The sequence below is a fragment of the Halomonas aquatica genome (assembly GCF_040196335.1).
GTDB classification, from domain to species: domain Bacteria; phylum Pseudomonadota; class Gammaproteobacteria; order Pseudomonadales; family Halomonadaceae; genus Halomonas; species Halomonas aquatica.
This window is the reverse complement of record NZ_JBEGCJ010000003.1, coordinates 1-56,296: the sequence shown is the minus strand read 5'-3', so window position 1 is coordinate 56,296 and position 56,296 is coordinate 1. Positions and strand designations below refer to the sequence as shown.

53 protein-coding genes and 1 tRNA gene (1 of these 54 cut by a window edge) are annotated in these 56,296 nt (G+C 64.0%); 29 read left to right on the top strand and 25 right to left on the bottom strand.

Annotation, left to right across the window (positions count from 1 at the left end; all coding sequences use genetic code 11):
• A protein-coding gene (locus tag ABE960_RS06550; RefSeq protein WP_349761451.1) for a glutamate-5-semialdehyde dehydrogenase crosses the window boundary here: on the bottom strand, positions 1-259 show its 5' portion. It extends 1,049 nt beyond the left edge of the window; 259 of the gene's 1,308 nt are visible here — the first part of the coding sequence; its start codon is at positions 257-259; the stop codon falls past the left edge of the window.
• A gap of 97 nt (positions 260-356) precedes the next feature.
• Between ABE960_RS06550 and ABE960_RS06545 the strand changes: the two genes are divergently transcribed.
• From ABE960_RS06545 to ABE960_RS06535, 3 genes are read left to right on the top strand one after another with little or no spacing between them, the layout of a single operon-like run.
• Positions 357-1,226 (top strand): hypothetical protein, encoded by an 870-nt coding sequence (locus ABE960_RS06545; RefSeq protein ID WP_349761450.1) that lies wholly within the window; start codon positions 357-359, stop codon positions 1,224-1,226.
• Positions 1,219-2,154 (top strand): GGDEF domain-containing protein, encoded by a 936-nt coding sequence (locus ABE960_RS06540; protein ID WP_349761449.1) that lies wholly within the window; start codon positions 1,219-1,221, stop codon positions 2,152-2,154. The genes ABE960_RS06545 and ABE960_RS06540 overlap by 8 nt, the downstream gene beginning before the upstream one ends.
• Before the next feature lie 42 nt (positions 2,155-2,196).
• Positions 2,197-3,600 carry a bifunctional DedA family/phosphatase PAP2 family protein gene (locus tag ABE960_RS06535; protein WP_349761448.1) on the top strand — a complete coding sequence of 468 codons (1,404 nt, stop codon included), beginning with the start codon at positions 2,197-2,199 and terminating at the stop codon, positions 3,598-3,600.
• Between the two features lie 31 nt (positions 3,601-3,631).
• On the opposite strand, the gene ABE960_RS06530 is transcribed toward ABE960_RS06535, so the two are convergent.
• Genes ABE960_RS06530 through mpl form a run of 3 tightly spaced genes read right to left on the bottom strand, consistent with a single transcriptional unit; the run spans position 3,632 to position 6,271 of the window.
• Positions 3,632-4,255 (bottom strand): LysE family translocator, encoded by a 624-nt coding sequence (locus ABE960_RS06530; RefSeq protein WP_349761447.1) that lies wholly within the window; start codon positions 4,253-4,255, stop codon positions 3,632-3,634.
• Positions 4,252-4,887, bottom strand: a complete 636-nt coding sequence (locus ABE960_RS06525; RefSeq protein WP_349761446.1) for a flavin prenyltransferase UbiX — start codon at positions 4,885-4,887, stop codon at positions 4,252-4,254. The genes ABE960_RS06530 and ABE960_RS06525 overlap by 4 nt, the downstream gene beginning before the upstream one ends.
• Entirely contained in the window at positions 4,877-6,271 is a 1,395-nt protein-coding gene (gene mpl, locus ABE960_RS06520; RefSeq protein ID WP_349761445.1) for a UDP-N-acetylmuramate:L-alanyl-gamma-D-glutamyl-meso-diaminopimelate ligase, read from the bottom strand. Before mpl ends, ABE960_RS06525 begins: the two co-directional genes overlap by 11 nt.
• Before the next feature lie 207 nt (positions 6,272-6,478).
• Between mpl and ABE960_RS06515 the strand changes: the two genes are divergently transcribed.
• The gene (locus tag ABE960_RS06515; RefSeq protein ID WP_349761444.1) at positions 6,479-7,738 is read left to right on the top strand and encodes a 6-phosphofructokinase; all 1,260 of its coding nucleotides are present in this window, start codon (positions 6,479-6,481) and stop codon (positions 7,736-7,738) included.
• A 165-nt stretch (positions 7,739-7,903) separates the two neighbouring features.
• Here the strand turns inward: ABE960_RS06515 and ABE960_RS06510 are convergent, their stop codons facing one another.
• A complete protein-coding gene (locus tag ABE960_RS06510) occupies positions 7,904-9,556 on the bottom strand; it encodes a protein kinase domain-containing protein (RefSeq protein WP_349761914.1) in 1,653 nt (550 codons plus the stop codon).
• A 297-nt stretch (positions 9,557-9,853) separates the two neighbouring features.
• Between ABE960_RS06510 and ppa the strand changes: the two genes are divergently transcribed.
• On the top strand, positions 9,854-10,384 hold the full coding sequence (gene ppa / locus ABE960_RS06505; RefSeq protein ID WP_349761443.1) for an inorganic diphosphatase: 531 nt from the start codon (positions 9,854-9,856) through the stop codon (positions 10,382-10,384).
• Positions 10,385-10,479: 95 nt separating this feature from the next.
• Here the strand turns inward: ppa and ABE960_RS06500 are convergent, their stop codons facing one another.
• The gene (locus ABE960_RS06500; RefSeq protein ID WP_349761442.1) at positions 10,480-11,778 is read right to left on the bottom strand and encodes a DUF2333 family protein; all 1,299 of its coding nucleotides are present in this window, start codon (positions 11,776-11,778) and stop codon (positions 10,480-10,482) included.
• 215 nt (positions 11,779-11,993) lie between these two features.
• Here ABE960_RS06500 and dsbD point away from each other — a divergent pair, with 215 nt between their 5' ends.
• The 7 genes from dsbD (at position 11,994) to purH (ending at position 20,098) form a co-directional block, all read left to right on the top strand.
• Positions 11,994-13,826 carry a protein-disulfide reductase DsbD gene (gene dsbD / locus ABE960_RS06495; RefSeq protein WP_349761441.1) on the top strand — a complete coding sequence of 611 codons (1,833 nt, stop codon included), beginning with the start codon at positions 11,994-11,996 and terminating at the stop codon, positions 13,824-13,826.
• 206 nt (positions 13,827-14,032) lie between these two features.
• Positions 14,033-14,494 carry an acetyl-CoA carboxylase biotin carboxyl carrier protein gene (gene accB / locus ABE960_RS06490; protein WP_349761440.1) on the top strand — a complete coding sequence of 154 codons (462 nt, stop codon included), beginning with the start codon at positions 14,033-14,035 and terminating at the stop codon, positions 14,492-14,494.
• Positions 14,495-14,536: 42 nt separating this feature from the next.
• Positions 14,537-15,877 carry an acetyl-CoA carboxylase biotin carboxylase subunit gene (accC, locus tag ABE960_RS06485; RefSeq protein ID WP_349761439.1) on the top strand — a complete coding sequence of 447 codons (1,341 nt, stop codon included), beginning with the start codon at positions 14,537-14,539 and terminating at the stop codon, positions 15,875-15,877.
• Between the two features lie 116 nt (positions 15,878-15,993).
• Positions 15,994-16,938 carry a 50S ribosomal protein L11 methyltransferase gene (gene prmA, locus ABE960_RS06480; RefSeq protein ID WP_349761438.1) on the top strand — a complete coding sequence of 315 codons (945 nt, stop codon included), beginning with the start codon at positions 15,994-15,996 and terminating at the stop codon, positions 16,936-16,938.
• A gap of 62 nt (positions 16,939-17,000) precedes the next feature.
• Positions 17,001-18,059 (top strand): tRNA dihydrouridine synthase DusB, encoded by a 1,059-nt coding sequence (gene dusB, locus ABE960_RS06475; protein WP_349761437.1) that lies wholly within the window; start codon positions 17,001-17,003, stop codon positions 18,057-18,059.
• Positions 18,056-18,394 carry a DNA-binding transcriptional regulator Fis gene (fis, locus tag ABE960_RS06470; protein WP_349761436.1) on the top strand — a complete coding sequence of 113 codons (339 nt, stop codon included), beginning with the start codon at positions 18,056-18,058 and terminating at the stop codon, positions 18,392-18,394. Before dusB ends, fis begins: the two co-directional genes overlap by 4 nt.
• Before the next feature lie 123 nt (positions 18,395-18,517).
• Positions 18,518-20,098 carry a bifunctional phosphoribosylaminoimidazolecarboxamide formyltransferase/IMP cyclohydrolase gene (gene purH, locus ABE960_RS06465; RefSeq protein WP_349761435.1) on the top strand — a complete coding sequence of 527 codons (1,581 nt, stop codon included), beginning with the start codon at positions 18,518-18,520 and terminating at the stop codon, positions 20,096-20,098.
• Positions 20,099-20,225: 127 nt separating this feature from the next.
• On the opposite strand, the gene ABE960_RS06460 is transcribed toward purH, so the two are convergent.
• The 3 genes from ABE960_RS06460 to folE all read right to left on the bottom strand — a co-directional run bounded on the left by ABE960_RS06460 (position 20,226) and on the right by folE (position 22,782).
• Positions 20,226-21,683, bottom strand: a complete 1,458-nt coding sequence (locus ABE960_RS06460; RefSeq protein WP_349761434.1) for an NAD-dependent succinate-semialdehyde dehydrogenase — start codon at positions 21,681-21,683, stop codon at positions 20,226-20,228.
• Between the two features lie 109 nt (positions 21,684-21,792).
• Entirely contained in the window at positions 21,793-22,203 is a 411-nt protein-coding gene (gene folX / locus ABE960_RS06455) for a dihydroneopterin triphosphate 2'-epimerase (protein ID WP_349761433.1), read from the bottom strand.
• Between the two features lie 21 nt (positions 22,204-22,224).
• A complete protein-coding gene (folE, locus tag ABE960_RS06450; RefSeq protein ID WP_349761432.1) occupies positions 22,225-22,782 on the bottom strand; it encodes a GTP cyclohydrolase I FolE in 558 nt (185 codons plus the stop codon).
• 279 nt (positions 22,783-23,061) lie between these two features.
• On the opposite strand from folE, the gene ABE960_RS06445 reads away from it, so the two are divergent.
• Positions 23,062-23,607 (top strand): TraB/TrbI/VirB10 family type IV secretion system protein, encoded by a 546-nt coding sequence (locus ABE960_RS06445; protein WP_349761431.1) that lies wholly within the window; start codon positions 23,062-23,064, stop codon positions 23,605-23,607.
• Between the two features lie 92 nt (positions 23,608-23,699).
• On the opposite strand, the gene ABE960_RS06440 is transcribed toward ABE960_RS06445, so the two are convergent.
• Both ABE960_RS06440 and ABE960_RS06435 read right to left on the bottom strand, forming a co-directional pair.
• Entirely contained in the window at positions 23,700-24,686 is a 987-nt protein-coding gene (locus ABE960_RS06440; RefSeq protein WP_349761430.1) for a serine/threonine protein kinase, read from the bottom strand.
• 45 nt (positions 24,687-24,731) lie between these two features.
• Positions 24,732-25,448 carry a ComFC family protein gene (locus ABE960_RS06435; protein ID WP_349761429.1) on the bottom strand — a complete coding sequence of 239 codons (717 nt, stop codon included), beginning with the start codon at positions 25,446-25,448 and terminating at the stop codon, positions 24,732-24,734.
• Positions 25,449-25,793: 345 nt separating this feature from the next.
• Here ABE960_RS06435 and ABE960_RS06430 point away from each other — a divergent pair.
• Positions 25,794-25,878 (top strand) — tRNA-Leu (locus tag ABE960_RS06430).
• Positions 25,879-25,985: 107 nt separating this feature from the next.
• Here the strand turns inward: ABE960_RS06430 and ABE960_RS06425 are convergent.
• Both ABE960_RS06425 and ABE960_RS06420 read right to left on the bottom strand, forming a co-directional pair.
• Positions 25,986-28,010, bottom strand: a complete 2,025-nt coding sequence (locus tag ABE960_RS06425) for a CocE/NonD family hydrolase (protein ID WP_349761428.1) — start codon at positions 28,008-28,010, stop codon at positions 25,986-25,988.
• 26 nt (positions 28,011-28,036) lie between these two features.
• Positions 28,037-29,341, bottom strand: coding sequence for an ATP-grasp domain-containing protein (locus tag ABE960_RS06420; RefSeq protein ID WP_349761427.1), 1,305 nt, complete (start codon positions 29,339-29,341; stop codon positions 28,037-28,039).
• Positions 29,342-29,585: 244 nt separating this feature from the next.
• On the opposite strand from ABE960_RS06420, the gene ABE960_RS06415 reads away from it, so the two are divergent.
• Positions 29,586-30,560 (top strand): hypothetical protein, encoded by a 975-nt coding sequence (locus ABE960_RS06415; protein ID WP_349761426.1) that lies wholly within the window; start codon positions 29,586-29,588, stop codon positions 30,558-30,560.
• 19 nt (positions 30,561-30,579) lie between these two features.
• A complete protein-coding gene (locus tag ABE960_RS06410) occupies positions 30,580-30,876 on the top strand; it encodes a winged helix-turn-helix domain-containing protein (RefSeq protein WP_349761425.1) in 297 nt (98 codons plus the stop codon).
• Positions 30,877-30,954: 78 nt separating this feature from the next.
• Here the strand turns inward: ABE960_RS06410 and ABE960_RS06405 are convergent, their stop codons facing one another.
• Together ABE960_RS06405 and ABE960_RS06400 are read right to left on the bottom strand one after the other, a co-directional pair.
• Entirely contained in the window at positions 30,955-31,302 is a 348-nt protein-coding gene (locus tag ABE960_RS06405; RefSeq protein WP_349761424.1) for a hypothetical protein, read from the bottom strand.
• Between the two features lie 75 nt (positions 31,303-31,377).
• A complete protein-coding gene (locus ABE960_RS06400; RefSeq protein WP_349761423.1) occupies positions 31,378-32,169 on the bottom strand; it encodes a hypothetical protein in 792 nt (263 codons plus the stop codon).
• Between the two features lie 251 nt (positions 32,170-32,420).
• On the opposite strand from ABE960_RS06400, the gene ABE960_RS06395 reads away from it, so the two are divergent.
• The gene (locus tag ABE960_RS06395) at positions 32,421-33,074 is read left to right on the top strand and encodes a hypothetical protein (RefSeq protein WP_349761422.1); all 654 of its coding nucleotides are present in this window, start codon (positions 32,421-32,423) and stop codon (positions 33,072-33,074) included.
• Between the two features lie 171 nt (positions 33,075-33,245).
• Here ABE960_RS06395 and ABE960_RS06390 read toward each other — a convergent pair whose 3' ends face one another.
• The 7 genes from ABE960_RS06390 to ABE960_RS06360 all read right to left on the bottom strand — a co-directional run bounded on the left by ABE960_RS06390 (position 33,246) and on the right by ABE960_RS06360 (position 43,085).
• Positions 33,246-33,452 carry a GDCCVxC domain-containing (seleno)protein gene (locus ABE960_RS06390; RefSeq protein WP_349761421.1) on the bottom strand — a complete coding sequence of 69 codons (207 nt, stop codon included), beginning with the start codon at positions 33,450-33,452 and terminating at the stop codon, positions 33,246-33,248.
• A 134-nt stretch (positions 33,453-33,586) separates the two neighbouring features.
• Entirely contained in the window at positions 33,587-34,402 is an 816-nt protein-coding gene (locus ABE960_RS06385; RefSeq protein ID WP_349761420.1) for a substrate-binding periplasmic protein, read from the bottom strand.
• On the bottom strand, positions 34,389-35,669 hold the full coding sequence (locus ABE960_RS06380; protein WP_349761419.1) for a GGDEF domain-containing protein: 1,281 nt from the start codon (positions 35,667-35,669) through the stop codon (positions 34,389-34,391). The genes ABE960_RS06385 and ABE960_RS06380 overlap by 14 nt, the downstream gene beginning before the upstream one ends.
• A 183-nt stretch (positions 35,670-35,852) precedes the next feature.
• Positions 35,853-38,867 (bottom strand): sensor domain-containing protein, encoded by a 3,015-nt coding sequence (locus tag ABE960_RS06375; protein ID WP_349761418.1) that lies wholly within the window; start codon positions 38,865-38,867, stop codon positions 35,853-35,855.
• 318 nt (positions 38,868-39,185) lie between these two features.
• A complete protein-coding gene (locus ABE960_RS06370; RefSeq protein ID WP_349761913.1) occupies positions 39,186-40,448 on the bottom strand; it encodes a diguanylate cyclase domain-containing protein in 1,263 nt (420 codons plus the stop codon).
• 232 nt (positions 40,449-40,680) lie between these two features.
• On the bottom strand, positions 40,681-41,574 hold the full coding sequence (locus ABE960_RS06365; protein WP_349761417.1) for a GGDEF domain-containing protein: 894 nt from the start codon (positions 41,572-41,574) through the stop codon (positions 40,681-40,683).
• Between the two features lie 656 nt (positions 41,575-42,230).
• Complete coding sequence (locus tag ABE960_RS06360) at positions 42,231-43,085, bottom strand: glutathione S-transferase N-terminal domain-containing protein (protein WP_349761416.1); 855 nt, start codon at positions 43,083-43,085, stop codon at positions 42,231-42,233.
• Positions 43,086-43,342: 257 nt separating this feature from the next.
• On the opposite strand from ABE960_RS06360, the gene ABE960_RS06355 reads away from it, so the two are divergent.
• Positions 43,343-43,915, top strand: coding sequence for a tetratricopeptide repeat protein (locus ABE960_RS06355; protein ID WP_349761415.1), 573 nt, complete (start codon positions 43,343-43,345; stop codon positions 43,913-43,915).
• Positions 43,916-43,959: 44 nt separating this feature from the next.
• On the opposite strand, the gene ABE960_RS06350 is transcribed toward ABE960_RS06355, so the two are convergent.
• The 3 genes from ABE960_RS06350 to ABE960_RS06340 form a co-directional block, all read right to left on the bottom strand.
• Positions 43,960-45,285, bottom strand: a complete 1,326-nt coding sequence (locus ABE960_RS06350) for a TRAP transporter large permease (protein WP_349761414.1) — start codon at positions 45,283-45,285, stop codon at positions 43,960-43,962.
• Positions 45,282-45,797: a TRAP transporter small permease subunit gene (locus tag ABE960_RS06345; protein ID WP_349761413.1), complete on the bottom strand. Its 516-nt coding sequence runs from the start codon at positions 45,795-45,797 to the stop codon at positions 45,282-45,284. Before ABE960_RS06345 ends, ABE960_RS06350 begins: the two co-directional genes overlap by 4 nt.
• An 83-nt stretch (positions 45,798-45,880) precedes the next feature.
• Positions 45,881-46,939 carry a type 2 periplasmic-binding domain-containing protein gene (locus ABE960_RS06340; protein WP_349761412.1) on the bottom strand — a complete coding sequence of 353 codons (1,059 nt, stop codon included), beginning with the start codon at positions 46,937-46,939 and terminating at the stop codon, positions 45,881-45,883.
• Between the two features lie 506 nt (positions 46,940-47,445).
• On the opposite strand from ABE960_RS06340, the gene ABE960_RS06335 reads away from it, so the two are divergent.
• The 11 genes from ABE960_RS06335 to ABE960_RS06285 all read left to right on the top strand — a co-directional run.
• Positions 47,446-48,369, top strand: a complete 924-nt coding sequence (locus ABE960_RS06335) for a LysR family transcriptional regulator (protein ID WP_349761411.1) — start codon at positions 47,446-47,448, stop codon at positions 48,367-48,369.
• A gap of 101 nt (positions 48,370-48,470) precedes the next feature.
• Positions 48,471-49,271 carry a putative hydro-lyase gene (locus ABE960_RS06330; RefSeq protein ID WP_349761410.1) on the top strand — a complete coding sequence of 267 codons (801 nt, stop codon included), beginning with the start codon at positions 48,471-48,473 and terminating at the stop codon, positions 49,269-49,271.
• A gap of 165 nt (positions 49,272-49,436) precedes the next feature.
• Positions 49,437-50,501, top strand: coding sequence for a TRAP transporter substrate-binding protein (locus tag ABE960_RS06325; RefSeq protein ID WP_349761409.1), 1,065 nt, complete (start codon positions 49,437-49,439; stop codon positions 50,499-50,501).
• A 70-nt stretch (positions 50,502-50,571) separates the two neighbouring features.
• Positions 50,572-51,147: a TRAP transporter small permease subunit gene (locus tag ABE960_RS06320; RefSeq protein ID WP_349761408.1), complete on the top strand. Its 576-nt coding sequence runs from the start codon at positions 50,572-50,574 to the stop codon at positions 51,145-51,147.
• Positions 51,147-52,433 carry a TRAP transporter large permease gene (locus ABE960_RS06315; protein ID WP_349761407.1) on the top strand — a complete coding sequence of 429 codons (1,287 nt, stop codon included), beginning with the start codon at positions 51,147-51,149 and terminating at the stop codon, positions 52,431-52,433. The genes ABE960_RS06320 and ABE960_RS06315 overlap by 1 nt, the downstream gene beginning before the upstream one ends.
• 28 nt (positions 52,434-52,461) lie before the next feature.
• Entirely contained in the window at positions 52,462-53,145 is a 684-nt protein-coding gene (locus tag ABE960_RS06310) for a DUF2848 domain-containing protein (RefSeq protein ID WP_349761406.1), read from the top strand.
• Between the two features lie 83 nt (positions 53,146-53,228).
• Positions 53,229-53,984: a 5-oxoprolinase subunit PxpA gene (locus ABE960_RS06305; RefSeq protein WP_349761405.1), complete on the top strand. Its 756-nt coding sequence runs from the start codon at positions 53,229-53,231 to the stop codon at positions 53,982-53,984.
• Positions 53,981-54,703 (top strand): 5-oxoprolinase subunit PxpB, encoded by a 723-nt coding sequence (gene pxpB / locus ABE960_RS06300; RefSeq protein ID WP_349761404.1) that lies wholly within the window; start codon positions 53,981-53,983, stop codon positions 54,701-54,703. The genes ABE960_RS06305 and pxpB overlap by 4 nt, the downstream gene beginning before the upstream one ends.
• Entirely contained in the window at positions 54,700-55,653 is a 954-nt protein-coding gene (locus tag ABE960_RS06295; RefSeq protein WP_349761403.1) for a 5-oxoprolinase subunit C family protein, read from the top strand. The genes pxpB and ABE960_RS06295 overlap by 4 nt, the downstream gene beginning before the upstream one ends.
• Before the next feature lie 74 nt (positions 55,654-55,727).
• Positions 55,728-55,970: an OadG family protein gene (locus tag ABE960_RS06290; RefSeq protein ID WP_349761402.1), complete on the top strand. Its 243-nt coding sequence runs from the start codon at positions 55,728-55,730 to the stop codon at positions 55,968-55,970.
• Positions 55,971-56,053: 83 nt separating this feature from the next.
• A partial coding sequence (locus ABE960_RS06285) for a biotin/lipoyl-containing protein (RefSeq protein WP_432765350.1) occupies positions 56,054-56,296 on the top strand: 243 nt, incomplete at its 3' end.

The window sequence follows — 56,296 nt, the reverse complement described above, 5'->3', positions numbered from 1 at the left end:
GATCCAGCAGGGCCGCATCCAGGCCACTCTCGCGCCCCCGGGCCAGGTCACGGGCGTTGGCCGCCAGCACCTCGTGCCGAGCATCCTCGAGATGCGCGGCCATGGCCAGCAGAGCGGCATTCTTGGCCGCCGTATCGACCCGGCGCATCCGGGTTGCCGCTTCACGGGCGCCCTGCCCGAGGCGCTGCATATAGGTGTCGACATCTCCGATGTCCGGGATGACGGAGTCGATATCCGAGCGTGAGGCTTGAGCTGTCATGCCGTTGGGTGTCTCCTGGGGCCGGCGACGCCGAGACAAGGGCGATGCCGGCGTTATACAGTGCCGTGAACCGGCAAGGGAATCATACTAAGCCACCATGCAGACCAAGTACAAAATCGGACTGCTGCGCGGCAACCTGCTGGTCGCGGCGGTCCTGCTGGCCCTGCTGGCCATGGCCACGACGACCCTGACCGAGGCCCTGCTGCTGTGGCTGTCCGCTACCTGGCTGGCCACCTCCGCGCTGCTGATGGCCTTCAACCATCGTCGCCCCGTCACTGTGCCCTGGCAGTTGCTGCCTGGCCTGTTGCTCGCTGCCCTGCTGTGGGTGGCCCCCGAGCGGCACGTCACCTGGCTGTGGGCCTGGGCGGTGCTGTTGATGCTTCCCCAGCCCCGCTGGATCCTGCTGCTGGAGACCCTGCTGGCCCTGGCGACCTGGTGGCCGCTGAGGGAGCTACTGGGTCTCGAGCAGTGGACCCTGAGCGGCCTGGGGCTCGCGGCCCTGATGCTGCTGGGCCTATCCAGGGCCCTCGACCTGCGCACCCTGCGCAAGAGTGCCCTAAGTCGGGCCCGCCTGGTCCCCGGCCTGACACTGTGGCCAGGCAGCCGACTACCTCGCGACCTCGCTCTGGAACGCAGCCGCAGCCTGCGCGAGGGTGTGCATGCCGAGCTGCTGCTCTTGCATGCACCACGGCACCAGAGCTGGTCACTGGCCCAGCGGCTGTGCCACCTGACTCACAGCTTCGAGCACTGCTACCGCCTCGACTCTCGGACCCTGGCGACGGTACTGATCAGCCGCGACCGTCATCAAGCCAATGAGCGGAGAGGCATGCTGTGGCGTTCCCTTGGGGCGCGTGGGCCGGCCCGTGCGATTCCGCTGTCCGGCCTGGCATCCCTGGATGCCGAACGCCTTGCCCTGGCTCGCCAACCTGCCGGACTTCTGGTGATCGAGGAGCCGTCCCATGCCTGATCTTCGTCCCCATCATTCGCGGCTATTCGCCGCGTGGCACGCCGGCGGTGCACTGCTGCTACTGGGCATGTCCCTGTGGCTCTACCTGTTGGGGGAGTACGAGCGCATCCCCCTGCCCGCTATCCTTTCGCTACTGATGCTGGTGGCCACCCTGCTGAACACGACGGGTGATGAGCAATCGCGAATGGCCGCCTACCTGGCCCTGGTCTGCGGCTACCTGCTGATCGCCGTCGAGCTGCCCCGCCAGTCAGGCTTGCCATTGCTATGGGTGGGGCTTCCTCCGGTGCTGACCCTGCTGCTGCTGCCGTTGGCGCCTGCCATGCTGCTCAACCTCTCGCTGACGCCGATCTGGCTGGCCTTGCTCGGCGAAGGGGAACTCGACAGTCAGACGCTGCTGGGCTACCTGAGCCTGGTAATCGTGGCGGCCCTGATTCCCTGGGAACAGGCCCGCCAGCACGCCCTGCTAAGGGCCACCGACCCTCGCGACTCGGAATGCTCGGCCAACGGACGCGAGACCCTGCACGAGGGGCTGGCCAGCGAGATCGATCGCGCCGGGATGCTCGGCCAGCCCCTGGCGGTGCTGCTGATACACCTGCCCCAGTTGGACATGGTCGGCGAGCAGTTCGGTCCGAGAGCTCGACAGGCCCTGCTGGATAGCCTCTGCCAGGCGGTGGCCAGCCGCAGACGCGACCATGACACCCTGGGCCGGGAAGGCCAGGCGGACTTCTGGCTGGTGATGCCGGACACCACCGAGAGCAGTGCCCTGCTGATGCAGCAGCGCCTCCTTCAGGCCCTTGATCAGATCACCCTGATGGATACCGGTCATGTGGCAGCGCGGATGCGCCTGTGCCGGCTAAAGGCAGGAGAGTCCTGGCCGAGATTCGAGCAACGCCTTGAGGCCGGCAGCGAGTCGCTGGCCATCGGCTGAGCCTGAGGTACGCCGATTCATGGCAAGACAACGGAGCGGCCCTTGAACATTGCCGACACCCTCTTCCAGCTGGCGCCCTCTCCGGGGCTGCTGCTGTTGATCATCGCCACCATCGCCCTGGTCGAATCCCTGGCGCTGGTGGGGCTACTGGTGCCGGGCGTGGTACTGATGACGGCCGCCGCATCCATGGCCGGACATCAGGAGCTGGCCGTGACGCCGGCCATCATTGCCGCCTTCATCGGCGCCGTGGTCGGCGACGGCCTGAGCTTCATGCTGGGTTATCACCAGCGTGAGAGGGTCACCATGCTGTGGCCCCTGTCACGCCACCCGGAATGGTTATCACGGGGTGCGCGATTCTTTCAGCGGCACGGACCGCTCTCGGTCTTCCTGGGTCGCTTCGTGGGCCCGGTGAGGCCCGTGGTGCCCCTGATCGCCGGCATGCTGCGGATGTCACCCCGGGCCTTCATCTGGGCCAACCTGGTCTCGGCGGCGCTGTGGGCGCCGGCCTACGTGCTGCCGGGCTATCTTCTTGGACGCACCTGGCAGCGGCTGCTGGGACTGCCCGAGGCGCTGGAGCAATGGTTGATCGGCCTCGGCGCCCTGGTGGTAGTGCTCGCGGTGGCCTTCTCCTGGGTGCGCCACCTGGTGACCCGCGACGGCCTGGCCTACCAAGGACTGGCCTCGCTATCGCGACGCAGCGCCCTCGGCAGGCGCCTCTGGCAACTGCTATCCCCACCCCATGACGAGGAACCGCCGCTGGCCTCCTGGCTGCTGCTGATCCTCTCCCTGGCCGCCGTCTCCGCCTGGACCCTGGTGGTGATCCAGCATGACGGGCCACTGGCCATGGACACGCGTCTGGCGGCGCTGATGGAGAGGCTGGCCCTGCCCGGGCTGAACGCGGCCGGCGAGGCCCTGGCCGGGGCCGGTGACCTGCTCGGTGTGCTGGCGCTGCTCCTTCCCTGGGCCACCTGGCTACTTTGGCGGCGCCAGCTTCCGGCCTTCTGGCACATTACCGGCGGCCTTCTCGGCATCGCGCTGCTCAACAGCCTGGGCAAGTCGGCGATCGGCCGCGCCCGACCCGACACCTTCGACCATCTCGCCGGCTCCCTCTCCTACCCCAGCGCCCATACCTCGACCGCGGTGGTGCTGTTCGGCATGGCCGCGGCCTTCGTCAGCCTCGAGTTGCCTCCCGGGAAGCGCTTTCTGGCCTACTGGGCGGCCATTGCCATGGTCCTCCCCATGGCACTGTCGCGCCTTGTGCTCGGGGTGCACTGGCTCAGCGACCTGATCGGTGGCGCCCTTCTGGGCCTGGTGGTCTGCGCCCTGGTCCAGCTTGCCTGGCAGCGCCATCCTCGCCCCTCGCTTCGTCCCTGCCCCTGGCACCTCTTGGGAGTCGCCTCCCTGGTGCTGGTCGCTGCGCGCATTGCCTGGCTGCCGCCAGTCTGAGAAACGAGGTTCGGGCTCGATCATGGCAGGCTCATGCCAGGGCCAGCCAGAGGCCCACCCCGACCATCAGGGTGCCGGCGATGCGGTTGAGCAGGCGCACATTGCCACTCTCGCCGAGCAGCCGACGCAGGGTGCGCCCGCCCGTGGCATAGAGCAGCAGACAGAGGAACTCGATGATCAGGATCACCGCGATCAGCGCTGCGAGCTGTGGCGCCAGCGGCTGGGTGGCGTCGAGGAAGGGCGGTAGCAGGACCATGAAGAAGGCCCAGCCCTTGGGGTTGCCCACCGCCGTGACAAGACCCTGCAGGGCCAGCTGCCCCCGGGCGACGGGCGGCCCGGCTTCGAGTGCCAGGGGAATGGCCATGCGCCCCCGGGAACGCCACATCATCAGGCCCAGGTAGCCCAGATAGGCACCGCCCAGCCACTTGAAGATCGCGAAGAGTTCGGGCTGGCGCAGCATCATGGCGGCCACGCCCGCGCCGGCGGCGAAGGCCACCAGGCTCGCCCCCACGAGCTCGCCGGCCATCATCCACAGCGTGCGCTTCACGCCCTGGGTCATGCCAAGCACCATGGCCAGGGTCATGCACATGCCGGGGGTGAGCGAGACCAGCAGGAAGGTCGGCACGAAGACCGACAGCAGCGAGAGGTTGATCACGGCTCGCCCCAGCGGGGCATCAGGTGGTTCTCGATGCCCAGCTGGTTGAGGATACGCGCCACGATGAAGTCGACGAGGTCCTCGATCCGCTGCGGCTGGTGATAGAAGCCCGGCGCGGCGGGCAGTATCACCGCCCCCATGCGGGTCAGGGCCAGCATGTGCTCCAGATGGATCGCCGAGAACGGGGTCTCGCGGGGCACCATGATCAACCGGCGTCGCTCCTTGAGGGCGACGTCGGCGGCCCGCTCGATGAGGTTGTTGCTGGCCCCCGTGGCCACCGCCGAGAGGGTGCCGGTGGAGCAGGGACAGATCACCATGGACGAGGGTGCCCCGGAGCCGGAGGCCACCGGTGCCATCCAGTCCTCGCGACCGAAGCAACGGATCTGGCCGGGCGCGGCCCCCGTGCGTTCGGCCAGTACCTCCGCCAGCCGGGCCGGGCGCGCCGGCAGCTCATCGTCGGTTTCGGTGGCGATCACCAGGTGAGCGGCCTTGGAGATCATCACCCAGACGCGATGATCGGCCTCGACCAGCGCCTCGATCAGGCGCAGGCCATACTGGGCACCCGAGGCCCCGGTCAGGGCCACCGTGACGGGTTCGCGCAGCTCATTCGGCTCATTCGACTTACCCGGCATGGGCGACCTCCAGTGCGGCCAGCAGTTTCTCGTGGATGCCGCCGAAACCACCATTGGACATCACCACGATGCGATCCAGCGGACGTGCCTCGGCCACCAGGGCAGCTACCAGGGCATCGAGGTCCTCGAGCAGCCGGGCCGGAACCGGGCTCGCCTCGAGCACCGGAGCCAGCGACCAGTCGAGCCCCGGCGGCTGGAACCAGAAGGCGGCATCGGCGGCGGCGACACTGGCCGCCAGGCGGTCGCGCAGGGTGCCCAGGCGCATGGTGTTGGAGCGCGGTTCGATCACCGCCAGCAGCCGGCCACGAGGCGTCGCGGCCCGCAACCCCTCCAGGGTAGCGGCGATCGCCGTGGGATGGTGAGCGAAGTCATCGATCACCTCGATGCCGGCCACCTCCCCGCGCAGCTCCTGGCGCCGCCGTGGCGTCGCGAAGCGCGACAGCGCAGCGGCACCGCGCACCAGATCGACCCCGCAGGCGTTCGCGGCCGCCAGGGCGGCCAGGGCGTTGCGGGCGTTGTAGGCGCCGGTCAACGACCAGTCGACCACCGCATCCTCATTCACCGCATCCGGGCCCTCGCCATGCTCATGGATGACCCGGAAGCGCGAGGCATCCTCCCGCTCGAGTTCCAGTCGCCAGGGGCTCGACGCCTCGGCGCCGAAGTGCTCCACCGGCGTCCAGGCGCCCATCTCGAGCACCCGCTCCAGGGCCGGTTCGCCGTCAGCCACCAGCAGAAGGCCGCGCCCCGGCACGGTGCGCACCAGATGGTGGAACTGACGCTCGATAGCGGCCAGGTCGGGGAAGATATCGGCGTGATCGAACTCCAGATTGCCCAGGATGGCGATCTGTGGGCGGTAGTGAACGAACTTGGAGCGCTTGTCGAAGAAGGCCGTGTCGTACTCATCGGCCTCCACCACGAAAGGGGCATCATGGGCGCCGAGACGGGCCGAGACGCCGAAATTGCGAGGCACCCCGCCGATCAGGAAGCCCGGGGTCTGGTCCGCGGACTCCAGCAGCCAGGCCAGAAGGCTCGCCGTGGTGGTCTTGCCGTGGGTACCGGCCACGGCGATCACCCGACGCCCCGGCAGGACCTGCTCGGCCAGCCACTCGGGGCCCGAGACATAGGGCAGCCCCAGGTCGAGCACTGCCTCGACCTCCGGGTTGCCACGCGAGAGGGCGTTGCCGATCACCACCCGGTCAGGTCGCGGCGAGAGATTGTCGGCCGAGTAACCCTCGCACAAAACGATGCCCGCCTCCTCGAGCTGGGTGCTCATGGGCGGGTAGACATTGGCATCCGAGCCGCTGACGTTGACGCCCATCTCGCGAGCGAGCAATGCCAGGCTACCCATGAAGGTGCCGCAGATGCCGAGAATATGAAGGTGCATGCGTTCTCCGGGACGTCTTGCCGCCGCTGGCCGCGGCGCGGTCTGGGCGAGACTAGCATGGCGTCCTGAGGCCGCTCCAGCCACCGCCGTTGCCACCGGCACCCGAGGAGGACCCGATCACACCGCCCGCGTGGATGCAGTTCAAGGCGCTTTCGGCTAGACTTTCGGGCCTTCGGAATCCTCGACTCACCAGCAACAGGTAAGCCCATGGCCCAGCATAACGCCTTCTATGCCCAGTCCGGCGGCGTCACCGCCGTGATCAACGCCAGCGCCTGCGGCGTGATCGAAGCCTGCCGCCGCCATCCGGACCAGATCGGCAAGGTCTATGCCGGCCATAATGGCATCATCGGGGCCCTCACCGAGGACCTGATCGACGTCAGCCAGGAGTCGGACGAGACGATCTCCGCCCTGCGCCACACGCCCGGTGGGGCCTTCGGCTCCTGCCGCTACAAGCTCAAGGACATCGAGACCCATCGCGCCCAGTACGAGCGGCTTATCGAGGTGTTCAAGGCGCACGACATCCGTTACTTCTTCTACAACGGTGGCGGTGACAGCGCCGATACCTGCCTCAAGGTCTCACAGCTTTCCGAGAAGCTCGGCTACCCGCTGACCGCCATTCACGTGCCCAAGACCGTGGACAACGACCTGCCGATCACCGACAACTCGCCGGGCTTCGGTAGCGTGGCCAAGTACATCGCCACCTCGACCCTCGAGGCCTCGCTGGACATCGCCTCCATGTGCGCCACCTCCACCAAGGTGTTCGTGCTCGAGGTGATGGGCCGCCACGCCGGCTGGATCGCCGCCGCCGGGGCGCTGGCCGGCAACGGCGAGGGCGAACCGCCCCATCTTGTGATCTTCCCCGAGGTGCACTTCGACCGTGACCGGGTGATGGCCCGAGTCGAGGAGTCGGTGAAGCTTTACGGCTACTGCGTGATCGTGGTCTCCGAGGGAGCCCGCTACGAGGATGGCACCTTCCTCGCCGACTCCGGCAACACCGATGCCTTCGGCCACCGGCAGCTCGGCGGCGTGGCGCCGACGCTGGCCGGCATGGTCAAGCAGGATCTGGGCTACAAGTACCACTGGGCGGTGGCGGACTACCTGCAGCGGGCCGCCCGCCACCTGGCCTCGAAGACCGATGTCGACCAGGCCTACGCGGTGGGCGAGAAGGCCGTGGAGCTGGCCATCGCAGGCCGCAACGCCATGATGCCGGCCATCAAGCGGGTCAGCGAGACGCCCTACGACTGGCGCATCGAGGCCGCACCGCTGGCCGAGGTGGCCAACCGAGAGAAGTACATGCCGCACGAGTTCATTCGCGAGGACGGCTTCGGCATCACCGAGGCCTGTCGCCAGTACCTCGCTCCGCTGATCCAGGGCGAGGACTACCCGCCCTTCGAGAACGGCCTGCCGAAGGTCGCTCACCTCAAGAAGGCCAGGGTCGAGCGCAAGCTGCCCGAATTCACGATCTGAGCTGCCAAGCTGCCAACGATGAAAGATCGGCACTAGCATCGATGCCAACGAGCCCCTGCCAGGCATCAAGTCCGGCGGGGTCTTTTCGTTCTCGGCACGATCTCGCCAGTTACCGCCCGTCAATAGACTGCTCGGTGCTTGTAGCTTGAAGCCGCTCGAAGGGCCTTATCTCAACAGCCAGGACAACACCAGCAACATCAGCAGGATCCCCGCCACCCCCTGCCAGAAGCTGGCCCGATCCCCCGACCGTCGCCCGCCGCTGCTCACCCCATCACGAGCCCCCTCCCGAGGGGGACGCAGGGCACGGCGGAATTCCGACATGCGCCGGAAGCGAAGCGCTCGCTGGGGGTCCAGGGCTCTGCGCAGGGCATCGTCCAGCATGAAGGACACTTCTGGATTGAGCGTGCGGGCACTCCGGTAGGCCAGTTGCTCGAGGTCGGTATGGCTGCGCAGACGGTTAGGTGCCAGGGAATACGGCAGTTCACCGGTCAGCAGCCAGAAGATGGTCGAGGCCAGGGAGTACTGGTCGCTGCGACGGCTGACCTGATCATCCAGGGCGTACTCCGGCGCACTGTGCTCGGTGAGCCCCAGCTGGCGCACCAGATCACGTGAGCGGCGGTGGCCGTCCACGTCGCGTAGGTGGCAGGCGCTAAAGTCGGCCAGCACCACCTGGCCATGCGTGTCGATGAGCACGTTGTCAGGGTGGATACGCTGGTGCAGCAGGTCTCGATGGTGCAGGGCCTGCACCGCCTTGCCCAGTTGGTTGGCGATATCGAGGCGCTGCCCCAGGCTCGCATGAGGATGATGCCGCTGCCACTCGGTCAGTGTCTCTCCCTTGATATGGGCCATCAGGTAGTAGAGGTAACGCCGTGGTCGCGAGGACTCCATGATGCGCACCACGAAGGGTGACGTGACGCGTTCCACCACCCACTGCTGCAGCAGGAAGTGTTCCAGGTAGGCATTGAGGCTGGAGAGTTCGGGGCTCGGCGCCTTCATCACCATCTCACGCCCACTTTGAAGGTCGCGCACGTGATAGACCCGCGACTGAGCCGTGCGCGAGAGAACCGACAGGATCTCGAAGCCATCCAGGCGCTCTCCCGGCGACAGCTCCGGAGGGATCGGCAGGTCGCCGTAGACGCGGCCGGGCTGGTCCTCGGAGGCGTCGGGAAGGGCATCGATGCGCACCAGCTGAAAACAGAACTGGGCACTGCCGTAGCCCCGCTCCTGGGCGCGTTCGCGGGCTGCGGCGGCCAGCCGCTCGCAGGCGGCATTCAGGTCGCTGGCACCCTCACGGATCAGGCGAACGTAATCGGAGGGCATCAGGGTGCCCTGCACCGCCTCGGTGGTGAACAGGAAGATGTCGCCCTGCTTCAGGGGCAGGCTGGAATAATCGATCTCAAGGCCGCTGTCCATGCCCATGGCCCGCGAGGGGTAGCGATAACCGCCCAGGTCGGTGACATGATCCCGTGAAAGTTGCTCGAACTCGGCGCCACGCAGCCGGAACACCATCGTGTCGCCCATGTGGAAGAGGTGGGCCTCTCGCCCGCGGTACACCATGGCCGAAAGGGAGGAGACATAGCTGCCATCCGACATTTGCCGATTCTGGCTGAAGCACCAGCCATTCAGCGCAAGCAGCACCCGAGTCGCCGAGGTCTTGACGTCCCAGTGGTCGGGAGTCGCGAAATAGTCTGCCAGGAACCCCTTGACGCTCAAATCGCCTGCCTGCTTGGCCAGGTTGTTGCGCGAGGTGGAGTCGCTGATCAGGGCACAGGCTCCCTTGGCCGACAGCAGCGCAGTGTCGGGTAGCCGCACCGACATCGAGCTGCGATGTCGACGCCGGTCGGGCGCCACGAAAGCCTGGCCGAAGCTCAGCGACAGGTGCAGGGGGGTCAAGGCGTTCTCCTCGCAAGCGACGCGATCCGCCGGCCGGTGGCCGACGCCTTCCATCGGGGACCCATGATACACCCTGCCCCCACGCCTGGCCCGTCAACGCGAAAGGCCGCATGCCACCTAAGGCCCATTGGTAATCCCCGCTGTGGCTTCGTATAATTCGGCGGATTTTTACCGCCTGTCCGATTCGCCAAGCCTCATTATTGCCAACCCAAGGAAGCGACGATGAACTTCGACAACATCCCCGCCGGCAAGGATCTCCCCCACGATGTCTACGTGGCTATCGAGATTCCGGCCAACCATGCGCCGATCAAGTACGAGATCGACAAGGACATGGGCGCCCTGCTGGTCGACCGCTTCATGGCCACGCCGATGTTCTACCCGGCCAACTACGGCTTTATCCCGCATACCCTGGCCGACGACGGCGATGCCCTGGATGCCCTGGTCGTGACGCCCTACCCGGTCCAGCCCGGCGCCGTGATCCGCGCTCGCCCGGTAGGCATCCTCAACATGACCGACGAGGCGGGTGAGGATGCGAAACTGGTCTGCGTGCCCCATCCCAAGCTCTCGAGCCTCTATGACGACGTCCATGAGGTGACCGACCTGCCCGAGCTTCTGCGCCAGCAGATCGCCCACTTCTTCGAGAACTACAAGGATCTCGAGAAGGGCAAGTGGGTCAAGGTGGAGTCCTGGGAAGGCTCCGAGGCCGCCTGCAAGGCCATCGAGAAGGCCGTGGCCGCCCACGACAAGGCCTGATCATCCGGCCGGGAGACTGCAAGCGCAGCACCTCAGCCAAAAAGGACGGGCCGCCCTGAGGGCGGCCCGTTCTCGTTGTCGGGTTTCCTGGACGCTCAGCCCTGGGGCTCTTCCTCGGTCGAGGCAACATCAGCTGACGGCGCTTGTTCACCCTCTGTCGGTGCGTCTTCCTCGGCCGCTGGCTCTACCGTGCCAAGCGACGGCGCTTCGCTGACGTTCTGGCCTTCCTGAGCGGCTGCCTCTCTGCTGGCATCGGATGCCGGAGTTTCGCTGACGTCCGGGGCTTCCTCAGCGGTTGCCTCGCTGCTGGCAGCAGATGCCGGCGCTTCGCTGACGTCCGGGCCTTCCTGAGCGACTGCCTCGTTGCTGGCGGCAGTTGCCGGCGCGGGCGTCGCCTCGGCCAGGCCCTCGGCCAGCAACCGGGACAGGTCACGGGCCCGCACCATGTGGTTGGCCATCACCAGCGAATGGTTGGCGAAGATACCGAAGCCCGAGCCATTGAGTACCAGCGGGCTCCACAGCCGTCGTTGGCTGCGCTCGAGCTCGTCCACCAGGCTCTCCCAGCGTGCGGTGAGCCCGGCAGCGGCCAACACATCGGCCTGGTCGCGCTGTACCGCCTGCAGCAGATGAATCAAAGCCCAGGCTTGGCCGCGGGCCTCGAAGAAGACGTCATCGACCCGGTACCAGGGAGTGCGCGCCGGCAGGGCCTCAGCGTCGATATCCAGGTCGCGGAGCTCCTCGCGACTGCCGATGCTGGCAGAGAGCCGGAGCCCCAGATCATCCAGCGTGCGGCTGAACTCCTCGACCCAGGCCGCGAGCCCCTGGCCCCGCTCACCGAAGGCGGCGTCACCGCCCTCCCCGAGCGCTTCGAGATGACTGCCGAGTCCGGCCAGGGCCTCTTTCAGGCGCTTCTCGGTGGAAGGGTAGAACCAATTGCGGCTGTCACCCTCCAGGCGCTCCTGCGCCGCCTCCAGCCCCAGTGTCGAAGATTGTTCCATGACCGGCAGCACCCGGGCTAGCCGACGGGCCTGGGTGAGCACGCCCAGTTCCCAGGCGGGCATGTTGTCGAGCCATACCCCGGGCGGGGCGAGATCATTGCGCAGGTAGCCCCCGGGCTTATCCAGCAAGGTCTCGACCAGGGTCATCAGGCCGGCGGTGGTTACCGCGCCCCGGGATGCCGGGCTGCCCGAGGCCGCGCCGCGCTGTTCGGCGACGGCCTGCTCCACGTCGAAGGCCGCCGGAGTGCGGCTCCACCAGGCACCCAGTCCCACGCATACCCCCAGGTAGAGCACCAGCAGTGTCAGCAGCGGCTTCCAGATCCAGCCAAAATCCGGACGCTCCAGTTCCTCGGTCCGCCTGCGGCGCCTGGCGGCACCCTTTTGCGTCAACGCCATGATCAGGTTTCCTTGATGATGAAAGCTTGCAGCGGCGCGACAATTCGGCGCAGCCTGATACAGAAGGGATGCCCTCATCGCCCCCCTGCTTCTGCGATATCCTAGCAGGCTGACGGCCATGCCGCCGATGGGCGGAACCCCGTCCCACCGCCGGAGGTCGAATACGCGCCATTCGACCAACTGTTCATAGCAACCGCTGCAACCAAGGAAGTGCCGTGCCGATCGTCCTGCGACTCGCCCTGTTGATCACCCTGCTGCTACCGCTGGAGGCTCAGGCCCAGTGGTTCTCCCGGGATGATGATGGGCAGTTCCTGCCGGTGCGCGAAGCCTTCCAGCCCAGCGCCTGGCACGATGGCGAGACTCTCCACGTCGGCATCGAGAACGCCGATGGCTACTACCTCTATCGTCACCAGTTCGACATCGAGACCTCGGCAGACGGCCTGGCGCTCGGGAAACCCGACCTGCCTCCCGGGCAGGCCAAGAGCGACGAGTTCCTGGGTGACGTCAACGTCTTCTATGGCAGCGTGGTCTTCGAGACCGCCCTCGAACCGGGCCACCAGGGCCCGCTGGACATCACCCTGACCTTTCAGGGCTGCGCCGATGCCGGCCTCTGCTACCCTCCCGAACGGGTCGATCTGACCGCCCGTGAGGGCGAGGCGCCGGCCCGCTTCGCTGGCTGGACGCCGGATGACGAGGCGAGCACCGTCGGCGGCAGCGAGCTGGCTGCCGCCCCCAGAAGCGAGGATGGCCGCTTCCGGGCCCTGATGGCGGAGGCCAGCCTGACGCTGGTCCTCGGGCTCTTCTTCCTCGCCGGCCTCGGGCTGACCTTCACGCCCTGCGTGTTGCCCATGGTGCCGATCCTCTCCTCGATCATCGTCGGCCAGCACCCGACACGCCCCCGTGCGTTCGCTCTCTCGGCGAGCTACGTGGGCGGCATGGCGCTGACCTATTCCGCCGTGGGCGTGCTGATGGGACTCTTCGGTGCCGGCCTCAACCTCCAGGCCCGCCTGCAGTCCGCACCGGTGCTGATCACCTTTGCGTTGCTCTTCACCCTCTTCGCCCTGGCCATGTTCGGGACCTTCGACCTGCGCCTCTCGCCACGCGCGACCACACGCATCGATGCCTGGCAGGCCCGCGCCCAGAAGAGCGGGCCCGCCGGCCTGGCACTGGCCGGTGCGTTGTCGGTGCTGGTGGTCTCGCCCTGCGTCTCGGCGCCGCTGGCCGGAGCCCTGGTATTCATCTCCTCCACCGGCAATGCACTGACAGGTGGTGCGGCGCTCCTTTCCCTGGCCCTGGGCATGGGGGTACCGCTGCTGCTGGTGGGCACCTTCGGCACCACCCTGTTGCCCCGCTCAGGGGCCTGGATGAATGGCGTCAAGATCGCCTTCGGTATCCTGCTGCTGGGGGTCGCCATCTGGCTAGTGGAGCGCCTGCTGCCAGGCAGCATCGCTCTGCTGCTGTGGGCCAGCCTGGCTATCGGCAGCGCCCTGGCCCTGGGCGCGCTCACCGTCAACCAGCCGCCCGGCTGGCCCAGGGTGCGCCAGGCCGGTGGCCTGCTGCTGCTGGCCTGGGGCATCGCCCTGGTGATCGGCGCCTCCCGTGGCGGGGAGGACCCTCTGCGGCCCCTGGCACCCGCCAACCCTGTGGCCAACAAACCGTCCATGACCGGTGTCGCCCGTGAGATCACCATCGTGGAGGACCTCGACGCCTTGAGGGCGACCCTGGCCGAGAGTGACGAGCCGGCCTTCGTCAACGTCACCGCCGACTGGTGCATTTCCTGCAAGGTCATGGAGCGCAACGTCTATCCGGCGCCTGAGGTGGCGGGCCAGCTGGCCAACTTCCGACGCATCAACGTCGACGTCAGCGAGAGCGACGCCACCAGCCGCGAGGTGCTCGACCATTTCCATCTGTTCGGCCCGCCTAGCCTGCTGTTCTTCGATGGCAACGAGGAACTCCGCGACGCCCGCGTCCAGGGCGAGGTGGATGCCCGCCAATTGGCCAGTCACCTGGAGGAGGTGCTGGCCTGGCTGGCGGGGCGGCAAGGCTGAACTCGCGCCTCTCGAACCATCGACCTCGAACAGCGTTCTTCCACGGCTGGACATCCCTACCGATTTTCGGCAGAATCCGGCATCAATGCCCCTTAATGGTCGATAGAGACCAGAAGAAGCGCCATCTTGTTGCGATCTATTGCAATTTGGCCAGGGTTGACAGTACCCCGGATCACCACCCCAACCCCACCGGTCGAGACAACGTCATGGATATCCGCAAGGTCAAGAAGCTGATCGAACTGCTCGAAGAGTCCAATATCAGCGAGATCGAGATCCAGGAAGGGGAAGAGTCTGTTCGTATCAGCCGTCACCCCAACGGCACGAGCTGGCAACAGCCTGCACCCCAGCCCTATGGGGCGGCCCAGCCTGCCCCACAGGCCCCGGCAGCCCCCGCAGAGCCAGAGCCCGCCGCCGAGGCTGCGCCGTCCTATCAGGGCCAGACCGTCAAGTCACCGATGGTCGGCACCTTCTACCGCTCGCCGGCACCGGGCTCCAAGTCCTTCGTGGAGGTCGGCTCGAGCGTCAAGAAGGGCGAGACAATCTGCATCGTCGAGGCGATGAAGATGATGAACCAGATAGAGGCTGATCGCGACGGCGTGATCGAGGCATTCCTGGCCGAGGACGGCGAACCTGTCGAATTCGACCAGCCTTTGCTCGTCATCGCCTGACCGCACACCTGTCCTCATCATTCACCAACTGGCGGATTCATCATGCTGGACAAGGTTCTGATCGCCAATCGTGGCGAGATCGCCCTACGCATCCTGCGCGCATGCAAGGAGCTGGGGATCAAGACGGTGGCGGTTCACTCCACGGCCGACCGCGAACTGATGCACGTGCGCCTGGCCGATGAGGCCGTGTGCATCGGGCCGGCCTCATCGGCGCAGTCCTACCTGAACATTCCGGCACTGATCAGCGCCGCGGAAGTCACCGATTCCAGCGCCATCCACCCGGGCTACGGCTTCCTCTCCGAAAACGCCAACTTTGCCGAGCAGGTCGAACGCTCCGGTTTCACCTTCATCGGCCCGCGCGCCGAGACCATCCGCCTGATGGGCGACAAGGTCAGCGCCATCGAGTCGATGAAGAAGGCCGGGGTACCCACGGTGCCCGGTTCCGACGGCCCCCTGGGTGACGACGAGGGCGAGCTGCTCGCCGTGGCCCGGCGCATCGGCTACCCGGTGATCATCAAGGCGGCCGCCGGCGGCGGCGGGCGCGGCATGCGTGTCGTGCACACCGAGGCGCACCTGCTCTCGGCGATCAATGTCACCCGGACCGAGGCACACTCCTCCTTCGGCGACGGTACCGTCTACATGGAGAAGTTCCTCGAGAACCCGCGCCACGTAGAGGTCCAGGTGCTGGCCGACGGCCAGGGCAACGCCATTCATCTCTATGATCGCGACTGCTCCCTGCAGCGCCGCCACCAGAAGGTGCTCGAGGAGGCGCCGGCGCCCGGCATCGACGAGACCGCCCGCGCCAAGGTGCTCGAGGCCTGTCGCGAGGCATGTGTCACCATCGGCTATCGCGGCGCCGGCACCTTCGAGTTCCTCTACGAGGACGGCGAGTTCTTCTTCATCGAGATGAACACCCGGGTTCAGGTGGAGCACCCGGTTACCGAGATGGTCACCGGCGTGGACATCGTTCGCGAGCAGTTGCGCATCGCCTCCGGCCTGCCGCTCTCCATCAGCCAGGACCAGGTGGAGCTGAAGGGCCACGCCTTCGAGTGTCGGATCAATGCCGAGGACGCCCGCACCTTCATGCCCTCCCCCGGACGGGTCAGTCTCTACCACCCGCCGGGTGGCCTCGGTGTGCGCATGGACTCCCATGTCTACACCGGCTACACCGTGCCGCCCCACTATGATTCTCTGATCGGCAAGCTGATCACCTGGGCCGTGGACCGCGAGACCGCACTGATCCGGATGCGCAATGCCCTGGACGAGTTGCTGGTCGAGGGCATCAAGACCAACACCGACCTGCACAAGGACCTGGTGCGCGACGGTCATTTCCAGAAGGGTGGCGTGAATATCCACTATCTGGAGAAGAAGCTGGGCCTCTGAGCCTGCCTCTTCCTGCCTGCGGGGCGGCCACGGCCGCCCCGCTTGCGTTGACGCCCCCTCTCTTGTCCTATCCTGCTTGATCTATCCTGCTCCCCCGCACCGACCGGAGACCACCCATGCCCTGGATGCAACTCGAGGCCCGTATTGCCCCCGAGCAGGCCGAGACTCTCGAAGAACTGCTGCTGGCCGAAGGTGCCACCGCCATCACGCTCCGGGACGCCTTCGATGAGCCGGTCTTCGAGCCGGAGCGAGGCACCACCCCGCTGTGGGAAGAGACGGTGCTGACCGGACTCTACGACGACCTCGAGGGCATCGAATCGATGCTCGGCCGCCTGGCCGCCGCCTGGGCCGAGGAGATGCCCGGCGAGCCGTTCCCCGAGATCGAGGTCGAACTGCTGGCTGATCGCGACTGGGAGCGCGAGTGGATGGCTGACTTCCACCCCCTGCGCATGGGCGAGCGACTGTGGATCGTGCCGAGCTGGCATGAGCCACCGGAACCTGGGGCCGTCAACCTTCACCTGGATCCGGGACTGGCCTTCGGCACCGGCACCCACCCCACCACGGCGCTGTGCCTGGAGTGGCTGGATGGCATGGCGGTCGCAAGCGAGCTTGCGGACCTGGAGGTGCTCGACGTGGGCTGCGGCTCGGGCATCCTGGCGATCGCTGCGCTCAAACTCGGTGCCAGGGAAGCCACCGGCACCGACATCGATCCCCAGGCGCTCACGGCCAGCCGCGACAACGCCGAACGCAACGGTGTGGCCGAGACGGACTTTCGGCTCTGCTACCCCGAACAGCTCGAGATGGGCGTGTTCCCGCTGGTGGTGGCCAACATCCTCGCCGGCCCGCTGGTGGACCTCGCCGACGAGATCGCCGGCCGCGTGGCGCCGGGAGGCCGCCTGGCGCTCTCGGGCATCCTCAAGGCCCAGTCCGAAGAGGTGCTCGAGGCCTACCGCACCCGGGGACTGGTCATGGACGAACCGGCGATTCGCGAAGGTTGGGTGAGGCTGACCGGGCGGCGCTCCGTCGAGCGGCGACCCTCGACCGACATGCGCCTTGAGTAGCGGTTCAACAACGGTGACCGGGAGCGTATGATATGCAGCCCCTGCCGCCAACGACTGCGACCATGTTCGACTCTCGCCCCCTGCCCCGCATCGGCCGTCATGAACTGCCCAACCGAGTGGTGCTGGCTCCCATGGCCGGGATCACCGACCGGCCCTTCCGGGCGCTCTGCCGCCGCCTGGGGGCGGGAATGGTCGTGGGCGAGATGGTCACCTCGGACCCCAGCCTGTGGCACACCCGCAAGTCGCGGCTGCGCATGGACCATCGCGGGGAACCGGGCCCGCGCAGCGTGCAGATCGCCGGCGGCGAGGCCGGAATGCTCGCCGAGGCGGCCCGCCTGAATGTCGCCATGGGCGCCGAGATCATCGACATCAACATGGGCTGTCCGGCCAAGAAGGTCTGCAACAAGGCGGCCGGCTCCGCCCTGCTTCGCGACGAGGCGCTGGTGGCCGAGATCGTCCAGGCGGTCGTGGCCGCGGTGGACGTCCCGGTGACCCTGAAGATACGCACCGGCTGGTGTGCCGAGAGCAACAATGGCGTGCGGGTGGCGCGCATCGCCGAGGACGCCGGCATCCAGGCACTGGCCGTGCATGGACGTCATCGTCAGCAGCGCTATGCCGGGTCGGCCGAGTACGACACCATCGCTGCCATCAAGGCCGGGGTGGGCATCCCGGTGTTCGCCAACGGTGACATCGATTCCCCCGACAAGGCACGCCGGATCCTCGACTATACTGGGGCGGATGCGGTGATGATCGGTCGCGGCGCCCAGGGCAACCCCTGGATATTCCGCGAGATCGATCATTATCTGCGCCATGGCCAGCCACTTGCCCCGCCGAGTGACGAGGAACGTGCCGCCGTCCTGCGCGACCACCTCGTGGCCCTGCATGATTTCTACGGCGAACACATGGGCGTGCGAATCGCGCGCAAGCATCTCGGCTGGTACCTGGCCGGCGATGACCGTTTCGACGATGAGGCGCGGCGGGCCCTCCGGGCTACCTTCAACGGTCTGGAGAGCAGCCGGTCACAACGCCGCTTCATCGATGAGCTCTTTCGTCACGACCCCGCCGCGACACCGCATCGCGTTGCCGGGGCCGTGGCACCGGATGGAACCTGTGCCGCATGAGCAGCAGCCAACCCTTTGACCAGAATCCCGCACAGCCCGAGCTCGACCCCCGGACCTCTGCAGAACTTGCCGGACTGAGCGAAGGCATTCCCCCTGACCCTCAGGACGAACGCCCCCTGCGCGAGGCCGTGGAGGCCTCGCTTGCCCGCTATTTCGACCACCTGGACGGTTCCAGTGTCACCGACCTGTACGCCATGGTGATGGCCGAGGTCGAGGCGCCACTGCTCGCCTCGGTGCTCGAACATACCCGGGGGAACCAGACCTGCGCCGCCGAGATGCTCGGCCTCAACCGCGGCACGCTGCGCAAGAAGCTCAAGCACTACGGCCTGATCTGAGCGGTCCATCCAGGGAGCCCATGCGGCTCCCTTCGCGTTCCCGCCGCCCTTTCCCAACCTGCATCAGCATGACCAACGACACCAACCTGCATCAGCATGACCAACGACAGAAGAGTGACTCCCATGGCCCAAGCCTCCTCCACCGCGGTTCGCCGCGCCCTGATCAGCGTCTCCGACAAGACAGGTATCGTCGACTTCGCCCGCAGCCTCGCCGAACAGGGCGTCGAGCTTCTCTCCACCGGCGGCACCTTCCGCCTGCTGAAGGAGAACGGCATCGCCGTCACCGAGGTCTCAGAGCACACCGGGTTTCCCGAGATCATGGACGGCCGGGTCAAGACGCTGCACCCGAAGATCCACGGCGGCATCCTCGGCCGCCGTGGGCAGGACGACACGGTCATGGCGGAGCATGGCATCGACCCCATCGACATGGTCGTGGTCAACCTCTACCCCTTCGCCCAGACCGTGGCCAGGCCGGACTGCACCCTGGAAGATGCCATCGAGAACATCGACATCGGCGGCCCGACCATGGTGCGCGCCTGCGCCAAGAACCACGCCCACACCACCATCGTGGTGGATGCCGGCGACTACGCCCGGGTACTGGCCGAGGTCGTCTCAGACGAGGGGGCCGTGAGTGATGCCACTCGCTTCGACCTGGCGGTTAAGGCCTTCGAGCATACCGCCGGCTACGATGCCGCCATCGCCGACTACCTCGGCCAGCGGGTTTCCGGCGGCGAGGACGGCTTTCCACGTACCTACAACCTGCAGTTCGAGAAGAAGCAGGCCATGCGCTACGGCGAGAACCCTCACCAGAGCGCGGCCTTCTACGTCGAGGCGGATGCCCGTGAGGCAAGCGTGGCCACCGCCACTCAGCTCAACGGCAAGGCCCTCTCCTTCAACAACGTCGCCGACACCGACGCCGCCTTCGAGTGCGTCAAGACCTTCACCGACACCGCCTGCGTGATCGTCAAGCACGCCAACCCCTGCGGCGTGGCGGTGGGCGCAAGCCCGAGAGAGGCCTATGACAAGGCCTTCGCCACCGACCCGACCAGCGCCTTCGGCGGCATCATCGCCTTCAACGTGCCACTGGATGCCGAGACCGCGCGGACCATCGTCGACCGTCAGTTCGTCGAGGTGATCATCGCCCCGGGAATCGAGGAAGAAGCGGCGAGCATCGTCGCCGAGAAGAAGAACGTGCGCCTGCTCGACGTCGGTGCGCACTGGCCCGGCGAGCGCGAGCACGCCCACGACTTCAAGCGTGTCACCGGGGGCCTGCTGGTCCAGGACCGCGATCTGGGCATGGTCGGCCGGGACGAGCTCACCGTGGTCACCGAGCGGGTGCCCTCGGAGCAGCAGATGCGCGACCTGGCCTTCGCCTGGAAGGTGGCCAAGTACGTCAAGTCCAACGCCATCGTCTACGCCAAGGATGGCCAGACCATCGGCGTCGGGGCCGGCCAGATGAGCCGCGTCTACTCGGCGAAGATCGCCGGCATCAAGGCCGCCGACGAGGGCCTCTCGGTGCCGGGTTCTGTGATGGCCTCCGATGCCTTCTTCCCGTTCCGCGACGGCATCGATGCCGCGGCCGCCGCCGGCATCGCCGCGGTGATCCAGCCCGGTGGCTCCATGCGCGACCAGGAAGTGATCGACGCCGCCAACGAGGCCGGCATCGCCATGGTGTTTACCGGCATGCGCCACTTCCGCCACTGAATGAAGGGAAAACACTGGTACTCGGCCAGGCGTATTCTCGAGTTCAGTAAAACAAAAACCCCGCCGGGCGCTGGCCCGGCGGGGTTTTCCGTTGGCGACGCCGATTGCCCGACGTCGCCTCGAGCGCTTAGCCGAGATCGATGCAGAGGTACTTGGTCTCGAGGAACTCGTCAAGGCCCTGGTGGCCGCCCTCGCGACCCAGCCCCGAGGCCTTGACCCCACCGAAGGGAGCGGAGGCGTTGGAGATCAAGCCGGTGTTGATGCCCACCATGCCATATTCCAGGGCGTCGGCGACCCTCCAGACGCGCCCAAGGTCCCGGGAGTAGAAGTAGGAGGCCAGGCCGAACTCAGTGTCATTGGCCATGCTGACGGCTTCCTGCTCGTCGTCGAAGGGGAAAACGGCCGCCAGCGGGCCGAAGGTCTCCTCGTGAGCCACCTTCATCTTGTCATTGGCGAAGCTGATCAGGGTCGGCGAGAAGAAATTGCCGCCCAGTGGGTGCGGATGGCCGCCCAGCAGCAGCTGGGCCCCCTGCTCCACGGCGTCATGGACATGCTCACTGACTTTGGTCACCGCCTTGTCGTCGATCAGCGGGCCGATGTTGATGCCGTCCTCGGTGCCATCGCCCACCTTTAGCTCGCTGTTCATGGCCACCGCCAGCTTCTCGCAGAAGGCGTTCACCACGCTGGACTGCACCAGGAAGCGATTGGTGCAGACGCAGGTCTGGCCGGCGTTGCGGAACTTGGCGGCCATGGCGCCCTCCACCGCGGCATCCAGGTCGGCATCCTCGAAGACGATGAAAGGGGCGTTGCCGCCAAGCTCCAGGGAGATCTTCTGGATGTGCTGGGAGGCCTGGGCCATCAGCTGGCGACCGACCTCGGTGGAGCCGGTGAAGGTGATCTTGCGCACCAGCGGCGACTCGGTCATGGCGGCGGCGATCTCGGAGGCACGGCCCGGCACCACATTGAAAACGCCGCGGGGCACGCCGGCCCGTTCGGCCAGCTTGGCAAGGGCTGTGGCGGAGAACGGAGTCTGGCTGGCCGGCTTGACCACGATGGTGCAGCCGGCGGCCAGTGCCGCACCGACCTTGCGGGTGATCATCGCCGCCGGGAAGTTCCAGGGCGTGATGGCGCCCACCACGCCGACGGGCTGCTTGGTGACCACGATCCGCTGGTTGGCCTTGGCGGCAGGCACGGTGTCACCATAGATGCGACGCGCTTCCTCGGCGAACCAGCGCAGGAAGCTCGCCGCGTAGGCGATCTCACCGGCAGCCTCCTTGAGAGGCTTGCCCTGCTCGAAGGTCATGATCATGGCCAGGTCTTCCTGATTTTCCATCATCAGGTCGTGCCACTTCATCAGGATATCGGCACGCTCCAGGGCGGTGAGCGCCTTCCAGGCCGGCAGGGCGGCATCGGCGGCATAGATGGCTCGCTCGGTCTCCGCTCGCCCGAGTCGCGGCACATCGCCTATGGACTTGCCGGTGGCCGGATTGACAACGTCGATCTGCTCGCCGCTGTCGGCGGCGACCCAACTACCATCGATGTAGGCGAAGGGGCAATAAAGCTGTGTTTCACTGAGGGATTGCATGATCGTCTCCTGCCGCGAATGCGGCCTCTTGTCGGTTTGCCCCCATGCTAAGCGCAAACACCCCGGTGCTCCAAGCACCAGGGGCCTTCCATCGGTGATACGGATCGATTCAGCGCGGCCGGCGTGATTCCCGGGAGGCAGACAGGGTGATGGAAACGGAATCGGCGAAGCGCAGCGCGTGAGGCTTGTCGATTTCCACCTGAGCGGTCAGCACCTGCTCATGCCCCATGATCAGGTCCAGTACCTCGCGAGTCATCCGCTCGAGCAGCAGGAAGCGATGATCCTCGACCAGGGCGATCACCTGCTTGGTGATGGTCCGATAGTTCAGCGCCTGCTCGATGTGGTTGAATTCAACGGCCCTGTCGGCGCGATAGCGGATTACCGCATTGATCACCACGTCCTGGCGGTTCTGGATCTCGTCATCCTTGATGCCGATGTAGGTCCTCAGACGCAGGTTCTTGATGCGGATGGTGGCCAGGTCGTGGTCGAAGTGCTGGTCGTCCAGCGCATGGATCGGCATGTCGGGGCTCCTTGCGTGGGATCAGCGACCACTGACGAGGGTAAGAAATTCCTGCCGCGTGCTCGGCTTCTCGCGAAAGGCGCCGAGCATCACCGAGGAGGTCATGCTGGAGTTCTGTTTCTCCACCCCGCGCATCATCATGCACAGATGACGTGCCTCTATCACCACCGCCACCCCCCGGGCCTGGGTGACCTGCTGGACCGCCTCGGCGATCTGCCGGGTCAGGTTTTCCTGAATCTGCATCCGCCGGGCGTACATCTCGACGATGCGAGCGAACTTGGAAAGCCCCAGTACCTTGCCGCTGGGCAGATAGGCGATATGGCACTTGCCGATGAACGGCAGCAGGTGATGCTCGCACATGGAATACAGTTCGATGTCCTTGACCAGCACCATCTCGTCGGTCTCCGACTCGAATACCGCGCCATTGATGATCTCTTCCAGCGACTGGGTATAGCCGCGGTTGAGAAACTGCATCGCCTGGGCAGCCCGCTTGGGAGTATCACGCAGGCCTTCCCTGTCAGGATCCTCGCCCAGTTCATGGATGATCTGGCGATAGTGGTTGGCGAGTTCTTCGGTCATGGTCAGGCCCCGTGGCAGAATCGATGTCTGTCGTATCATTGGTGAATGGCCCAGCCATCACATCATATACAGAAGATATACAAAATACATGGCCTGTACAATAAATATTCCCCGAACTCGTCAGTCTAGCGCATGATGCCATTCGACGCAGGTGGCAGCCGGCCTGGGCAGTGACATCATGTCGCGCTCCCCCACCCCCTGAAGGCTGTCGGGTCTCCAGCCCTATGATAGGATGAAATCTGCTTCATGCTGTGCCCAAGCCACCTTCGAGAGCCCGACATGATCAAGACCCCTGCCTCTCTGCTGATGGTCGCCGCACTGGCGGTGCCGAGCCTGGCCATGAGCGACACCCTCGAACTGCCGGCCGATGCGACCGTGGACGTCCGGATCATCAACGCACTGACGCTGTCCACCGAGACGCCGGAACGCGACGATCTGATCATCCATCCCGTGGCCGGTGGCGATGCCTCTCACACCCTGCCGGAATACTGCGTGCTGGTGGGCAACGCCCGCCTCGACGGTGAGCGCATCCGCCTGACCACCAAGGCACTGACCTGCATCGAGACCGACGGCAGCGAGAGCGCGATCTACAGCGGCGAAGTCTCCGCCGGCGCCTATGGCGCCGACGGCGACTTCGGCATCCCCGCCTGCCAGAACGGCGAGTGCCGCCTGACCCCACAGCAGACCTTCCAACTGCGCCTGGCCAGCGACCTGGCCATCGAGCAGCAGGACAACCCGGCGGCCGAGATCAACGCGCAGCGTCGCCAGGGCGAAGGGGCCGCCGCCCCGACGCCATCCGAGACATCCGATCCCGACGACGACTGACCGTCACGCTGCCCACGACCCCTTACAAACCGCAAGACGCACCCCGAGGGGTGCGTCTTGCCTGGTGCCCATGCGCCTGCCCCGAGCTCCACTCAGGCCAGCCAGCGAGGCTTGGCCTCAAGCGCCTGCCGCTGCTGCTCCAGCATGCGCAGGTGGCCATCCCAGTAGCCGGCATCGGCCAGCCAGGGAAAGGCCGGCGGAAAGGCCGGATCCGTCCAGCGATCCACAAGCCAGGCACTATGGCGCAACAGGCGCAGGGTGCGTAGTGGCTCCACAAGGGCGAGCTCCCGGCGATCGAAGTCGCGGTGCTGCTCATAGCCCTCGGTCACCTCGGAGAGCTGCATCTGGCGCTCCCCCTCCTCCTGGGCGGTGAACAGCATCCACAGGTCCTGAATGGCCGGAGCCATCAGACAATCATCGAAATCCACCAGCGCGAAGTGCTCGTCGCGTCCGAGGATGTTGCCGATATGACAGTCGCCCTGCACACGTAGCGTCTGCTCGGCGCTCCAAGCATGGGGAGTCAGGCTGCGATGCAGCGTCGCGGTGATGCGCTCATAGGCCTGGCGCTGGGTACGGTCCAGCCAGCGACTGGCCAGCACCTTGTCGCGAGCCTCGAGCACCATGCCGTCGAGGTCCAGAGACCGACGGTGCACGAAGCGCCCCTGCTCCCCCACGGCATGAACCGCGCCGATCACCTCGCCGAGGGCGAACAGGTGGGTCGGATTCTCCAGTTCCGGCGCCTGCCCGGACAGGTGCGGGAAGAGCGTGAAGCGAAAGCCCTCGGCCCGGTGCAGGCTCTCGCCACTCTGGTCGCGCCAGGGAGCGGCAACGGCCACCTCGGCCTCGGCGAGCTCGGCAAGGAAGTCGTGCTCCTCGCGTATCTGGGCATCCGTCCAGCGCTCGGGGCGATAGAACTTCACCACCCAACGACGACGCTCCTCGTCGTGTACCAGGAAGACCCGGTTCTCGTAGCTGTTAAGGGTGAACGGCTCACCGGGCAGCCAGAAACCTAGCGACTCCACCGCCGCCACCACCCTGGCGGGCGAGAGTTCGGCGAAGGGATGGGGTCTGGTCTCCATGGAGGGCTCCCGCAGGTTCAAATAGACACTCTACCAGAGCCGGAATCAGCGGTCGTGAAGAGGCGTGCGTGCCACCGCCCAGGCTTCCACCTCCCGGGAACCGGCACTGCGGCAGGCCACCGACAGCGCATCCAGTGTCGCGCCTGTGGTCACCACGTCATCCACCAGCGCCACACGCCCGGGTAGACCTTCCGGCACGTGGAAGGCCGCACGCAGGTTGGTGCGCCGTTTGCCTCGATCCAGTCCGCGCTGGGTGGGCGTGTCCCGCGAACGCTCCGCTCGCAACAGGGGGCAACCGAGGTGACGTCCCAGGCGCCTGGCGAGCCACAGGGCCTGGTCGAAGCCCCGCTCCCGCGCGCGCCGCGGATGCAGCGGCACCGGCACCAGCGCCTCCGGCCAGGCCCGCACGTCCTCCGGCAGCCCTGTGGACAGGAGATCGAGCAGAAGCCTACCGGCTCGCGGCGAGGCGTCGAACTTGAAGCGCTGCACCAGCCCGGCCACCTCGGCTTCGTAACGCAGCGGCACCCTCGCCCTGTCGAACGCCGGGGGGCGACGCAGACAGTGACCGCAGCGTCGGCCCGCCTCGCCACCCGGCTGGGGTTCACCACAGCCGGGACAGGCCGGCACATTCCAGGGCAACCCCGCAAAGCATGCCTCGCACCACGGGAACTCTCCCGGCAGGGCCGCCAGGCAGAAGACGCAGCGCCCGGGCAGGGCCCGCCCCAGCCACCTGTCAACATCGGCTCTTCGCCAGGCTGACATGAGACCCCCAGGCCATAGGCCATCCGACAACCTGGAAATCCAAGTCAAGTCGACCATAAGCGAGCCCTCCATGCCCCCCACGTCCGACGAATCCCGCCCCGCTTCCCTGACCCTAGCCACGCCAGGCGAGATCCTCCAACGGGTCGCTCGAGGAGATCGAGGCGCTCTTCGAGCTGCCCTTCAACGACCTGCTGTTTCGCGCCCAGTAGGTGCACCGGGCCCACTTCGCCAATGCCATGCAGGATGCTTGAGCACACACCCGAGCAAGTGCGCACACAAGGCGCTGCCCGATGCCGATTGACTTGCACAGGTGCGTCCGTAGAATGTCCTCGCCTGCCTGCCCATGCGGATGTGGTGGAATTGGTAGACACGCCAGGTTTAGGTCCTGGTGCCTTCGGGCTTGGGAGTTCGAGTCTCCCCATCCGCACCATCACAGCTCATCGTTCATCGCCCTGCTGCACCGGCTTTCCCCCAGGGAAGCACAGATCTTGCGCCTGCCCGTCGCTCGCCCACCCCGGGGTCGAGGATGCTGCTGCATCAGACCAGTCGGCGCGGCAGGCACAGGTCCCAGCTGCGGCAGTAGACCCGCGTCTCACCCTCGTAGGCATCCAGGGTGGCGTGCAGCCGGAAGGTCTCGGCGTCCGAGGTGAGGCGCGTGAACGTCACCGCGCGCACCGCCCAGTCCCCCCGCGTCAGCGACCGCTCCCAGCGGGTCGTGCCCTCCAAGGAATCGAAGTCGTCGTTCCGGGAGCGATAGGTCTCCACCGTCCGGGTCGCCACCTCGATCCCGGAATCCTCCAGCCGGATCCGGCCGTTGTCCTTGATCACCTCCAGGGTCGAGAGGTCCTCGGCCAGGTCGCGATGGACGTACCAGTTGTGATGGCCGGGCGCGAGAGACGTCGAGGGGATGGTGGGCGCCGCCTCCGCCTCTGCGAAGGGGGCCAGGCGACTGTCCTCCTCCCGGGGCGGACGCACCGGGAGGTGCAGCGCGCTGCCGCGGTCGATGATCGTCAGCCGCACCGGCGTCGGCGGCGCCCAGGCCAGGGGCCAGTAGGAGCTGGAGAGCGACAGCCGCAGACGGTGGCCTCGGGGAAACACCTGGGCCACGTCGTTCAGCTGCAGGCGGACTCGATAGCGACCCCCCGGCTCCAGGGGACTCGGCGAGGCGTGGCTCTCCCGGTGGGTCAGGTTGAGCAGGCCATAGGTGACCCGGGTGGCCTTGTCGTCCGGCGCCACGTCACTGAGCCGGGCGCACACCATGGCCACCGGACTGTCGGAGGAGAGTTCCAGCTCCACCACCACCGCCCCCATCACCTCCAGCGGCGCCGTCAGGGCGGGGCTGTCGAAGGTCAGGGCACCGCCGTCTTCCTGGCGCTGGTCGTGGGCCAGGTCGGGGCCGGAGGAGTAGGAGCACCACTTGCCGGCGAAGAGCCCGCAGGTCAGCGGTGACTGTACGGTCAGCTCGGTCTCCTCCTCGACGGGCCGTCCGTCGAGGTGCAGCCGGTCGGGCGACAGCGGCAGCTTGGCCTGCACGACGTTGGGCGACGGCCAGCAGGGCTCGGCGACCCAGCGCCCCGGGCGGCAGCCGTAGCTGGTGGTCGGCGGCACGCTGTCCTGCATCCACACCTTGAGCGCCGGTTCCTCCTTCACGCCGGTGTCGCGTCCCTTGAGCCACTGGTCCCACCAGCGCACGCACTCCTGGAGGAAGCCGATGGCTGGTCCGGGTTCGCCCAGGTGGGGGTACTTGTGACTCCAGGGACCGATCAGCCCCTTGCAGAGGTCGGGCAGGCCGGCCACCAGCCGCTTGACCGCGTTGGAGTAGCCATCCGACCAGCCGCTGACCGCAAGGATGGGCACCTGCACCCGAGAGAAGTCCTCGCAGATGGAACCGTGCCGCCAGTAGTCATCGCGGTGCTGGTGCTCGAGCCAGGTGGCGAGCCACAGCCCGCTGCCCTCCAGGCGCTGGTGCCACATGGCGCGCCAGTCGTCGCCGACCACCGTGGGGTCCGGCGGCAGGGAGTTGTAGGCGAACATGGTGGAGGCCCAGGAAAGGTTGTCTCCCAGCAGGCAGCCGCCCATGTAGTGGACGTCATCGGCGTAGCGGTCGTCGGTGGAGCAGACGCTGACCACCGCCTTGAGTTCGGGGGGCCGGCGGGCCGCCAGCTGAAGGCCATTGAAGCCGCCCCAGGAGATGCCGATCATGCCGACCCTGCCATCGCACCAGGGCTGGGCCGCCAGCCAGCGCAGGATCGCCTCACCATCGAGGAGCTCCTGTTCGAGGTATTCGTCCTCGAGCACCCCGCCGGAGTCGCCGCTGCCCCGCAGGTCGACGCGGATCGAGGCATAGCCGTGGCCGGCGAAGTAGTGATGGTGCTGGGCGTCGCGTCGCGCGGAGCCGTCGCGCAACCGGTAGGGGATGTACTCGAGGATGGCTGGCACCGGGCGCTCCTCGGCGCCCTCCGGCAACCACAGGCGAGCGCACAGCCGAACACCGTCGGCCATGGGGATCCATACCGGGTCACGGCACTCCACGGGGTGGGGAAACTCGGTGACGACGTGCATGACAGGCTCCTCGGGCAGACGATGGATCAAGCGTGGCCGTCATCGGTCAATGGTTCGATGTCAAACGGCAGCATCCGGCGGCACTGCTCGATACGCGCCTCCAGCACCTCGCGATCCTCCGCCCCGACGAACAGCACCCCCAGCTCCCAGGAGAAGGAATCCTGGTGCCTGAGCTCGGACAGCCGCATCCCCTCGTGCACGTTGAGCTGCACCAGGGTGCCCGGGAAGGCTTCCTCGACCCGCTGGATCTCCTCGTCGGAGGGCACCCGCCGCACCTCACCGTCGTCGAAGACCCGCAGCATCTGCTTGGCGGCGACGGCATAGCGGCCCTCGCGGTGGGGCATGCGCGGCGGGATGCCCAGCGCCACATCGACCATCACCTGGAAGTGCGGCGCCCCGTCCACCAGCTGGAAGATCGCCGCGTGGGAGCGCGAGATCCGGGCATTGATCTCCAGCAGCCAGAGGCGATCGGTCTGTTCCTCGTGGAAGTACTCGATGTTGAACGGCCCATCGTCGTAGCCGATGTGGGCGATGAAGCGACGGGTGATGGCGAGAATTCGCTGCTGCACCTCGCCGGGCAGCGAGGAGGGGTACTGGTAGCGCAGCAGCACGGAGGGGTGCGCCGCATCGCGCAGGCTGTCGACGAGGCCCACCAGGTGGAGCTCCCCGTGCTGCACGTAGCCCTCCAGGGTGCACTGGCGTCCGGACGAGATGATGGCTTCGGCGATGCAGTGATGACCGGTGACCGCCGCCACCTCGTCGGGCAGCTCGGCATGGGCGGTGACCTCGTCGAAGGGCCGGCCGAAGCGCCCGATGCCCGCCCGGATGATCGGCAGCACCTCGCGCAGCTGATCGGCATTCTCGACTCGGAAACCCAGGTGCGAGGAGTGCGCCTTCACCGGCTTGATCCAGAACGGATAGTCGATCTCGACGGCGTCGACGGCCCGGTCGTCGAAGGGATCCAGCGCCTGGAAGGCCGGCACGCATTCCGGCACCGAGCGCGCCTGCTCCAGGCGGCTCCAGTACTTGTGCTCGCACTTCAGAAAGGCCTCCAGCGACGGGCCAGGCAGCCCCCACTCGCGTCGCAGCACCGGCTGCAGGCCGCTGGTGGGAAAGTCCCAGTAGCCGACGATGGCATCCACCGTGCCGGAAAAGCCCCGCAGCTCCGTCAGGGCCTCCTCCACCAGGCGGTCGAAGGGATACTCCTCGGCATGCACCACCTGGTCGAGGGAGAGCAGCGGATGGAAGACATACTCCTCGGCATGCCGAAGGTTCGGCAGCATGCGCCGACCGAGGGCGTCGTAGCCGATGATGAAGACGTTCCAGCTCATGGACGTACCTCCTGCCTGGCCGCCCCGGGGCAGCGGGACGCCATGGCCCCGCGTCCTCTCGGACCAGTTGTCAGCATGGCAGCAATCTGCCGGCTTGCCTTGACCTCGATCATCGTCGACGGGCCGGCCGCTCGACCGGACGCCGAGTCCGCCTGGTCACAGGCATGGTGCCGGGGGCCATGAAGCCGGTAGACTCCAGAAAAAAGCGAGGGGCGTGCAGATGAGGGGATTACGGATCGGGATAGTGGTGACGCTCGTCGCCCTGGGCCTCGAGGCCCAGGCCGCGCCAGGCGACGCCCCGCTCGGGGACAGCGACCTGCCGGAATGGGCCGACAAGAAACTCGGCCCCTTCCATGCCCGCGTCTCTCGCTGGGTGGAGGACACCTCGCGCAGCATCGACGGCTTCTTCGGCACCACCGATGCACTGACCGTGGATACCGATTCCTACCTGCGCATCCGCCAGGATCTGGACTGGCGCGAGGGCGAGCCGTTCGAGCAGGACCTGGGCGCCCGCTTCCGGCTCGACCTGCCCACCACCGAGGATCGCCTTCGCCTGATCATCGAGAGCGAGCCCGAGGAGACCCGCGGCACCCTGGCCGAGCAGGAATCGACCCTCACCGACGACCAGACCGGCAGCCTTGACGACCTGCTGGTGGGCCTCAACCGGCTCGGTGAGCGCGACAAGCGACGCCGCTGGAATACCCGCGTCGGGGCCGGGATCAAGCTCCGTCTGCCACTGGACCCCTACGTGCGCCTGACCAGCCAGCGACTCTGGACCTTGAACGAGGGGCCCTGGCAACTGAACAGCGACAACCGCCTCTCCTGGTTCAACGGTGATGGCTATGCTGCGCGCACCCGCTGGGACCTGGGACGGGCGCTCGATGACAGCCGTCACCTACGCTTCCTCACCAACGTCCAGTGGCGCGAGACCAAGGACACCCTCGAGTTCAGCCAGGCCGTAGAGCTCAACCGCCGCCTGAACCGCCGCAGCGTGCTGCGCTACTCGGCGGTGGCGCTGGGCGAAAGCGGCTCCAGCCCCGCCATCGAGGACAGCTACCTGCAGGTACGCTACCGCCGTGACATCCACAAGGGCTTCACCTTCGTGGACGTCTCGCCCTCGCTGCACTTCCGCCGGGAGGACGACCGAGACCCACGCTGGGCCTTGACCCTGAGCCTGGAGATGTATTTCCGCCGCCATATCGACCGCGTCAGCCTGTAGCGCGTCAAGGATGCCCCGCATGACCCTGAGCAAGACCCGGACCAGCTTCTACCGCCGCCTCTATGTGGCCCACCTGGTGGCCAACGGCAACACCAGCGTGCCGGCCATCATGGAGGCCACCGGCATGCCGCGGCGCACCGCCCAGGACACCCTCTCCGCCCTGGCCGAGCTGGATATCCTCTGCGAGTTCGAGCATCTGCCGGGCGAGCGCCACAACATCGGCGACTACGTGATTCGCGACTGGGGGCCCATCGACCCGCGCTGGGTGGCAACCCACGCCGAGCACCTGCGCCAGGCTCTAGGCTATCCGCCATGAGCCTGCCCCGAGGGCTCCCGGCAATGACCAGCACCGAGCCTGTACCACCATCAGGCGCGGACCAGCGAAGGGCGAGGACTAGAACCGATAGCCCAGAGCCTCCAGGGGTGCACGGATCGATGCCGCCACCTCAAGGGTAGCGGCGTCATCATCTACCGGCGTCCAGGGAATGGCCACCACTCCTGCCTCTTCATGCTCAACCAGCATCACCTCGCCGCAGCGCCGGCAGCACTGGACGTCGCCATCCGGGCCTTCCGCGCGGAACGCGAGATCGTCAACGCCCTCGCCGACCTGCACGGCCTCGCTCGGCCATAGGGTGACGGTCTCGTCCGTGGCGTTCGTGGCGATGCCGAGCGGCGCACCGCAGGCAAGCAGGCAGACCGCCTGGCAGTCGCATGTCAGCTGTTGGTAGAGCCCGTTGCTCATCCCGCACTCCTCGGTCGATGGATGGATAGAACCCCAGCATGGCAACGCAGGGCCCCTTCCCCGAATTCCGGCCTGTTATCCTGGAGGGGCCCGGCAAGCCGCCAGGTCGACAATCCGCTCTCCCGTGACCAGGCCGACCGAGACGCGCCCTTCCCCCAACACGCGCAGTGGCCCGATGACCGTCGACGGCAGGTCGCAACGTCCGGTTTCTACCAGCCGATACTCCTCCAGGGCCATGATCCGTAACCTGCGACGCCTGGCATCCGGCACCACCAGCCGCCAGCCGTCGGCGAGCCTCACCGCTGCGGAAAGTGCCAGCTCAGGGGTGCGGTAGGCATGGTTCGAGAAGCCCTTCCGCGAGGCGATCTCCACCAGCTCGCTCCCCTGCAGACGATAGACCCGCAGGCGACCGCCGATATGCGGCGTGGTCACGGCCGCTATCTCGACGCGACCGTCGCCGTCGAGGTCGGCGACCCCCACCGGGTTGAGCCAGCGCATCGGCGTGCCGACCGGGGGCGACTGCGCCGCCACCGACAGCCCCTCGTTGCCCAGCGATATGATAGCGAGCCGCGACCCCTGCTCGCGCAGGCTGACGATGGCCAGCAGCATCGGCGCCTCTTCGGGCGCCAGCGTGAACAGTCGCGGGGCCAGGTCCTCGAACACGGCTTGCCTGGGGAGCGACATCGTCACCTGCCGCCCGCCACTAGTGGTCACGGTCAGGCTGGCATACTCATGGGGCCGCCCGAGGGCAAAATGGCCGTAACGCTCGACCGGCGTGGTGTAACGTGCCGCGACGATGCGCTCGGCGCTGCCCGCCTCGGCACTCGCCGTCCGGCTGCCCCACGTCAGGGCGACGAGGACCGCCATCAGCAGTGCCCACCAGCCCCCCGACCACCACCGGACGACCGCTCGACGTGGATCGCCTCGCCCGTCGCCCCGAAATGTCACCCTCGGCTGTGTCACGGTCTATTACCTCCTCGGCGGGTCCCAGGCACAGCGCTGCCGCCTGACCCGACAGTACCCCAATATCATCCGGCCTTCGCGCCCGTTCCCGCTATACTTCCAGGGATGGTCTCACCATCCAGGGCCAGTCCGCGATGTCCGCGGAAGCCCGCGTCGTGCCACATGCAGATGTGATGCCCGGCACGACACACCTGGAGGAACAAGAGATGCGAGGCATCCTGTGGGGTGGAGTGTTCGCGGCGGGACTGGCGTCGGCGTGTCTGCCGGCCGGCAACCTCATGGCCGACGACACCCAGGCGATGATCGACGCAATGCGTGCCGCCACGCAGCGCTTCGAGGATGTGAACGTGGCATTGGCGGAAGGTTACGTACCGGATCCCTCCGGCCAATGCGTAAGTGCCGAGGCCCATGGCATGACGGATCGACTGGGAGGCATGGGAATCCATTACCTTCGCCCGGACCTGCTCGGCATCACGGATACCGAGCCCCGGGTCGACGGTACCGGCACCCACACCGACTTCATGAACCCCGGCATCCTGCTCTACGAGCCGCAGGAGGACGGCTCGCTGGTGCTGGTCGGAATCGAGAATCTGGTGTTCCGCAAGGCCTGGGAGGACGCGGGCTCTACCGAGCCGCCGACCATCGCCGGCCGCCACTGGGACTACATGGTCGACGACCCGAACACGCCCGAGGAGGAGGCCCATCACTTCGCTCCGCATTACGACCAGCACGTCTGGTTCCGCGAAAACCTCGATGGCAACCTCGAACCCTTCAACCCGTCGGTGACCTGCAAGTACCACAAGGCATGAAGCAACGCGGCCGGCCCTCGGGGCCGGCCGCTCTCGTTCCGGGCTCGCCGGCACCCGAAGGTGTCCATCCCGTCAAACGTTCTGAATTACCAGGCAACAATGGAACGGGCAAGAAAACACCGGTCGGCTTGAGCTCCCACCTTGATTGACCGATTGCCTGATTGCATGAATTCAGCAGCAAGATTGATCCAGCTGAATGGGCGGGCACGGTGTGTCGCCATAGGAGCAGAAAACACAGCAATCTCCACGCTTTGGCTTCAACAGTGACTTGCAGCTCTTGCATTCATAAAAATACTGGCAAGCATTCTCCGGCATTTTCTCCACTTCCTGATGCCCGCACTCTGGGCATGTTATCTCTGAATCAAGCACGGGTTTCATCGTCTTTCACTCCCGGTTGGCCTCGCCATCCTGAATGTAGCGCCATACTCAGCGAAGAGGTGGAACTGTAACAGGCATCTCCAGTGAGGTTGTTCGTCAGGCTCTATCTCCCTCGGCTCGAATCCGTGTCGGTGCTACTCTTCCAATGCCACATCATACTTCTCGAGAAGAATTTTTTCTTTTTCACCCTTCATCGACAAACGCCCCTCATTCCAGACCCTCATCAGCTCCTGCCTCCTTGCATCAGGAATATTTTTTGAAAAGATCGGCATTTCAACCAGTTTATTTTCCAGGCCAGGTCGAACGATCATGAGGTCATCATGCAAGTTCATTTTATTTAAAACATACTGAAGGACGAGCTCGTTGTCTGCATATAAATCAACTCTATTATCTCTGATCATGCGAAAGACCCGATCAACCACATCATCATCACCGGCGATCACTTCGACAAAACTCGAATTTTTCGGGTCATCGATGTAATTCTGATAGTCAGCGCTCGCTGAGCTGTAATCCCAGCCTGGTCCAGTAGCGATGCGCTTTCCTTCAATGGATTTGATACCATCGTATCGCCACGGGTCATCACGCCTGATGATAAATGCCGTTGTGTATGCAAATGTTTGTTCATCGGCATACACGAAGCTCTCTTCCCCATCTTTAGAATATAGATATTCCGGCAACATATCACAAACGCCCTCTTCCACCATATTCAGGCCTCTTGCCAGAGGAACTTCATAATATTGCAGATCATAGCCTCTTGATGAGTATATCTGGTCCAACATGTCGATGACCACGCCACGTGCAGAGGACCCTTCTGTTGGAAACATTGTCATCGGGGCCCATTGATCGTAACAAACTTTCAAAGTCGCAGCATGACTGATGCTGGCCATGCTGGCGACTGCCGAAAAGGACATGATGAAGGCCAGGTTAAACGGTCTTTTACGTTTCGACACGATTTCGTCCCTTGTATTTTGCCGCGTAAAGTTTTAAATCGGCGCGTTTGAAAAGCTCATCAACCGACTGATCATTGGGCCCGGATGGCTCGATGCCAATGCTCACTGTATAACTGACTGCTTTATCATCAATCTTCAGGTCCGAATCACCAACGGCATGTCTTATTTTTTCGGCAAGTCGCAAGGCATCATCAATTTCCGTATCACACAGATATATGCCAAACTCTTCTCCACCGACTCTCCCGATCAGATCAGACTTTCTCAATAAATCTTGAATAGTACGCGTGAAATGAATAAGGACCTGATCACCGATGAAATGTCCATAGGTGTCGTTGATCATTTTAAAGTGATCCAGATCCAACAATAGCATGCATGCAGACGACTTCTGGCGCCTGGAAAGAGCGAGAAGATGTTGCGCGGTTTCAAAGAAACTTCCCCGATTCAATGCACCTGTCAAGGAATCCCTTGTGGCCAGCTCCTTGAGTTTTTCATTCGAGAGTTGCAATGCTTCGGTACGCCTCAGGACCGCATCTTCCAACCATGCCCGCTTGACTTTTTCATCTTCCAACAATCGTTCCCGATCACTCTCCATGGCAGACAGCATGTTGTTCATGTGTTCTTGAAGCTTGCTAAGCTCGTTTTTCTCCAGGTTGGAAAGCTGAATGCGCGAGCTCAAGTCCTTACTCAATTGAACCTTGTCCACTTGAGACATCAGCTCCTTAAAGGGGATTGCCAGATAACGATCGAAGGCCCAGACAAACAAGAAAAACAATATAGATAATTTTATGATTGCCGCTATTGCAATCAGAGAAAAGCCAAATAAAACTCGTCCGAAGACAACAGTTGACGATGAATAAAGTGAAAGCGACCCGAGAAGGACTTTTTCGCCATTAAGCGTCCAATACAAGTCTGATCTGGTATCGAAAACCGAGAACGGGACAGAAGCGGCAGGAAATGATCGTCTGGAAAGAATATCTTCGGAATTTTCATCTGAAACATCGACACCGACAATAATTGGCATCTTGACAAGTCCATCGACGAGAGCGTCCAGCTGCTTCTGGTTGTATTGCCACAAACTAGAAGAAATAGGGCCGCGGACTGTTTCTTGCAATTGCTCCAATTCATTCAGGATTGAATCCTGAGTCTTCATATATTCTGCCAGGAACTGCATGCTTGTGATCAGGCAGGTTACGCCTAGATAAAGCGAAAAAATGACCCGCATCAATTTTTGGGACAGATTATTCGGGCGAAGAAATCTTGCAAACATGAATAAGATCCCTCCCACCAGGCGCATTGTTCAAGTTTGGGGAACCTACCTTATCCCCGCGTTGAATGGAATGGATTTCTGGGGCCCTTCATCACGGCAAGCGGATCCAGCCCGATCAGCTGACACCTCTCTTACTCGCCAACCTGATGGATCGTCGCCATGAAGTTGGCCTCGTTTCGGTCCCTATGTGCGCGCGTCCGGGCCGTTGACCACCTGTTCGAAGGGCAAGGGTCGCGAGAAAAGGTAACCCTGGGCCTGATCGCAGCCACGCTCGCGCAGCGAGTCGCGCTGAGCCTCGGTCTCGACCCCTTCGGCAATCACCTGCAGTCCCAGGCTGTGAGACATGGCGATCATCGCATTGACGATCGCACTGCTGCCGGCATCGGTCTGCATACCGGAGACGAAGGATTTATCGATCTTGATCGTGTCGATGGGAAATCTCTGCAGGTAACTGAGGCTCGAGTAGCCCGTGCCAAAGTCGTCCAGAGATATCCTGACACCCAGCTTGCCCAGTCTGGACATCGTGATCACGGCCGCTTCCATATCGAACATCAGCGCGCTCTCGGTGATTTCGAGTTCCAGTGTTTGCGCGGGCATTCCGGTCTCTTCGAGGATCCCCGCGACCAGGGAAACCAGGTCGCGCTGGTGAAACTGGCGTGCGGACAGATTCACCGCGATCGACTGAGCCTTCAAGTCACGAGCGAGATGACAAGCGGTGCGCAGTACCCACTCGCCAATCGGAATGATCAAGCCGGTATCCTCGGCCAGCGGGATGAAAGTGTCTGGCGGCACCATGCCCAGTTCTGGATGTTGCCACCGCAGCAACGTCTCGAAGCCCACCACACGTTCACTGGCGAGATCGATCTGCGGCTGAAAGACCAGATGGAATTGTTCTTCGTTCAGAGCCTGGCGAAGTGCGGTTTCCATGGTGAGGCTGTCTGCACCCGAATCGTCAACTTCATGTTTGAAATGCCGGTAATCATTGCCTCCATATTCTTTTATAACGGCCATGGCCGTCGACGCCGACTTGACCAGGGTATCGATACTATTGCCATCGCGGGGATACTCGGCGATGCCCATGCTGCAGGAAATGAACAGCTCATGGCCTTCCTCGAGCACGATGGGCTCTTCGAAGATGCCGGCGATCTGGTGGGCGATTTGTGCGGCCTTGGTAGCGTCATGGCCAGGGAGCAGCACCAGAAATTCGTCACCGCTCCAGCGCGATACCGTAACGGAATCGTCCAGACAGGCAAGGATACTCTGCGCGACCAGTCGCAGTACTTCATCACCGGCGGCATGGCCCAGGCTTTCGTTGATCTTCATGAAACGGTCGATGTCCAGGAACAGCAAGCTGATCTCGCTCCGCTGATCTGTCGCCTGCAACATCGCCTGATGGACCCGATCCCCCATCAGGAAGCGGTTGGGCAGACCGGTGATGCTGTCGTAGTAGGTCAGGTATTCGAGACGATCATGACGGTCCAGATTGCTGAGTGCGAAGGAGATGTCACCGGCAACCTCGCGCAACAGCTCAATTTCGCTCGTGTCGAAGGCAAAACTGGCAGCATGGTAAAGAACCAACGCGGCATCCAGTTCATTTTCCTCCGAGGTCAGAGGAAAGCAGGCCATCGCCCGGGCATTCTGCTCAGCCAACCCGCGACTGTACTCCTCTTCTGTGGGCTGCTCCAGGTCATCGTGGATCACTACGTTGCTCGAACCCATGCAGCTGCGGATAGCGCGTTCGTCGTCGACAGAGAAGGTCCCGGAGTGGCGCTGTTTCTCTGCTGTATGTCCGTGCCACACCTCCAGTGTGTCGGTTGTCTTGTTGCGACGAACGATCAGCGCGGTGGTCATCTCGCCGTCCTCGACGGCAATCCGGGTGGCTTCCTGACACAGCGTATCTCGATCGCTCGCCCTGACGATAAGTGAATTGATCCCGCTGAGTACACGATGCATCCGGTTGAGGTGCTGGATCTTGCGATTGGCCTCGACGCGCTCGGTAATGTCCAAGATGGCCGCGAGCACATAGCGCCCGTTAGCCATGGCCACCGGGTTCAGAGCGATCTCGGCAGGGAACTCAGTGCCGTCCTTGCGCCGTGCAAACAGTTCCCGAACCATGCCCATGGAGCGTCGTTCAGGGTGTCGCATGAATTGCTCCCGCTCACCGATATGCGTCTGGCGATGATGCTCGGGAATCAGCTCCTCGATGCTCTGTCCGAGCAACGCGCCGGCATCGCATCGAAAGGTCGACTGTGCCAATTGGTTGGTCAGCCGGATGGTGCCTTTCTGATCCACCATGATGATCGATACGGGCGCCGCATCGATGGCAATACGGAACCGTTGCTCCTCCAGGTTCAGTGCGTGCGCACCTAAGAAGATCACAGCGGTCAGGATGACGATGCTCGAGAGGCTGTCCAGCGCAAATCCGAATTCCGCCGAATACAGGCCTGAATGCAGGCCCCACAGACTCAGCGCGCCGGTAACGATTGGCGTCAGGCAGGATATCGGCAGTAACCGGCGCAGCGAACGCCCGCCGATGCGGGCACTGGTGGCAGGGCCCATCAGACCCTGATCCGCCCGAATGCAGAGCAGGCCGGCGCCAAGGAGCACGAACAGCACCGAGGTGTGCAGGGCCAGGGTCGAAAAAGCGAACAGGCGGAATTGCTCGACGCCATACAGATAGCCTGTCAGGGCGGTAAAGCCGGTGAATACAACCAGCAGGGCCAGCGCCTGGCAGAGAATCAGGCAGCGGAGCGATTGAAGGGTGGCCGCGAACAAGGCCAGCCCGGTCAGCAAGAAACAGGTGGCCGTGACGATGGACATGCGCCCGGGGAACTCTGCCGGGTCGGTGTCCGTATCGAGGACCATCAGGTTATCGATGCCCAGATTCCAGCCGCTCGCGTACTCGACAAGGGTGAGGCTGGATACGGCGATGATGGAAGCGGCCCCCAGTCTCGATGCCGGGCTGCCAGGCGAGATGTGATCCCTGGGGAGTTGACGGTACAGGAGCCAGCCGGAGACCACGAAGCACAACGCCGTGTTGAACTTCATGGAAGCGAATCCCAGGAATACGCTCTTGCCCACCTCGATGTCCAGCCACCAGGACATCAGTACCAGGATACCAACCGCCATGATAACCCAGCCGAGATGCCGTCCGATCTTGCGATACACTGCCTGAGTGTCGCCGCTGTTGTCTGACATCTACTGGTCACCTGGTATGGGGCGAATCGTTGCAAACTTCGAAGCCTGCCCGTTTTGACGTTACCAGAGTAAATGAGTCAAGAAAATGACTAATTACCGGTCAGACGTCTGCCGCAGCCGCGATCACATGCCCCCCATCTGCCAAAAGCCATGACCCGTCGAGTTCTGGTAGCTGAGTCGCCGCGTCTCGACCTGGACGGGCTTATCGAGACAATAGACCTGGACTTCCTCAATGGACCTCAACACTTAACATTTTGTTGGATGGGGTTGATGAAGGGTATGGGCCGCCCAGGCCAGCAATAGATGCACCGCCAGGAGTCATGAAACGACCCGCTTTTTTTTCATGGTGTACATGCCGGCATCGGCGTGGCTGAACAGTCTGTCGATGGTCTCGCCGTGCCCCGGGTAGATGGCGCTGCCGATACTGACAGAGACGGCAAGTTCCTGGCCGTCCAGGTCAAAGGGCTGGACGAAGGCAGCATGGATCTTCTCCACGACGAGCTCTACGTCTTCAGGCACGTGGATATTGGCCAGCAGCACGGTAAACTCGTCTCCACCCATGCGCCCGACGGTATCGATCTCGCGAAGGCACTTCTCGAGGCGACGTGACACCTGGCGCAACACCTGGTCACCGAACGCATGACCCAGGTTGTCGTTGATGCCCTTGAAGTTATTGACATCCAGAACCAGCAGGGCCAGTTGCTCACCGAAGCGGAAGGCCCGCCGCAACCCCATATCGAAGCGATCATGGAACAGCGCCCGATTCGGGAGATTCGTGAGCGGATCGTGATGCGCCAAGTACTGCAGGCGGAATTGCGCCTGTTTTCGCTCGATTGCCATGGCCACCTGGGTGGACACAAACTGCAGCAGTTCCTGATCCTCATCGGTGTAATGGAAATGCTCGGAATAGGTCGTCAGTATCAGGGCACCCATGACGCCGCCTTGGGTAATCAGCGGCACCCCCAGCCAGTTCGGGTGCTCGCTGCCTGCTGGCTCTAGCAGCGGCTCACCGCTACGAATGACCTGCGCGATGAGTGCATGAGCGTTCAGGGGCAGCGGTCCGGCATCCCGTTCCCGCTCGTCGACAAAATAGGGGAAGGACATCTTGTCCCTGGCCGCATCGTAAAGCACGACAAAGAAATTATCGGCCGGAAGCAGTTCGCCGATGATGATATGAATATGCGGGTACAGGTCACTGAGGCTCTCCGCACTGTGGGCCGCCTCCGAGATTCTGTAGATCGCTTCCTGCATGCGCCCGACATGCTTGAGATCGGTGATGTCGCGGGCTACCGCCATGCGTATGCAGTCGTCGTCCGACCAACGCGCCGACCACATGATGTCCACGATCCGGCCATCCTTGCGAACGTAGCGGTTCTGGAAATGCATCTTGGGCTTCCCGCTCATGACCTCGCCGGCCGTGGCCAGGGTGCGCTCCCGGTCCTCCGGGTGCACCAGGTCGATCATGTTGGTGCCTATCAACTCCTCCTCCGTGTAACCCAGCAGGCTTTCGCAGGCGGCGCTGACAAAGACGTAACGGCCCTGTTCGTCGACCATACAGATCATGTCGACCGAGAGATCCATGGCCTTGGTGAGCAGCAACTGAAAATCATGAATCATTCCGGCGTACCGTTGTTCTTCGGACGGGTGGGACTCGGCATCACTGCGCCATGAGCATGCTCAAGCGCCGTAAGGCGCCAACGCCGGCAAAGCTGGCTCGCCATTTTTCGACACACATTCACCATGCATGCACTACTGGAATCATTAGCATGCCGCACCACTTCCAGTGATCGCCTCGAGAAAAAACCGGGAAAGATTACATACAAACTCGATTACGCCCTGCTTTCTTGGCTCTATATAAATTCTCATCTGCCCTTTTATAAACATCAGCATGATCGATGTCTGCATTCTCGACTTCTGACACCCCTACGCTGATTGTCATCGAAACATCTCCACTCGCTGTCGCAATCGAGGTGTTCATTATAATTTCTCTTAATCTTCGTGCAATGGTAAATGCAGCCTTCTTCTTGGTGCAAGGCAGCAACACACAAAACTCCTCTCCACCTACCCTTGCCATCACATCGTGTGATCTCAAGTATTTTTCACATGACCGCGCAACGGTCTCGATTGCAATATCCCCAACCGGATGGCCATAATTATCATTAATGCTCTTGAAATGATCAATATCGATCATGAGAAGAGAAAAAATATCATCATTTCTCTTGAAGCGTGAAAATTCATTTTCAAGAATTTCGTCAAAGGCCGCTTTATTAAGCAGCTTTGTCAAAGGGTCCTTTCGTGAGGAATCCTTGAGTGCCTCTTCTGTATTTACTTGCTCCGTGACATCACGCTCAATGGCGGCAAAATGGGTAACTTCACCTTGGGAATTCCTTAATGGCATAATACTTAAATCAAGCCAATAACCCTTTCCATCCTTGGAGTAATTCATGATGGTTACTCTGACGGGCACCTTATCCTCCAGCCCCTGCCGAATTATCCTGGTGGTGTCCTCGTCTGCTACGCTGGATTGAAGAATTCTTGGAGACTTTCCAGCAACTTCTTCCAGGCTATAACCAGTCAGCTCGGTGAACGCCCTATTGACATAAACAATCTCAGGACCGGGCTCATCAAGGGGATATGCCTTTGTTATGATAATAACATCATTGGCGAATTCCACCACGTCTTTAAAATTTAAATCGAATTCAGCCATATCTGCACCGTATTTATAGTTATTACGAAAAGTATCAGCCAGCGTTTATCTTCCAAGTTTATCGAGCAGGTGTGCTCAAGTCAACGAAAATGCCTTAGGCATTTCACCTAACCCCATGAGAATAATGGTTATTAAGAACAGTCTTCCTGCGTTGCTTGGATACAGGCGCCACCAAATTTTACCGAATGCCCCGCCTCGAACAGATGGTGTGCACCCATGAAAATCATTGCCTTTGGAACTTGAGACCATCGCCACTGAGTAGCCGCCAACCGCTCGCGTTCAAGGAAGCCATTCCAGCCGGTCTTATGCTGGGAAGGGAAAAGCACCTGCGAGGGGGGGGGGAACGATGATCACCGAGACAGACGAGCATCGCCTGACGCACTGTATGGAACTGGCTGAGCAGGCCCTGAAAGACGGCGATGAGCCGTTCGACTCGGTGCTGGTCAAGGGCCACCACCCTGTGGCCGGTGGGGATGCCACCCGGCACTCCGAGCTCTTCCTGGCTCGCTGGGCGGCGGAGAACCTGCCGCCCAAGCAAAGGGCCCGGGCCACCGTCTACAACTCGGGCGAGCACTGCCCCATGTGCACCGCCGCCCACGGCTGGTGGGGCCGGGGCGCATCGTCTACGCCATCCCGTTGCGTCCAGCACCTAGCCATCAGGCCAGCGGCGAGAGGGCCTGTTCGACGAACGCCTCGCAGCGGGCACGCGCCGGCCGGTCCCTCAGGCCCTCGCAGTAGGCCTCGAACTCTGGCCGCCGGGGGATGGTGCCGAAGTACATGCCCCAACCGAGCTGGGAGCCGACATAGATATCCGCCGCGCTGAAGGTGTCGCCGGCGATATAGCGACGCCCGGCGACCGCGCTGGACAGGGTATCCAGCACCGCCCGGAAGTCGCCGGAGCCGAGCTGAACCTGCTGCTTGGGCGTGGGGTGGACCCCCAGGGCATTGAGCCCGAGTGCGGCCTCGAGGGGTCCGGAGGCGAAGAACAGCCAGCGGTAGTAGTCGCCCCTGGCCGCGGGCGGCGGCGCCAGCCCGGCCGCGGGAAAGGCATCGGCAAGATAGGCGCAGATTGCGGCGGCCTCGGTGATCACCGAATCCCCGTGGCGAAGTGCCGGCACCTTGCCCATCGGGTTGATGGCCAGGAAGTCGGGGGACTTCATCATGCTGCCGTACTCGAGGGTGACGGTGCGATACGGAACGCCGAGCTCCTCGAGCATCCAGTGGACGATCCCGCCCCGGGAAAGGGGATTGGTGTAGAAGATCAGCTCACTTGGCTCCCGCGGGGCGGGTTCGGCCAGTGCCGCGGGTGGCAGCGCGACGTCAGGGGGGAGCACATACCCCTGGCCGGGCTCGTTGACGACCTCGACCCCCACCGCCCGCAGCGTGGCGATGTCCCGATAAAGGGTGCGCAGGGTAATCCCCAGCATCTCGGCAAGCTCGGGCCCACCGATCGGGACGGTGTAGTGGCGCAAAACCCGGATCAGGTCTTGCAGGCGGGGCGTTCGGGACATGGCTGGCTCCTCGCGTGCCGGGCACGCATCACTCTCGTTTGACGGCGGGGCAACTTGCCGCCGCCGGTCGTTCGGGTGGATTCTGTTGAATCGTGCGCCTCGCGGCAACGGCGGCGCTGGCGCCATCATGCCTTCGCCAGCGGGCCAGCGCTAGATGATGCCCCGATCGAGAGAGCGACGGCCCTCAGCGCTGCACTAGAATGCCTGGAGGCGAAGGGCAAGGGGCCCGCGCCGGTCCTGTTTCCTTCGGAGGTCTAATGAACATGCGACGTGCGTTGCTGGTCTGCGCTGCCACGCTCATCCTCGGCGGCTGTGCCGCCAGCCCCTACGGCACCCCGCCGGATACCTCGGATCCCTGGGAACTGGTCCACTCCGCACGCGCCTGGCTTGAGAAGGGTCGCCCCCGGGGGGCCCTCCCCAGTCTTCATCAGGCACAACGAAACCTGGAAGGCCTCGATCCACAGGGACGGGAATACCGTCACCTCGAGGCGGCGATCATGAACGAGTACGGGCGGGTATACGAGATGACCAGCAACCTGGACGAGGCAGAGGCGGCCCTACGGGAAGCCGACAGGATCAGCCTCTCTATCCCCGAGATTCGTCCCCTAGCATTCGATATCACGTACAACCTATCGACGGTGCTCGAACGACAGAACAGGCCCGGGGAGAGCTGCGAGTATCTGCGTAGGGCCCATGCCACGATCATCGACCTGGACGAGACACCTTCACCGCCACCGGAGGGCTACGGTGGCCATTCCCAGGCGTTCATCGATCAGACCGTGATGCCCAGGATCGAGGGGCGAGCAAATCGCATCGACTGTCGGCTCTGAAAAAAACGGCGGGCCAAGGCCCGCCGAAACATCATCAGGTCGGTTTATTTCCAGGAAGGTCCACTCATGGCGTCCGGGAGCCACGTCGCCAGTCCAGGAAAGGTCAGGACCAGAGCAAGAACCAGTAACTGGGCCACGATGAAGGGCACCACACCGGCGTACATGTGCTTTAGCGTCACTTCGGCTGGGGTAATGGCTCGCAGGTAGAAGATCGCAGGTGCCAGCGGGGGGGTCAGATAGCTGGTCTGCAACACCACAAGGAACGCCACGCAAAACCATATCTCGTCGAACCCAAGCATCCCGACGATGGGCATGGCGACGGGAATAATGATCAACACCACCGAGATCAAGTCGAGCACGAAACCGGCAATGAAGGTGATCAGCAGGATCAATGCAAGGACCATCCAGGGATTGAGGCCATTATCCAGCAACAGCGACTGCACGGTGGCCATGCCTCCCGCCGCGAAGAACACTCCGGCGAACATGCTCCCGCCCAACACGATGAGCAGGATCATGGCCGATATGTTCATGGTCCTGATGGCCGCATGCCAGAGAACCTTGAGCGTCAGGTTACGATACGCCAGTGACAGCAAGATCGCCCCGAGGGCACCACAGGCAGCTGCCTCGGTGGGAGTGGCCACGCCCATCAAGATAGTCCCGAGCACCACGAAGATAAGCGCCAGGGTGGGCAGAAGCGCCACCAGAGTGATACGTAACCTGGCGCCCAGCGGCACCTGGTCCGTTTCTTCAACCTGTGGTGCCATCTCTGGCTTCAGATAAGCCACGCCAATGATGTAGATCAGGAACATTGTCGCCATCAGGAAGCCGGGGATGAGCAGACCACTGAACAGCGAGCCCACCGAGACGCCGGCTACCGGCCCGAGAACCACAACGGTAATCGAGGGAGGGATGGCGGTGCCCAGGGAGCCGCTGGCACATATGGTGCCGGAAAGAAGGCTCTTGCTGTAATGGTGCTTGAGCATGACCGGCACCGCCAGCATGCCGATCACCGCCTCAGTCGCCCCTACCACTCCGCTGGAGGCAGCGAACAGGGTACCCATGATGATGGCGCCGACACCGAGTCCACCGGGCAACTTGGTGGTCCAGAGGTGAATGGCACCGAAGAGGCGCTCAGCGATACCGGAGCGCTCCAGCACGGCCCCCATGAAAATGAACAGCGGCACCGCCGCCAGGATAGCGTTCGAGGCGGTATCCTCGATCTTGGTCAGCAACTGATAGGCCGCCGCATCCCCGAACTGCATGATGCCGAAGATGGTCGCGACGACGATCATCGAGAAGGCAATAGGGAAGCCCCCAATGATGAAGGCCAAGAGTGCCGGAAACATCAGCAGAGCCAGATAATCACTCATGACTCACCCTCCACTTCTGGCGCTCGCCCCTGGAGGATGGCCAGCGACTTGAGTAACTCCGCCACGACCTGGAGGGCCAGAAGCGCAAAGCCCACGAACCAGACGGTGAAGACAGGCCATATCACCGGATTCCAGGCCGAACGGCCGGATCGTTCCTGGGATTCAAAGGCGGCCAGCGCATATTTCGACAGTTCCCATACCAGCCACACCAACACAGGCAGGAAGAGTGCATAACCCACCAGCCGGATCAGCGCATTGCTTCGTGCTCCGAGCTGCAGGCTGAGAATGTCCACGCTGACGTGCTGGCCAACGCGTAGCGCATTGGCCATACCCAGCATGAAGATGGCCCCCATCACCATGTAACTGATCTCGAATGCCCACAGTGTCGGACGATCGAGCACATAGCGACTGAAGACCTCGTAGACCAGAGCACCGATGAGAGGAAAGATCAGCACCGCACCGAGCCAGCCGGCACGGAGCGTCAAGGATTCGATGATGTTGATGAGTCTCATGTCAAGAATTCCCGATGGCCATGTCCAGACGGCAGAAGAGAGGCCGACCGGCCTCTCTTCCCTTGATGCCGACAGAGCATGACTCAGTTGTCGGTAACGCCAATCGGCAGACGATACTCAGGCCAGAGGCTCATTGACTCCTTGAAGCTTCTCTGAGACTCCAGCACGCGGGCGAACCACTCGTTTTCCCCGGCGTATTGATTCTCCCACTTCTCGGTCTCTTCATAGATGGCTTCAATGAAAGACTGATCGAGCTGGACCATTTCGTTGGGACCATCGATCAGTTCCTGATAGGCATCCAGATCAGCGAAGGAACTGGCCAGCCACGAATCATAGACGCTCAGCTTGCCCGCCAGGCGAAGGAGTTCCTGTTGCTCCTCGCTAAGACCATCCCAGGCCTCCTGGTTGACCTGGCATTCAAGGAAGCCGCCGGACTGGTGCACGCCGGGCAGAATCACGTACTGAGCCACTTCCTGGAACCCGGTGGGTCGGTTCATCTCAGGGCTGCCCCACTCAGCGGCATCGATTACGCCCCGCTCCAGGGCACTGTAGATTTCACCACCGGCCATCACCACGGTAGACGCACCGAGGCGGGAGGCAATTTCGGCCCAGGCGCCGGAGGTCCGCAGACGCAGGCCCTGGAAATCCTCCAGGGTCTCTACCTTCTTGTTGGAATGCAGGAATATCTCGGTGCCCAAAATGGAGCAGGGGAATGCCACCACGTCGAAGACTTCACGGCGAAACGCTTCGTAGAGTTCCACACCGCCGCCTTCGTACATCCAAAGCATGAACTCTTCCGGTGTAAGGCCGCTGGAGTGCCCCGCCAGAAGCGCCGCGGTAGGATCGGTCCCGTAGTCATAGTTGATGTAGTTGTGGCTCACCTCGGCCACCCCGGACTTCACGGTGTTGGTCACGCGCAAGGCACCACCCAGGGTTCCCCCAGGGAAGACCTCGATCTCGACATCGCCGCCGGTCAGCTGGTTGACGTAGGTCGCGAAGGTTTCCGCATCGCGTTCCAGCCAAGGGCCGCCGCTCCACGGCGTGGCCATCCGCCAGCTTTCTGCAGCCTCCGCAGCCGCCGAACCTGCTACAAGGCCAGCGGCCACACCCACAGACGCTGCAATTCGAGTCATCTTGTGCATTGTTCTCTTTCCTTATGGTTCATTTTGGTGCGAAAAATGCTCATCAATGAATCTGGCAAAGACCTTTACCCTACTCCCCGCCATGCCCGACGTTTTGCCCGAGAATATGAAGATGTGTGCCGAAACTGGGCAATACACGACGATCGAACATTCATGAGCCTCTGAGGAAAAAGGCAAGATTTATGCCAATTGTTTATTGACAGGCTGCACAACACGCTCTACGCCGTAGCGAACGAGCGACCAGCACCTCGAGCCAGATGGAAATATCGTAGAAAGAAGCGGCGCAGGAGATTCCCGCGCCGCTAGTCATGGATCGCTACCCAACGAGAAAAACTCGCTGACGCTTCAATACCGCATCAGGTCTCGAGGCCCAGGCGAAGTCCTCCACGCTGATCGCCATCAACAGCCTTATGCTCGCGTTAGACACCTTTTCGGCAACAACGGACATTCCACGCAGCCGCGCGTAGACTCGGAATACCACGACGACACGCAGGAACCCTCGCGGCATGTTCGACTTCAAGGAACTCGAGGCCTTCGTCTGGATCGTGCGGCTGGGATCCTTCCGCCTGGCTGCCCAACACCTGCACCTGACGCAGCCTTCCATATCGGACCGGATCAACAAGCTGGAGATGCTGATCGGCGAGCGGCTGCTGGAGAGGTCTCAACGCCCCATCAAGCCGACCGCAAAGGGACGGACCTTCCTGAGCCATGCCGAGGCAATGCTGGATGCCCGACAGGAGGCGCTGGCGATGCTGGATATCACCACGCCATTCAGTGGTGTCCTGCGCCTCGGCGTGGTCGAGACCATCGCCCACAGCTGGCTACCCGACTTCCTGACACAACTGGCCCAACGATTTCCCGAGATGACCCTGGAGCTTGAGGTGGACAGTTCACCGGGGCTCGCCGCGAAGCTTCGACAGAACGACATCGACCTGGCCTTCATGATGGGTCCGGTCAATGCCGAGAATGTGCTCACTCGCTTCCTGTGTCACTACACCATGGGCCTGGTGGTCAGCCCCGCGCTGGGTCTCGCCCCCTCCTCATTTTCGCTGCACCGGATCGGCAAGACCCCGTTGATCACTTTCGCCCGCGATACCCGCCCCTACCACGAGCTGGGCTCGATCCTTCACCAGCAGGGGCTCGATGACATCAAGCTGCATTGCTCCAGCTCGCTGTGGACCATCGTGCGCATGACGCTCGACGGGGTTGGCATCGGCGCCATCCCGCCCCGCATCGTTGCCCAGGAGCTGGCCAGCGGCGTGCTGGTCGAGCTTCCCTTCAAGCTCCCTGAACTGACCTTCACCGCTTGCTGGCCCCGGCACCTCAACAACGCCCTGGCGGCAGGCATCTCGGAGCTGGCCATCGAGATCGCACAGCGCGACCAGCAGGCCCACGAAGCCCATCAGGCGCCCAGGTCACAGGCCTCATGAATGGTTTTTCCGATCTTTACGGATAGCAATAATCGATTGGATTTATCATATCGCGCTTCCTATGGTGAAAGGCATCCGATAATGACAACAAGAGATATGCCATGACCGCTTTCTCTCTACCCGCCTCGGCCGGCCCGCACGAGATCCGCCAGGCGATCCGTCGCGGCGACTGGACCCAGCATACGAGCGGACTGGCGCCGGGCTTTGCCCAGGCCAATCTGGTGATCCTCCCGGCCCAGTATGCCGATGACTTCATCCGTTTCTGCCTGATGAACCCGCGTCCCTGCCCGGTGCTCGATGTCACCCGTCCGGGCGACCCCTCACCCCGGTCATTGGGCGACGATATCGACCTGCGCCATGACCTGCCGCGCTACCGGCTCTATCGCCATGGTGAACTCGATGGCGAATGCACCGACATTGCCGACTACTGGCAGGACGATTTCGTCAGCTTCTCGATCGGCTGCTCCTTCTCCTTCGAGGAGGCGCTGCTCGATGATGGCCTGGATGTCCGCCACATCCAGCACGGACGCAATGTGCCGATGTATCGCACCAACCGTCCGCTGAGCCCCAGTGGACCCTTCCGCGGTGAGCTGGTGGTGTCGATGCGCCCCTTCCCTGCCGAGCAAGCGATCCGCGCCATCCAGATCACCACCGACATGCCCAAGGTGCATGGCGCACCGTTGCATCTCGGCAATCCGGCGCTGATCGGGATCCACGACCTCGCGAAGCCCGACTTCGGCGAACCGCCGGTGATCCACGACGACGACCTGCCCGTCTTCTGGGCCTGCGGGGTGACGCCGCAACTGGCCATCGAACAGGCGAAACTGCCCTTCGTGATCACTCACAGCCCCGGGCACATGCTGATCACCGATGTGCCCAACCAGCGGCTCAAGTTCAGTTGATCTCCTGCAAGTGCCGTTGATCACCTGAAGGCTTGTAGCACCAGGTTTGCAGCATCAGTTTCCACCAGGTTTCCACTCGGTTTCCAATACGGGGGGCGTCTGACCCGGCACCATCAGGCGCAGGTACCACCGACAACACAAGTCCAACAAAGAAGGAAGATAATGATGACCCATTCACGTACTCCCTCCCGCATGATTCCCGCGCTGCTGGGCCTCGGCATGATCGGCGTCAGCGCCATGTCGCATGCCGAGACCTCGCTCAACGTGGTCGGCAGCTGGAGCAGCCTCGAGCTGCATCGCCAGTTCGAGAAGCCCTTCTGGGGCGACACGCTGCCCGCGAAGAGTAATGGCGAGATCGTTACCCAGGTCACCACCCACGACCAGATGGGCATTCCCGGCGGCGACGTCTATCGCTACCTGGGCGATGGGCTCTTCGATGTCGGCATGACCGTGGCCGATTACACCGTGGGCGATGCGCCGGAGCTCGAGGGCCTCGACCTGCCGATGATGGCCGTGGATGTCGAGAAGGCCGAACAGGTCGCCGAGGCGTTCCGTCCGTTGGCCGAATCGACCATGAATACGCGCTTCAACAGCCATGTGCTGGCCATCGTGCCCTACCCCTCCCAGGTGCTCTTCTGCAACACGCCGATCGAGGGCGTCGAGGACCTCGCCGACAAGAAGGTCCGTGCCAGCGGCCGCTCGACCGGTGAATTCATCGAGGCGCTGGGGGCCCAGAGCCTCAACATCGCCTTCAACGAGGTGCCGGGCTCACTGGAGCGAGGCGTGATCGACTGCGCGGTGACCGGCTCGCTGTCCGGCTACAGCGCCGGATGGCACGAGGTCTCCAGCCACCTGCTGTCGCTGCCGATGGGCGGTTGGGACTATGTGGTCACGGCCATCAACCTCGATAAGTGGAACGGCCTGGATGCCGACACCCAGGAACTGATCCAGTCGAGCGTCGACAGCGACTTCGTGGAGCCAGTGTGGGCCAACGCTCGCACCGAGACGGCCCGTGGCATCGCCTGCCTGACCGGACAGGGGGAGTGCCCGCTGGGTGATCCCGCCGGCATGACCCTGGTTGAAGCCGGTGACGACGACATGGCCCGCGCCCGTCAGGCCCTCGAGGAACAGGTGCTTCCGGCCTGGGCATCGCGGGTCGATGCCGACACCCGCCAGGCCTGGAACGACAGTGTTGGCCAGGTGGTCGGCCTGACCGCTGAAGCTCCCTGAGCCCCCTGACGCTCCCTGAGCCTGCCGCCCCGACAAATCGGGGCGGCACAGCCTTTCGAGGTACTTCCCCATGACGACTACAATCCAAGCACTCGACTCCGTGGTGGCTGCCACGCGTTGGGTCTCCCGCCTCGCTGCCCGGCTGATGGGTCTCGCCCTGCTCGCGGTGGTACTGTTCATTGGTGCCGAGATATTCATGCGTCAGCTCGTCGGCCATGCCCTCTCGGGCGTGCATGAATACTCCGGGTACGTGCTCGCGGTGCTATCCGCCTGGGGCATTTCGCACACGCTGCTGGAACGCGCCCATATCCGCATCGATGTGGTCCATGGACAGCTGTCGCCGCGCTCGCGACAGATGCTCGACATCATCGCCCTGCTGGCCCTGAACCTGGTGGCCTGGACCATCGCGATCAATGCCTATCCGGTATTGGCAAAGTCGCTCGCCAACAACTCCACCGCCAATACGCCGCTGGCCACTCCCCTGTGGATCCCTCAGGCGTTCTGGCTCGCCGGCTACGTGTGGTTCGCGATCACCACCAGCGTGCTCGGCGTCCGCGTGCTGGCCGCACTGTTCATGCGCGACGACGCCACCATCGAGGCCCTGGCCGGCCCTGACAAGGGCGAAATCGCCCAGGAGGCCAACTGATGCTTGCCTATCTTTCCATCGGCATCCTCAGCCTGCTGCTGGCCGGCATTCCGGTCGCCGTGACCCTGTTCCTGCTGGCCTTCGGGGTCGACCAGTTCTTCTCGTTCTTCCCTCTGACCAAGGCGCTGGGCCAGAACCTCTGGTCTGCCGCGGACTCCTTCCTGCTGATCGCCATTCCGCTCTTCGTGCTGATGGGCGAGATCATCGTGCGGTCGGGCATCGCCGAAAAGGCCTACCGGGCCATGGACCACTGGCTGTCATGGCTCCCCGGGGGGCTGCTTCACGCCAACATCACCACCTCTGCGCTGTTCTCCGCGACGTCGGGTTCCTCGGTGGCCACGGCGGCCACGGTGTCCACGGTGGCCCTCCCCCAGGGCAAGGCACTGGGCTACGACGCCAAGCTATTCTGCGGCAGTATCGCGGCGGGCGGCACCCTGGGCATCCTGATCCCGCCGTCCATCAACCTGATCGTCTACGGCTTCCTCACCGAGACCTCGATCCCTCAGCTGTTCATGGCGGGGCTCGTCCCGGGGCTCGGTCTGGCGCTGCTGTTCATGATCGCCTCGCTGTTGCTGTGCCTGTGGAAGCCGTCCCTGGGCGGGCCGAGCACCGTGGCCTCCTGGAACACACGCCTCAACAGCCTGAAGTTCCTGCTGCCGCTGCTGGTGCTCTTCCTGGTGATCGTCGGCTCGATCTACCTGGGCTGGGCGACCCCCACCGAGGCCGCGGCGATCGGCGTGATCGCCTCCCTGGGGCTGGCCGCGCAGAACCGCCAGCTGAATGGCAAGATGGTGATGGCGGCCCTCGATGGGACCATCAAGACCAGCTCGATGATTCTGTTCATCATCCTGGCGGCCTCCTTCCTTAACTTCGCTCTGGCCTCGTCCGGCATGGTCCAGCAGCTCACCGGCATGCTCAACGCCTATGATCTGTCGCCCTTTGCGTTGCTGATGGCGGTGATCGTCCTGTTCATCGTGCTGGGGTTCTTCATCGAGACGCTGTCGCTGATGGTCATCACCATTCCCATCGTCACGCCCCTGATCGTCGCCGCCGGCTTCGACAAGGTGTGGTTCGGCATAGTGATGATCCTGTTCGTGGAACTGGCCCTGATCACACCGCCGGTGGGGCTCAACCTCTACATCGTGCAGGCATCACGGCGTGGCGAGAACTTCTCCGACGTGATCATCGGCACCCTGCCCTACCTCGCGGCCATGCTGGTGATGGCGGCGCTGCTGGTGGCCTTCCCGTCCATCGCCCTGTGGCTGCCGGCTTCCTTGAGCCAATGAGCAACCGATTAACTCTGGAGACGTGTTCATGCTGACCTTTACCCATGGCAGCGGCACCCTGAGCCTGACCCCGGAGTACCTGGCCATCGCCGGCTGGGCCGGCCGTGATCAGGCAGGGGTGAAACACCATATCGAGGAACTCGCGGAACTCGGGGTGCAGCCACCCTCGGCCACCCCCCTGTTCTATCGCGTCGGCCGCGAACAGCTGACCCAGCATGATGTCGTGCAGATGCTCGGGTCACATGGCTCGGGTGAGGTGGAAGCCTGCCTGATGAGTGATGCGCAGGGCACCCTATGGGTGACGGTGGCCTCCGATCATACCGACCGGAAGCTCGAGGCCGTTGGCGTGGCCGAATCCAAGCAGCTGTGTGCCAAGCCTGTCGCCCGCGAAGCCTGGCGCTTTGATGAGGTGGAGTCACACTGGGACCAGATCGAGATGTCCAGCGTGATCGCAGAGGATGGCCAGGCCGTTACCTATCAGCTCGGCACCCTGGCTGAACTGCTGGATGTCCCGACCCTGCTCGCTCAGTTGCCGGCGCCCCTCGCATCGAACGGAACCCTGGCGCCGGGGTGCGTGCTGCTGTGCGGCACCGTGCCCACCCGTGGCGGCATCCGCCCGAGCCAGCATTTCAGCATGTCGTTATATGACCCGGTCCTGGGCCGGACCCTGCGTCATGCCTATCGCATCGAGGAACTCGAGGTCATCAAGTAATTGACGTGCCCGAGTTTTCGAGGGGGGATCCAGGTCCCGACTCGCCTCGACCGAAATGATCATCACGACAGTGGAGTCTTCACATGCCCAGATTGATGCTTAACGCCGACATGGGAGAGAGCTTCGGCCCCTGGAAGATGGGGACCGACCACGAGCTCATGAAGGTCGTGGACCTGGCCAATGTGGCCTGTGGTTTCCATGCCTCGGACCCGGATACCATCCGCGCCACGGTGCGCCTCGCGGCCTCACACGGCGTCACCGTCGGGGCCCACCCGGCCTACCCCGACCTGGTCGGCTTCGGGCGTCGCTCCATGGCCTGCTCGAGCGAGGAGATCGAGAACATGCTGCTCTATCAGGCCGGCGCCCTGGCGGCGCTGTGTCGGGCGGAGGGCGCTCGAATGGGGTACGTGAAGCCCCATGGCGCCCTCTACAACGACATGATGCGCGACCGCGAGACGCTGTCGGCGGTGATGCGGGCCCTGGCGATGCTCGACGCCGACCTGCCCTTGATGGTCATGGCGACCCGGGACACCTCGATGGCCGAGGAACTGGCCGCGGAGCATGGCGTGACGCTCTGGCGGGAGGCCTTCGCGGATCGCGCCTACGACGCCGAAGGCCGGCTGGTGAGCCGCAGGGAGCCCGGTGCGGTGCATCATGACGCCGAGACGATCATCGATCAGGCTCGGCGCATAGCCAGTGGCCTGCCACTGACCGCCTCGGACGGCAGTGATCTGGTACTGGAAGCCGACACCCTCTGTGTGCATGGCGACAACCCGGAGTCCATCGCCGCCATCCGCGCCATTCGCGAATCCCTCGACGATGTGGAGCGCCGGGCATGAACTCTCCCAGGCTGGAAAACGCCGGAGTCGATGCCTGGCTGGTCAGGCTCTTTGACAGCATCGACGAGGCCAACATGCCCTGGCTGATGGCGCTGTGTGATCGCTGCGAACAGGCGTTCGGCGGGGCTCTGGTGGACCTGGTGCCGTCCTATACCACGCTGCTCGTGCAGTACCGGCCGCAGCAGCTGACGGCGTCCCAGGCCCGCGCCCTGCTGGAAGACATCCTCGCCGACCTGGCCCCCGACGAGACCGACTCGGCGGGCGAGACCAAGGAGATTCCCGTCTGGTACGACGCGAGCGTGGGCCCCGAGCTCGCACGACTGGAGGCCGCGACGGGCCTGACACGCGACGAGGTGATCGAGATTCACAGCGGCCACGAGTACCGCGTCTTCGCCCTCGGCTTCGCGCCGGGCTTCGGCTTCATGGGCAGCGTCGACCCGCGCCTCGAGACGCCCCGACTCGCGACGCCCCGCAAGCGAGTGCCGGCCGGCAGCGTGGCCCTGGCCGGGCGCCAGACCTCCGCCTATCCCCGGGTCTCCCCGGGGGGCTGGAACCTGCTCGGCCGCACCCCGGTGACCCTGTTCGACCCCTCGAGGGAGCGCATGAGCTTCCTGCAGGTGGGTGACCGGGTGCGCTTCGTCGCCATCGGGCGCGAGGAGTTCGAACGCCTGGGCGGAGACACGACCCCCGTGGCACCGGTTCAGGAGGAGCGATCATGACCACACAGACCCTCGGCACGCTGCGGGTGGAGAAGGCGGGGCCGCTGGCCACGCTCCAGGATCCCGGTCGCTTCGGCGTACGCCGGCTGGGCGTCACCCAGGGCGGGCCGGCCGACCTGCATGCCTTCGCCTGGGCCAATCACCTGCTGGGCAATGCCTGGGAGGCCGCGGTGCTGGAAGTCACCCTCGGGGGCCTCACCCTGACCGCCGAGCAGGATACCCGGCTGGCGCTGTGCGGTGCCGATCTCTCGGCCTCGCTTGACGGAACATCCCTGCCGCCGTGGCAGGCCTTCACCCTGCCGAAGGGAAAGGCCCTGACCTTCGGCTCGCCGGTCTCCGGGGTCCGCGCCTACCTCGCCGTGGGCGGCGGCTTCCACGCCGAGCCCGTGCTTGGGAGCCTGGCGTGCGTGACCCGCGAGGGGCTCGGCGGCCATCACGGCGACGGCAAGCCGCTGGCCACCGGCGATCGGCTCGGCTTCACCAGGGAGGCGGCCTCGGCGACCGGCGGCACCCGCGAGGTGCCGGCAGAGGAACGGATCGACTACCGGCAGCCCGCCACCCTGGCGCTGGTGCCCGGCGCGCAGATCGCCGACTTCACCGGGGAAAGCACCTTTCGCGCCTTCCACACCGACTGGACCGTCGACACCCGCACCGACCGCATGGGGGTCCGGCTGACGGGGCCCAGGCTCGACTGCCGACTCGAGAGCATGATATCCGAGGGCATCGCCCTGGGAGCCGTTCAGGTCCCCCCCGATGGCCAGCCAATCGCACTGCTCAATGACCGCCAGACCATCGGGGGCTATCCCCGCCTCGGCACCCTGACGCCGATGGCCTGCTCACGCCTGGCCCAGTGCCAGCCCGGCCAGCGAGTCCGACTCATGCCGGTGGCCCTGAGCCGAGCCCAGGCCGACTATCTCAGGCAATTCCAGCCGTTCCAGGCAAGCGGGTAAGCCCGGACTCGGGAGGATGACAGGCCCCGGCACTCGGGGCCGGTCGTCTCCTCGCCCCACACAGGAGAGACGTCATGCCAGATTCGCAACTGATCAGCGAGGGCCTGTCCCTGATGGCCCTCGGCATGGGCTTCGTCTTCGTCTTTCTCAGCGTGCTGGTCGTCACCACCACGCTGATGTCGAAGGTCATCGGTCGCTTCTTTCCCGAGCCACCGGCATCGCCCGCTCCGGCGCGGCGGTCGGCGGCGGCCGCCGACGAGGACGAGCTGAAGGTGGTCATTTCCGCCGCCCTGCACCGCTTTCGCAAGCGCCATTGAGCCACCCGCCGAGGTAACCCCGGAGGGGTGGCCCCCGGGCAGACTACCTACGAGACCGCGACGAGATCGCCGGAGGAATCACCATGAGTGACAACGCACGCCCCTCGACCGACGCCGACATCTATACCATCACCCTCAACGGCAAGCAGTACGTGGTCGAGGTCCGCGAGGGCGGCGAGCAGCCGAGCACGGCACCCGCCGCGCCGGCCCCTGCCGCCTCATCGGGCGAGACCATCACCGCGCCGCTGGCCGGCAACATCTTCAAGGTCAATGTTCGCGAGGGCGACAGCGTCGAGGATGGTGATGTGGTGATCATCCTCGAGGCC

What these genes read in the sequence shown, in the direction of transcription:
- ABE960_RS06545 (WP_349761450.1), top strand. Translation starts at nt 357, where the DNA reads ATGCAGACCAAGTACAAAATCGGACTGCTGCGCGGCAACCTGCTGGTC.
- ABE960_RS06540 (WP_349761449.1), top strand. Translation starts at nt 1,219, where the DNA reads ATGCCTGATCTTCGTCCCCATCATTCGCGGCTATTCGCCGCGTGGCAC.
- ABE960_RS06525 (WP_349761446.1), bottom strand. Translation starts at nt 4,887, where the DNA reads ATGCCGGGTAAGTCGAATGAGCCGAATGAGCTGCGCGAACCCGTCACG.
- mpl (WP_349761445.1), bottom strand. Translation starts at nt 6,271, where the DNA reads ATGCACCTTCATATTCTCGGCATCTGCGGCACCTTCATGGGTAGCCTG.
- ABE960_RS06515 (WP_349761444.1), top strand. Translation starts at nt 6,479, where the DNA reads ATGGCCCAGCATAACGCCTTCTATGCCCAGTCCGGCGGCGTCACCGCC.
- ABE960_RS06510 (WP_349761914.1), bottom strand. Translation starts at nt 9,556, where the DNA reads ATGTCGGTGCGGCTACCCGACACTGCGCTGCTGTCGGCCAAGGGAGCC.
- ppa (WP_349761443.1), top strand. Translation starts at nt 9,854, where the DNA reads ATGAACTTCGACAACATCCCCGCCGGCAAGGATCTCCCCCACGATGTC.
- ABE960_RS06500 (WP_349761442.1), bottom strand. Translation starts at nt 11,778, where the DNA reads ATGGCGTTGACGCAAAAGGGTGCCGCCAGGCGCCGCAGGCGGACCGAG.
- accB (WP_349761440.1), top strand. Translation starts at nt 14,033, where the DNA reads ATGGATATCCGCAAGGTCAAGAAGCTGATCGAACTGCTCGAAGAGTCC.
- accC (WP_349761439.1), top strand. Translation starts at nt 14,537, where the DNA reads ATGCTGGACAAGGTTCTGATCGCCAATCGTGGCGAGATCGCCCTACGC.
- prmA (WP_349761438.1), top strand. Translation starts at nt 15,994, where the DNA reads ATGCCCTGGATGCAACTCGAGGCCCGTATTGCCCCCGAGCAGGCCGAG.
- dusB (WP_349761437.1), top strand. Translation starts at nt 17,001, where the DNA reads ATGTTCGACTCTCGCCCCCTGCCCCGCATCGGCCGTCATGAACTGCCC.
- fis (WP_349761436.1), top strand. Translation starts at nt 18,056, where the DNA reads ATGAGCAGCAGCCAACCCTTTGACCAGAATCCCGCACAGCCCGAGCTC.
- purH (WP_349761435.1), top strand. Translation starts at nt 18,518, where the DNA reads ATGGCCCAAGCCTCCTCCACCGCGGTTCGCCGCGCCCTGATCAGCGTC.
- ABE960_RS06460 (WP_349761434.1), bottom strand. Translation starts at nt 21,683, where the DNA reads ATGCAATCCCTCAGTGAAACACAGCTTTATTGCCCCTTCGCCTACATC.
- folX (WP_349761433.1), bottom strand. Translation starts at nt 22,203, where the DNA reads ATGCCGATCCATGCGCTGGACGACCAGCACTTCGACCACGACCTGGCC.
- folE (WP_349761432.1), bottom strand. Translation starts at nt 22,782, where the DNA reads ATGACCGAAGAACTCGCCAACCACTATCGCCAGATCATCCATGAACTG.
- ABE960_RS06445 (WP_349761431.1), top strand. Translation starts at nt 23,062, where the DNA reads ATGATCAAGACCCCTGCCTCTCTGCTGATGGTCGCCGCACTGGCGGTG.
- ABE960_RS06440 (WP_349761430.1), bottom strand. Translation starts at nt 24,686, where the DNA reads ATGGAGACCAGACCCCATCCCTTCGCCGAACTCTCGCCCGCCAGGGTG.
- ABE960_RS06435 (WP_349761429.1), bottom strand. Translation starts at nt 25,448, where the DNA reads ATGTCAGCCTGGCGAAGAGCCGATGTTGACAGGTGGCTGGGGCGGGCC.
- ABE960_RS06425 (WP_349761428.1), bottom strand. Translation starts at nt 28,010, where the DNA reads ATGCACGTCGTCACCGAGTTTCCCCACCCCGTGGAGTGCCGTGACCCG.
- ABE960_RS06420 (WP_349761427.1), bottom strand. Translation starts at nt 29,341, where the DNA reads ATGAGCTGGAACGTCTTCATCATCGGCTACGACGCCCTCGGTCGGCGC.
- ABE960_RS06410 (WP_349761425.1), top strand. Translation starts at nt 30,580, where the DNA reads ATGACCCTGAGCAAGACCCGGACCAGCTTCTACCGCCGCCTCTATGTG.
- ABE960_RS06405 (WP_349761424.1), bottom strand. Translation starts at nt 31,302, where the DNA reads ATGAGCAACGGGCTCTACCAACAGCTGACATGCGACTGCCAGGCGGTC.
- ABE960_RS06400 (WP_349761423.1), bottom strand. Translation starts at nt 32,169, where the DNA reads ATGGCGGTCCTCGTCGCCCTGACGTGGGGCAGCCGGACGGCGAGTGCC.
- ABE960_RS06390 (WP_349761421.1), bottom strand. Translation starts at nt 33,452, where the DNA reads ATGAAACCCGTGCTTGATTCAGAGATAACATGCCCAGAGTGCGGGCAT.
- ABE960_RS06380 (WP_349761419.1), bottom strand. Translation starts at nt 35,669, where the DNA reads ATGTTTGCAAGATTTCTTCGCCCGAATAATCTGTCCCAAAAATTGATG.
- ABE960_RS06375 (WP_349761418.1), bottom strand. Translation starts at nt 38,867, where the DNA reads ATGTCAGACAACAGCGGCGACACTCAGGCAGTGTATCGCAAGATCGGA.
- ABE960_RS06370 (WP_349761913.1), bottom strand. Translation starts at nt 40,448, where the DNA reads ATGGATCTCTCGGTCGACATGATCTGTATGGTCGACGAACAGGGCCGT.
- ABE960_RS06365 (WP_349761417.1), bottom strand. Translation starts at nt 41,574, where the DNA reads ATGGCTGAATTCGATTTAAATTTTAAAGACGTGGTGGAATTCGCCAAT.
- ABE960_RS06360 (WP_349761416.1), bottom strand. Translation starts at nt 43,085, where the DNA reads ATGTCCCGAACGCCCCGCCTGCAAGACCTGATCCGGGTTTTGCGCCAC.
- ABE960_RS06355 (WP_349761415.1), top strand. Translation starts at nt 43,343, where the DNA reads ATGAACATGCGACGTGCGTTGCTGGTCTGCGCTGCCACGCTCATCCTC.
- ABE960_RS06350 (WP_349761414.1), bottom strand. Translation starts at nt 45,285, where the DNA reads ATGAGTGATTATCTGGCTCTGCTGATGTTTCCGGCACTCTTGGCCTTC.
- ABE960_RS06345 (WP_349761413.1), bottom strand. Translation starts at nt 45,797, where the DNA reads ATGAGACTCATCAACATCATCGAATCCTTGACGCTCCGTGCCGGCTGG.
- ABE960_RS06340 (WP_349761412.1), bottom strand. Translation starts at nt 46,939, where the DNA reads ATGCACAAGATGACTCGAATTGCAGCGTCTGTGGGTGTGGCCGCTGGC.
- ABE960_RS06335 (WP_349761411.1), top strand. Translation starts at nt 47,446, where the DNA reads ATGTTCGACTTCAAGGAACTCGAGGCCTTCGTCTGGATCGTGCGGCTG.
- ABE960_RS06330 (WP_349761410.1), top strand. Translation starts at nt 48,471, where the DNA reads ATGACCGCTTTCTCTCTACCCGCCTCGGCCGGCCCGCACGAGATCCGC.
- ABE960_RS06325 (WP_349761409.1), top strand. Translation starts at nt 49,437, where the DNA reads ATGACCCATTCACGTACTCCCTCCCGCATGATTCCCGCGCTGCTGGGC.
- ABE960_RS06320 (WP_349761408.1), top strand. Translation starts at nt 50,572, where the DNA reads ATGACGACTACAATCCAAGCACTCGACTCCGTGGTGGCTGCCACGCGT.
- ABE960_RS06315 (WP_349761407.1), top strand. Translation starts at nt 51,147, where the DNA reads ATGCTTGCCTATCTTTCCATCGGCATCCTCAGCCTGCTGCTGGCCGGC.
- ABE960_RS06310 (WP_349761406.1), top strand. Translation starts at nt 52,462, where the DNA reads ATGCTGACCTTTACCCATGGCAGCGGCACCCTGAGCCTGACCCCGGAG.
- ABE960_RS06305 (WP_349761405.1), top strand. Translation starts at nt 53,229, where the DNA reads ATGCCCAGATTGATGCTTAACGCCGACATGGGAGAGAGCTTCGGCCCC.
- pxpB (WP_349761404.1), top strand. Translation starts at nt 53,981, where the DNA reads ATGAACTCTCCCAGGCTGGAAAACGCCGGAGTCGATGCCTGGCTGGTC.
- ABE960_RS06295 (WP_349761403.1), top strand. Translation starts at nt 54,700, where the DNA reads ATGACCACACAGACCCTCGGCACGCTGCGGGTGGAGAAGGCGGGGCCG.
- ABE960_RS06290 (WP_349761402.1), top strand. Translation starts at nt 55,728, where the DNA reads ATGCCAGATTCGCAACTGATCAGCGAGGGCCTGTCCCTGATGGCCCTC.